Origin of the sequence: Nocardia sp., from assembly GCF_025465275.1 — a bacterium.
Classification (GTDB): domain Bacteria; phylum Actinomycetota; class Actinomycetes; order Mycobacteriales; family Mycobacteriaceae; genus Nocardia.
Window position 1 is genome coordinate 57,672 of the sequence record NZ_JAODNK010000131.1, and the last position, 55,908, is coordinate 113,579.

Sequence of the window (55,908 nt, forward strand, 5' to 3'; positions counted from 1 at the left end):
GAATGAAACGCGCTCCACACGTCCGTGTCCGAGAGTGCGAACTTCTCGGTGAGTGAGTCGATCAGTGCGACCACACTGCGGTGGGCGATCACCGTGCCTTTGGGCCGGCCGGTGGTGCCCGAGGTGTAGATCGCATAGGCGGGCGCACACTCCGACAATCCGCCCGGCAGTGCGACTTCCGACGGCTCGCGGGCGGCGAGGGTCGAAATCTCCACCGCACGAATCGAATCCGGTAGTGCGGTCAGCAACTCCGGCGCGACCACGGCCACCCGCGCGCGGGAGTCCTCGATGATGTACCGCAGGCGTTCCACCGGGAACTCGATATCGACGGGAACGTAGGCAGCGCCGCACTTCCAGATGCCCAGCATCGTGGCGAACAGCGTCGCGGACTTCGCCGCCGCGACCACCACGAAGTCGCCGGGCAGTACCCCGAGCTCCAGCAGGCCTGCCGCGATGCGCTCGGATTCCGCATCAAGTTCCCGGAACGACGTCGACGTGGTCCCGTCCAGTACAGCCGTCGAGGAAGGGCGGGCAGCCGCATGCGCGGCAATGCGCTGTTCCATTCGACCACCCGGGCCCGGGGCGCTCCCGGCGTCGACCGAGATCGGTTCCGGGACATCGGTATATGCGATATCGAGGAGTCGCAGATCCGGGCCTGACACCGGGATCTGCGCATAGACGAAGCCGAGTACTCGCGCGATCTGATGAATGAACTCGGCCGCCTCGGCCGCCCGGCTCTTCAGCAGTACCCGGGCGATACCCGGATCGGAGGTCGGATGGATCGCGACGTCGAAATCGTGCGATGCGGCCGGCCTCGGCAGGAAAACGCCTGGCGCGGCGGTGTAATCGATGATTCGCACCGACCGCAGACCATGGTCGGATTCCTGCTGCGCCGCTGGGGCGGTTGCACCCGGCGGGGCGGCCGAAAGCTGGGACGCTACATCCCCGATCGAACTGTGCAATCCGAATTCGCATGCGGCAGCGCGGGACTTGGAGACCATTCGCTCACGGACGGTCGGTGACTCCAGCAATACGTCTGCCGTCGCCAAGTCGACCGAGAGGGCCGCGGTATCCAGGAAGCGGGCCAGCACGATGACGACCGCGGCCGCCAATTCTCCGGTCCGGTACGCATCACCGAATTCGATGTCGACAGCGCCGATCAGGGAATCGGACGTGTCGGGCAGAGCCGGTAAGGATTGTGCTCCGGCACGATCGAACTCGGCGCGAACGGCACCAAGGTTGCCGTCCGCCAGCAGCACCAGGTCGGTGACACCGCCGGCATAACTGGTGCAGGTCAGCCGCGCACGCAGCCCTGCGGGCAGCGGATGCGCCAACTGCTGGCGCACGAGTCTGCCCGCTCGCTCCGAGGAGGAGTCGAAAGGGGCGCTCTGGTGCCAGATCCCGAGCGTTTCGGGATCTCCACCGAGCGCGGCGGCAACCCGGGCGGCAAGCTCGTCGACGCCGCCGGGCGTGCTGACACGGACTGCGATTCCGACAGGGTGCGATGGGACGTCGAGTCCGCCATCGGTGACGTCGTGAGAAGTTTTCATCGGCTGCGCTTCTGTGCGAGGGCTGATTATCGGGAGGTGAAGCCGCCGTCGACAGTGACTATCGAACCGACCACGCTCCGGCTTCTGCTGGAGGCCAGCCAGGCGACAGTCTCGGCAATATCCTCCGCGGCGACCAGTGCGTTCGAGGGTTGATCGCGGAGGAACATCTGCTCGTGGTCACCGCTGAGGTCGAGTGCGTTCGCGACCTCGCGCAGCATTCTTCCTTCGAGTTCCGGTGCGTCGTGGACAGATCCGGGGCAGACCGCGTTGACGCGGATGCCATGGGGAGCCAGATCCAGGGCGGCGGCCTTGGTCAATCCGACCAATCCGTGCTTCGAGGCCACGTATCCGGCGAAATTCCGATAGCCCACCAGACCGGCCGTGGAAGCAATATTGATGATGCTGCCCGAGCCCTGCTGCTTCATTATTCGCGCGGCCGCGGAGAGGACCTGGAAAGGTCCGGTGAGATTGATATCGAGCATGGTCGACCAGTCGTCGGAGGTTACCTCCTCGACACTGCTACCCGAAGGACCGACAATGCCTGCGCAGTTGACGACAACGTCCAGACGCCCGAATCGCTGCAGCGCGAGCCGCATGGCCTCATCGATATCGCGTGTATTCCGAACGTCACCCGTGGATGTTTCGGCATTCGCGCCCATTTCGACGCACAATCGCCGGGTGTGCTCGAGCTGGCTCTCCGAGCCCAGTGGATAGGGCACCTCGGGGGTGTCCTTGCCGATGTCCATCAACACCAGGGACATATTCGACTCGGCCAGTCGAACGGAACAGGCCCGTCCTATACCGCGTGCCGCGCCGGTGACGAGCGCGACTAGATGATCCTCACTTGCCATGGGCGATACGCGCGGTTTCCGCGATGAGCTCCAGGGTCTCCTCGAGGTGGTCAGCGAGGTACATGTGCCCTCCCGCGACCGTCTCGATCGAGAAGTTGCTCGATGTCGCCTTGCGCCAGCCGAGCATATCGGCCTCCGAGACCAGTGCGTCGTCGGTCCCGCGCAGCGTGGTGATGGGCACATCGATGACGGTGTCGTGGTCAGCGATGTACGACTCGTGCATAAGCACGTCGGCCCGCAGCACGGGCAGAATCAGCTGTCGCATTTCGGGATTGGCGAGTGCGGGATGGGTGTAACCCGCGAAAGCCTCCACCTTTGCCATGAACTCTTCGTCGGTCAGGGTCGAGGCGCGCTCGGCGCGTGGATGCCAGGGGTCGGGCGATCCGCTCACAAAAACGTGATCGACCATGGCCCCGAGGGCGCGGGCTGTCTCGAAAGCGAGAATTGCTCCCATGCTGTGACCGAATACCAGTATCCGGCTGTCCGAGTCACTTTCTGCCCGAACGTATTCCGCAACTTCGGCAGCCGCCGTCCGGATGTCCACAAATGGCGGATCAATGAACCGCTCTTCATGACCCGGCAGCTGGATCGGCAGTAGATCGATCCCTTCGGGGGACTTCGTATTGCGGAAGAACGAAGCGCCGGAGCCAGCAAATGGAAGACAAACAAGCTTGAGATTCGACACTTGGCGATGATCGCATACGTCCGTGTTCGAGTCTCCAATTCGGAGTTCAGGCAGAACTTCCCTGCTCGGGGCGGCTGTGACCGCTGAGATCGGTTCGTGTCCTGATCTGTTCTGATAGTTGAAACGAATGAAAGTCACTGTGACCTAGATCACTTGCATCACAAGCGCCCGCGGCAGCGCCGCTCTGTCGTGCGACTCGTACGCGGCGAGCCGCCAATGCGCATCGGCAATCGTTTGGCAAGCTCCAGGCATGTCCTCTTTGCCCGATTGCATACCCGGGTAGCGGCTCACCGTGGCCTGGCCGCTACATGGTGTTCCCGCGCCGATGCTGGCGATCGGGGGAGTGCCGCCGGATGCCGCCGGATGGGCCGTGGAGATGAAGTGGGACGGGGTGCGGATCATCGCGGTGTGCGAGGCGGGGGAGTGCCGGCTGTACAGCCGTAATGGCAATGAGGTCGGCGGCTCGTACCCAGAGGTGGTCGCCGCACTGAACGTGCTGGCGGGGGCCGGAACTCTGCTACTCGACGGGGAGATCGTGGCGCAGGAGCCCGATGGCGCGCCGTCCTTCGGGCGTCTGCAGCGTCGCATGCATGTGGCACTGCCCGCGGAGCAGCTCGTAGCAGAGGTTCCGGTGCAGTTCTTCGCCTTCGATGTGCTGCGGATCGGCGCTCGCGACACCATGCCGGAGCCCTATCTCGAGCGCCGGAAACGGCTGGCGGAATTGGACTTCGCCGTACCGCTCTCCGCACCGCCGCACTGGATCGACGTCGATGCCGAGAAGTTGCAGCAGGTGGCGCTGGAGCATCGCCTGGAGGGGATCGTCTCCAAGCGTGTCGATTCGGTGTATCTGCCGGGGCGCCGGTCACCCGCGTGGATCAAGACGCCGCTGCGGCAGCGCACCGAGGCGGTGGTTGCGGGCTGGACGCCAGGTGCGGGCGCGATGGGATCCACCTTCGGCTCACTGGTGCTCGGCGCATACGACGATAACGGCCGCTTCGTCTACATCGGAAATGCGGGCACCGGCTTCACCCAGGCGGCCCGCCGCATCATTCGCGCCACCCTCGGTGAAATCGAAACGTCGGCAAGTCCTTTCGAGGAGCCGCCACCCGAAGCCGCTGCGGCAGGCTGGCGCTGGGTGGATCCGATCCTGGTCGGAGACGTCGAGTATCGCGAATTCTCCGGCGCGCGCCTGCGTATGCCGAGCTGGAAGGGATTGCGCACCGACAAAGTCCCGGCGCAGGTCGACGTGCCGCCGGTGCGCTGAGGCGCCGAGCGAACACCCGGTTGCGGCAACACAATTGGCGAAATTCCGCGAGTTCGGCCACAATTGGAGGGATGGGCGGCGAAGGGCAACGAACGCTGCGCGAGCTCTCGGCTGCCGATTCGCTGAAGCGGTTGGCCGGTGCGCAGTACGGACGAATTGTGCTCTCGCGCCGCGGAATTCCGATCATTCGGCCGGTGAACCACATCGTCGAAGAAGATGCGGTCCTGGTGCGCGCGAATTTGGGCGCGAGTCTGCTGGGCGGTGACGGGCAGATCGTCGCGTACGAGGCGGACGACTTCGACGAGCACACCCGCCGCGGGTGGAGCGTCATTGTCACGGGGGTGGCGCGCGTGATCACCGATCCCGAACAGGTGCAGCGATACGAGACCCTGATCGATTCGTGGATCACCATGCCCATGGATCACCTGATTCGCATCGAGACCGAGGTGATCACCGGCGTCGAACTCGTCGATGACGTTACCGATGAGTAGTTCCCCGGCCTGGCGACTGTGACCCCCGATACGTCTCCGGTACCCTGACACGCCGTTGGTCCGAGCGCGGCAATCCGTCGGCAAGCTCGGCGCGGCCCACGCATCTGTGCCAATGGAGGCCGAGATGCGGTGCGGCCGCACGCACGTGGAAGGAACACATGACAGCCTCTGATAGGCAGGCGCCGGCCGAATCGGCCGAACTAACCGGGGACGAGGGTTACTCCCGGGGACTGTCACCGCGCACCATCCAGATGATCGCCATCGGCGGCGCTATCGGCACCGGCCTGTTCTACGGCGCGGGCGGCGCGATCGAAAAGGCCGGCCCCGCGCTCATCCTCGCGTATCTGGTCGCAGGCCTGGCCATCTTCGTCATCATGCGGGCGCTGGGCGAGCTGCTCACCTACCGCCCGGTCACCGGCAGCTTCGCCGATTACGCGAACGAATTCCTGGGCCGCTTCGCCGGCTTCGCCACCGGCTGGACCTACTGGGCCGTCTGGGTGAGCACCTGCATGGCCGAGATCACCGTGGCCGGTAAGTACGTGCAGTACTGGTTCGACATCCCGCAGTGGGTCACCGCGCTGGTGGTGCTCGGCATTATGTTCGGGCTGAACCTGGTGTCGGTGAAGCTGTTCGGCGAGGGCGAGTTCTGGTTCTCCATCATCAAGGTCACCGCGATCATCGCCATGATCGCCATCGGTATCGGCGTGCTCATCTTCCACTTCGGCCATGCCGTCAATCCGACGCCCGCCAATCTGTGGAACGACGGCGGAGTGTTCCCGAACGGCTTCGGGCAGGCGCTGCTGGTGCTGCAGATCGTCGTCTTCGCCTATGTCGGTGTGGAGCTGGTCGGCGTCACCGCCGGCGAGGCCCGCGACCCGAAGAACACCTTGCGCAAGGCCATCAATACCCTGCCGTTCCGCATCGGCCTGTTCTATGTCGGTGCGCTCATCGTCATTCTGTCGGTGTCCAGCTGGCGTAATTTCCATGCCGGGCGCAGCCCGTTCGTCGAGGTGTTCGAGCAGATCGGTATTCCGGGCGCGGCCGCCATCATCAACTTCGTGCTGCTGACCGCGGCGCTGTCCTCGTGCAACTCCGGCATCTACTCCACCGGCCGCATGCTGCGCAGTCTGGCGCAGCGCGAGGAGGCGCCCGCCCGGCTGGGCGCGCTGAGCACACGGTCGGTGCCTGCCACAGGTATCGCGGTATCGGCGGCAGTCATGGTGATCGGTGTGGCGGTGAACTACTTCTCGCCGGAGAAGGCCTTCGGCTACGTCACCTCGGTCTCCACCATGGGCATCATTTTCGTCTGGGGCATCATTCTGGTCTGCCACCTGATCTATCGCGCCCGCGTGAAAGCCGGCCTGCTCCCCGCGAGCGACTACCGCCTGCCGGGCGCACCGGTGACTTCGGTACTGGCCCTGGCCTTCCTGGCGCTGGTCGTCGTGCTGCTGTTCTTCACCGACTCGGGCCGCACGGCCATTGTGGTCGGTGTGGTGTGGGGTGCGCTGGTGTGCGCCGCCTACCCGCTGCTGTCGCGGCGGCGGAACACCATCGGGTAATAAGCTCACTGCACTATGCGACTGGTGCAGCGGATAGACCTCGGCACAGTGCCCTACCGCCAAGCGCTTTCGGACATGACGGAGTGGGTGCTGCAACGCCGGGCAGGGACAGTCGGTGACCGGCTGTTCCTGCTCGAGCATCCGCCGGTGGTCACGTACGGCCGCCGTACCGAACCGGCGGATCTACCCGTCTCCGACCTCGAGCTGGTCGAGGTCGATCGCGGCGGTTTCGCGACGTATCACGGTCCGGGACAGCTCATCGGCTACCTCATTGTCGGTCTTGCCGACCGTGGGCCGGTGGATATCGTGCGGTGGCTGGAGAACGGCCTGATCGAGGCGTTGGCCACCTTGGGCTTCAGTGCCATCCGTCGTGAAACACCTGCCGGTTCAACAAGTTTGGTGGGCGTGTGGACTTCTGATCACCGAAAGCTCGCATCCATCGGAATGCGCATTCGAGGCGGCATCACCAGCCATGGTTTCGCCTTGAACATCGACCCGGACATGCGGCCGTTCCAGCAATTCACCGTGTGCGGCATTCATGACGTCACCATGGTTTCCCTCGCCGAACTCGCCTCCGAGCGCGGCATCCCGGTCCCGGGCGATGCCGGGATACGGGGCGCAATCGCGAACGCTCTGGGCTGCTGACACCCGACACGATCCGACGGAACCCGAGACACCCACGCAGCCCCCGGACTACCTTGCGAGAGAAGGCAAGAGCCCTGGGAGCAGTCATGAACGACCCGCGTCGGTACGTCGTTATCGGCGGCGGCCTGGCCCCGGTCTGGCCTCCGCGGTGTGGCTGGCGGAGGCGCGCGACAACCATGGGTACCAAGGGTTTCCGGGCGCTGGCAGTGCCTGAATCAGCGTCTACATAGATCTCTAGTGTCGGCCACCGGAGTGTCAGACGCTAGAGATGTACGTGTGTCACGGCTACCGACAACGCCTTTCGGCGCTGAGGATTTGACCGTGTCCCACACCGACGCTTGTGGTGCAGGAAAATTCTGTTTCGAATTCACCCCCAACCGTTTAATCGCGGTTGGCAGACTGCGGCGAACCCGGCGATGGCGCGGGCGAGGTGGTGTCGGGCGGATCTTGTTCCGGCATCGCCGCACCGGCGCATGCTCGGTCACCCGGATCGCGGGCAATTGCCCGCGCCGCCGGGTGGCTTTGGTTTTACCCAACAACACCCGTTTGGCCAGGTTGATACTCGCTACATGGTCGCGATTACCCCCGACCCGGCAGCTCGGGCACCACGCACAGTGGTAACCACCCGGACGAGACAGTGTTTCGTCGCAGCCTGGACACAACGCCGACGATCCGGGTGCGGGCACCGAAACCACCACGACGCCAGCCCCAGCGGCGGTGTGTGCTAGGGCTGTGACCGCGTGGCGGCGGGCCGACTGCGCCGCCCGGTTGTTGTTGACCCGCCCATGTGAGCGGGTCTCCAGGGTGGTGAGATCTTCCACCGCGATCAGCTGTGCGCCCGCCGCGACGGCGTAGTCGGTGACCTGACCTGCGAAGTGGAACGCCAACTCCCGGTTGACCTTTCCCCGCTTGGCATCCACCGCGGTGCGGTGCGCCTCGAGCACGGCGATCTTCGCCTCGAGCCTTGCGCGAACCTCGGGCGGGGCGCAGGCGGCGAGCCGGGTCAACCGTGCCGACTTGCGGTGCAGCATTTGACCTTCGGTTTGCAGGCGCGCCAGTTTCACCCCGAGCCCACGGTCGTCGTAAGTCCAACCACGAAAATCCGAGGACAACCCGTCCGAGCCGTGCACTACCAGCGCGGCGGCACCAAGCGTTGACGGAGACCAGTCCACCCCCACCGCGACGGTTCCCGCCGTCAGGTCGGCTGCGGGCACCATCTCGGTTGCCGCGCACCGCCATAGCAGGCCCTTGCAGTCGATGGCCAGGGTCGGCAGATGCCAGTCGGTGACAGCCCTGTCGTGCAGGTACTCCCGGAGGGCGGCGGTCAATCGGACCCGCCGCCAGTCCGCCCGCCCGGCCGGGGCGGGGCAGGTAGGCAGCTTCACAGTCAACACCAACTCGCGCCCGGCCACGGTGAGCTGCGCGAGCTGTTGATCGGCTGCGGACAGGCGGGCCATCGCTGCCATCTGCGCGGGACTCTGGATATCGGTGATCCGCAACCGCGTTGCCTGCATACCTTCGCTGCCTCGCGAGCGGGCGATGAGTTGACGGCGCACTCCCCGCGCGAAGCCCGACGGCACATGATCCTCGCGGCCGGTGGGTGGGGCGAAACGTCCTGTCGCCGGATCGAATAGGGCAGATAGCGCGCCGACGGCGGTGTCCCGGTAGGCCAGGGTCCGCAGGGTGGTCGTCACCTGTGCGGTCACCACCCGGGTCACCCTCGAGGGCACGTAGATCCCGTCCGGGTAGGTCGGGGTCCAGCCCAGACGGGCCGCGGCGACATGGCCTTGTGCGGGCAGTTTGCGGTCTTGGGTGTCGCTACCGGCTGCGAGCACATCGAAGGTGCCCGGCTGCCACAGCCGGGTTAGCAGGTCGGCACTGGCACCGGAGATCAGGTCGAGCAGCCACCCGACCCGAGTGTCGACCTCGTCGAGCCCGATCGATTCCCCGGTCGCGTCGTCGACGGCTAAATACGCGCGGGTGGTGAATGAGAACTGTCGCGCTACAACAAGTTCAGTCACGTCGAGCACCTCGAGCCCAGTCGCGGCGGGAATGCTCGTCATGCTGTTCGCCGAACAGACCAGCGGCCTGGGCCGTAGCCCGCTGGGGCAGTCCCTTGCCGGTCCCAGCGTATCTACTGCCCTGCGCCGGGCGGCGTGCATGCCGCGCGGGGTCCACCCTCACAACGGGCACGACCTCGATCACGGCGTCATCGGTCATGAGAGCCGAGGAGGCATCCAGCGCCGCACCCACGGTGTCGGCCAGGCGGGCGACGCGGGGTGGGCGGGTGGCAATGTCTCTCGAATGCATGTTCGAATGCTATCACTGCTGATCACCGTCGGGAAGTCGAATTATGTTGTGAACTGCGATGTTTCATATAATCGACTTCGTCCGGATAGCCCGAGCCGTGTAGACCCTATGCATCACACCGGTGGTACGTCTCGCCTCTTTCGCCGATTTTTGCCGCGTCGGTTCGGCGGCGATTCGGAGGGCAGGCCAATCCCCGGCGTCACCCGCGCGGCGGCGTGCATACCGAGCCGCCGGAAGCGTTGATCGGAGGTGAGGTCGGCCAGATCTTCAGGCAGTCACTCCGGTCTCAGACAGTATGAGATCTATGTAGACGCTCGCGGCCGCGGCTCCCGGAAGTAATTGAGCATCAGCCGGGTGATGTCCGCTAGAAAGCGATCGCGGGGGATCGGCGGATCGTCGAGGAGGTAGCGAATGGTGAGATGTTCGACCGCGCGCACCAGCATCCAGGCGGCCGCGTCGGAATCCACATCGGCCGGCATGGCGCGTGCGTGCATGGACAAGGCCAGCCGCGCCAGCTCGCCGATCTGCTGTTCGAAGGCGAATACCGTCGCGCCGGAGGACAGGCGCGGCGTCTGTTCGACTACGGCACGCAGCAGCTCGCGGTGTGTGCCCAGCGCATCCAGGAGCTCCGAAATCGTTTCCGGCACCGCGATTTCCGGATTGCGGGTCATATTCGCTACCACGCGGGCGCGGACACGATCGGCGACCTCGGTGGTGTAGCGCTCGATCACCGCGGCGACCACGGCATCCTTGTTCGGGAAGTACTGATACAGCGATCCGGGACTGATACCGGCCGCCTCGGCAATGCGATTGGTCGAGGCGCCGTCGTACCCGTGCCCGATCAATACCTGCTGGCCCGCGTCGACAATGCGCTCGACCATGGCGCGGGAACGCTGCTGCTGCGGTGATTTTCGCGGCGCGGCAGGCGATTTCGGGAGTTGTCGTTTCGGTGGCATAGCGTTTCTGCGACGGTTCGGAATGCGAATTGAATGCGAGTAATTATTCGTGTCAGCCTGTGGCCATGGTGTCACAAGCTGTCGTTGGACGCGAGCCGGTGCCGCTCGGCCCGGACTCGCTGACGTGGAAGATCTTCGGCTCCGTGTTCTACGGGCCGACCGGATTCTTCATGGGCATGGTGCAGAACATGCACCCTGGACTCGGTGCGGGCGTGGAGTTCCACTCCGACATCGGGAGCGAGCCGTATCAACGCGTCCTCCGCTCCGCCTATCCGATCATCGGTGTCGTCTTCGATGGACCGCGGGCGCGGCAGACGGCGCAGGAGATCGTCGGGTACCACCGTGAGATCAAAGGCATCGACGCGCAAGGCCGCCGCTACCACGCGCTCGACCCCGGCACCTTCTACTGGGCGCATGCGGTGTTCTTCATGCAGACCTTGCGCACCGCGGAACATTTCATGGGCGGCCTGACCGGCCCACAGCGCGAACAGCTTTGGCGCGAGCACTACCAGTGGTACGAGATGTACGGCATGAGCATGCGGGTGGTGCCGGAGTCCTGGACCGCCTTCCGCCGCTACTGGCGCGATATGTGCCACAACACCTTGGAGCCGACGCAGGCGGCGTGGGATGTGTACAACCTCATCGATACCGCGCCGGTGCCACCGTTCCCGGTGCTGCGGCGGCTGCCGGAACCGCTGTGGGAAAAGCTGATTCGCCCGACCGGCGCGGGACTGGTCAAGTTCATCACCGTCGGTCTGTGTGATCCCGCCATTCGCGACACCATGGGCTTCACCTGGACCGATCGCGATCAGTGGCTCTTCGGCCGACTCTGCCGGGCACTGTCCGCACTGAATCGTGTGACGCCGGAAGAGGTGAAGTACTCCTTCCCGCGCATTCGTGCCGCCCGCCGCCGGGTGGTGGGGAAGCGGCCCGAGGCCATGGCGCCGCCGGAGGCGCCCCAATCGCTGTGGCCCGCACCGGAGCACCGCGCAGATCCCAAGCACTACTGCCCCGTCCACACCGATCCGGGCGGTGACGCGGTCACCAAATTCCGTCAGCTGACCGGGTTTTAGAGCAGAAGGTGTCCAGAGTTATGCAGCCACTGACCGAAGTCCAGCCCGTCGACGGCAGACATCCGTACGACTATTTCTACCGCCCCGGCATGCCGCTGCGCCCACCGCCGACCCGTGCGGTCGCCTCGGAACTCTGGTTCGAGCCGCGCAAAGCCATGCTGTCACCGTGGCTCGATGTGCGCCTGGAACCCGTGGAGACTCCGCGCACTCGGCTTATGGCCGACCACCTGTGGCAGGGCGACGAGCTCATGGACGAGGTGGTCGCGGCCTTCCGGCGACTCGGCACCGCCGGCGGCCGGCGCATGCTGACCCAGGCGCTCGCCCATGGCATCGACAGCGTGGACGATCCGCCCGCGGAGCTGGTGAATCTCTTTGCGCGCATAGACAATCCGCCGGATTGGTACGACCCCGAGCTGTGGGAGTACGGCCGCCGACTGTGGATCAATGTGTCCACGGCCGGGAAGATGGCCATGGGCGTACAGGATTTCATGGGGACCTTCGTCGGTGCCGAGGTCGCCTCGGCAGTGGGGGAGACGGGGCGTTTCGTCAAGGACCCCTATCGCCGGAATCTCGAATCCGCCGTCTGGTTCGGCAGTGTCACCGCACCCGGCGCCCTAGAGCGCACTTCGCCGATTCTGCACGACACCGTGCGGGTGCGGCTCATGCATGCGCAGGTCCGCGCCATGCTGCGCCGGCGCTGGGGTGACGATCATTTCGCGCTGCACGGGAATCCCATCTCCAATGCCACCACCATGGGCGCGGCCGTCACCTTCGGGCTGACGCCGATCTGCTTCGACCATGTGCACGGGCGGCGGTGCAGTACCAGGCAACTCGATGCGGTGATGCACTACTGGGCATATATCGCCTACTGCTTCGGTGTGGCCGAGGAACTGATTCCGCGGTCGGCCGCCGAGGGAATGGAGATGGTGGACTATATGGTCGCCACCGCCGGGGTCGCTCCGGAACGGACGGCGAATATGGCCGGTGCCGCAACCCGCGGGTTCAGTCCGGCCACCCTGCTGGGGCGCGTCCAAATCGCGGCTACCGCACCGGCATTGGGTATGTTCGCGTACTACAGCAGTCAACCGCTGATCAGGGCGCTGCTGGCAGATACGCCGCTGCGTGCGGTTCCGTTGCAGCCCTGGTCCGCGGCGACCGGCATGGTCACCACGGCCGCCGTGCGGTTACGCGCACTGGATGATCATCTGCCTGGTGCCCGCCGCCGCATGATCCGTCGCGCCGAAGTCGTGGACCCGTTCTGGGACCGCAATATTCGAGTCGCTCGCTTCCTGGCCGCACGGGTGGGGATCAAGGGCACGCCGTTCGACCATCACGATGTCTCTGCGGAGGGGACGCCGCAGTGTCCGGTGTGAACCGCGGCCTCAGCCGGAGCCGCCCGCGATGCTCAGATAGATGACCATCGCGGTGAACAGGAACCACCCGGCGCCTTGCCAGATCGTCCACGGCCGCGCTGCCCGCCACTCCTGGAAGGTGATGACGAACGCGCCGAGACCGCCCAGCAGCAGCACAATGGCGGGACCCAGGGCGACGGCAAGACGCGCGGCGGAATCGCACATCAGGGAGTCGGCATTGAGGCACTGCGGTCGTGCGGCGGCCCACACCAGAGCCAGCGCGACCACCACGGCCGTGAGGGCCAGGACCGCCACCACATAGCGCGCGGCACGCCGCAGCGTCGGCGGATCGTTCCAGCTTTTGCCGACGTCGTCGACCATGCCCGCACCTCCTCGCCGCAGCCCGCTCGAACACTCGTCACCCACAAACATAGGCCCCGCGCCGAATACGCCTACGGTGTCCGCTCGGCTCAGCGCGCCTCGTCCGCGAGCCCGAGGCCCAGCACGGCAGCCAGCGCCCGCTCGGGGCCGGGAAGCGCGGCCAGAATCAGGCACGCGAGGGTGAAGGCGGGCAGAACGTGGACCAGGTGCGGCATCGAACGATGCTGTCACGCGGCCGGAGTGCTCACCAGCTGTTTTCCGCGGCGGGCAGCGCGAAGTCCTGGCCGCCGACGTAACTGGTGCGGCCGGACGCGGTATCGGCGGTTGTCGCATCGGCGACCGCGGTCGCGAATTCTTCGACTGTCGGCAAGGCGCCCTGCTCGCGGCGAGCGGTCACGGCATCGGGATCACGGCGTTCGAGCAGTCGCACGATAATCGTGCCGTCGATCATGTCACCGGAGACGACCGTGAAACCGATTCCGCGACTGTCGAATTCGGGGATCATCTCGCGCAGCGCAGCTTCTCCGGCGCGTTTGCTCGCGGCGATCGGCTCATAGCCGGCGGGTACCGGGCGGGTGGCGGAGAAGTGCGCCTGATGGCTGGTGACGAAGACGATGCGCCCGCCCGCGGGTAGGTGTTCGAGTGCGAGGCGCACCAACCGGGTCTGCGCATCGCGATTGAGCCGCATGGCGTACTCCGGTGCGGCAGCACGCTCCAGCCCGCCGGAGGCATTGAGCACCAGCACATCCAGCCGCCCGAACTCTTCGATCACGGAATCGATGAGCCCTCGCGCACTGTCCGGGTCGGCGATATCCGCGCCCGCCACCGAGGCGCTGCCGCCGGCCGCGGCGATATCCGCCGCGATCACCTCCGCGCGCTTGCGTTTCTCCCGATAGTTGACGACCACATGGTCCCCGCGTGCCGCGAGCACCCGTGCGGTCTCCGCGCCGATACCACGAGATGCGCCGGTAACCAACACGATTCGCTGCATACCCAGTCCTTCCAGCCCCCGACGAACGCTTCTTATTCAGAACCAATATGGTGGTTCGAAATGAGAAGCGCAAGGCAACTCGCGGTGGGCAAGAGCCGCGCCCAGCACTCGGCAGCACCCTTGCTCGCCGCCATGGACCTACTCGGACAGCGCTGGATGCTGCGCGTGATCTGGGAACTGGAGCCCGGCCCGCTCGGCTTCCTGGAACTGCGCCGGCGCATGGGAAATTGCTCGTCGAGCATGCTGTCGGTGCGCATGCAGCGGCTGCAGGAGGTGGGCGTGGTGGTCAAGAAACCGGACAAGTCCTACGAATTGACCGAGGCCGGAAGCGAACTCGGGCTGGCGCTGGAACCACTGTGGCAGTGGTCGGAGCGCTGGAACCTCGAGGGTGCGACCGGGGACGACGCCTAGGGCTGGACTCAGGTCGGGTCGCTGGGACCGGTAATGCCCCGCCGGACCTCGCCCGCGCGATGCTCCACCGTCTGGAAGTCACGGGACCGCGAGGACTGCAGCTGAAAGGGCACGCTTGTCACCATGACACCCGGTTCGAAGAGCAGTCGCGCCTTGAGCCGCAGCGAACTCTGATTGTGCAGCAGGTTCTCCCACCAGCGGCCCACCACGTATTCGGGGATGAATACGCTCACCACATCGCGCGGACGGGACTTGCGCTGCCGCTTGATCTCCTCGACGACCGGGCCGGTGATCTCGCGATACGGCGACTCGATCACCTTCAGCGGGATACCCACATGATTGCGATCCCAGGCATCCGCGAGCCGGCGGGTATCCGCCTCATCGACATTGACGGTGACGGCGGTCAGCGTGTCCGGCCGGGTAGCGCGCGCGAACTGCACGGCCCGGTGGGTTGCCTTGTGCCAGCCCGAAACCAGCACCAGGGCATGCACCCGGCCGGGCAGGGTCTCCAGATCGTCCGGGTCGATATCCAATTCGGCTCGCACCGCCGTGTAGTGCCGGTGGATGAACCACATGATGGCCACCAGAATCGGCATGGCGATGACCACCAGATACGCGCCGTGGGTGAACTTGGTGACCATGACGACCACCAGCACCACACCGGTGAAGCAGGCGCCGAAGGCATTGATGGCGCGGGCCCGGTGGACCCGCAGGCGGTCCGCTTTGCTCTGCTCCGAACGCAATTCGCGGTTCCAGTGCCGCACCATGCCGATCTGGCAGAGCGTGAAGGAGGTGAACACACCCACGATGTAGAGCTGGATCAGACGCGTGGTCGACCCGTGGAACGCGTAGATCAGAATCCCGGCGACGACGGCCAGCAGGATGATGCCGTTGGAGAAGGCCAGCCGGTCACCACGGGTGTGCAGCTGCCGCGGCATATAGCGGCGTTGCGCCAGAATCGAGTTCAGCAGCGGGAAGCCGTTGTAGGCGGTGTTGGCGGCCAGCACGAGGATGAGCGCCGTCGTCACCATCAGGTAGTAGAAGGCGACGCTGTGCCCGCCGAAGACCGCCGCGGTGATCTGCGCGATAACGGTCTTCTGCGCGTCGTTGTGGCAATCGCCCGGGAAACCGATGAGATCGCAGGCGTTCTCGGTGACCTTGGTTTTGGTGATCATGGCCAGTGCGGTCACGCCGGTGAACATGACGATGGCGATGACGCCCATGGCCGTCATGGTGCGGGCCGCATTGAGCGCCTTGGGTTTCCGGAAGGCGGGCACACCGTTCGAAATGGCCTCCGCGCCGGTGAGCGCGGTACAGCCGGAGGAGAAGGCGCGTAGCAGCAGGAAGGCCAGACCGGCGGTGGAGAGCCCCACCTGCTCGGCATGGATCTGATAGTGCGCGCTCTCGGCGACCGGAGTGTGCCCCAGCAGCATCTCGCCGAAGCCGGCCACGATGAGCACGAGGACACCGAGGATGAATCCGTAGGTGGGGATGGCGAACAGCCGTCCCGACTCACGCACGCCGCGCAGGTTCATGGCGGTGAGGAAGACGATGAAGGCCAGATTGATGGCGACCCGGAACGGATTCAGATCCGGGACCGCGGAAATAATGTTGTCGACACCGGCCGAGACAGACACCGCGACCGTCATGACATAGTCCACCAACAGCGCCGCCGCCACGACCAATCCGGGCAGCGCGCCCAGATTCTCCGCCACCACTTCGTAGGAGCCGCCGCCGGACGGGTACGCCTGCACCACCTGCCGGTAGGACAGCGCCACCACCGCGAGCAGCACCACCACACCACCGGCCACCAGCGGGGTGAAATGCAGATAGCTCAGCCCGCCCAGGGTGAGAATGAGCAGGATCTCCTGGGTCGCGTAGGCCACCGACGACAGCGGATCGCTGGCGAAGATGGGCAGGGCCAGGCGTTTCGTCAGCAGTGTCTCGCCGAGTCGATCGCTGCGAAACGGTCGCCCGAGAACAAGTCGTTTGGCGACATCGATCGGTGAAACCACGGTGGCTGAGCCTAAGCGGGAAATCCGCACGAACCGGTGCGCGCGCCGTATGGATTCCGTAAAGATGCATTGAACAGCGGTGCTTCTACTTGCGAGCCCCGAGACTTGTGCAGTTGTCCGACTAACCACATACACTGTCTGGGACGTGAACCAGATTCAGGAGAGGTGACACGATGGGTGACCGGACGGTCGTCGCCGACGTTGCAGACGAGTTGGCGCGCCGCGTGGCATCCGGGCAGTACACGCCCGGTGGCCTGATGCCGTCCGTTCGACAGGTCGCGGACGAGTTCGACCTGAATCGTGCGACGGCGCAACTGATTCTGGGACGGCTGGAGTCGTACGGATTCGTGGATGCGCACCGCGGCAAGGGATTCGTGATCCGCGATGTGCGCGCCGAGGGCGGTGTGGATGTCTACCGGCGGTTGTTCCGGCTCTCCATGCCGGAGCCCGAACTGGTCGCGGACATGTTCGGCAATATTGTCGAAGAGGAGCGCGGCATCGCGCTGGAGGCCCTACTCGCGTACACCGGCAGCGATCGCGCCATCGATCCCGGTGAATTCAAGGCCGATATCGATGAGCTGGAAACCCTTGCGCGCAGCGCGGATCCGGACCCGTATCGGATGCTGCGCATCGAGCTGGGCCTGCTGCGCCGAATGCTGACCGCCCTCGGGCATGTCATGCAGCGCGCGGTCCTCAACTCCATCGGTGAGATGGTGCTCGAGGTGCCGGAGGCGGTGCAGGCGTACTTCGCGGTCTCGCCGGATCTGCATGTGCTGGTCTGGCGCGCGCTGGTGGCGGTCTGGGAATCGGACAACGGGCCGAGTGAGGCGCAGCTGGCGCTCTTCGAGGATCTGTTCGGGCTCTACCACCAGAAGGTGGTGGCGCGGTTCGAGGAGCTGGTGGGTACCGCCGGCCTCGAAGAGGAGACCGTGCACGCCGCTACGGCGTAGTCATTACGGCGCAGTGGCGGCGGCTTCGGCCGATCTTGTCTGAGACGACAGCGCAAATTGTCCGATGACGGCGTTGTCCGATGACGGCGCTGCTTGATTTGGCAGCGCTGCCTATTGCCCGATGACGGCGTTCATAATGGTGCCCGCACTGGTGGCGATGATCCCGCCGATCAACGCGCCCGCTATCTGCTTCGGCGCGGTGAGCGAGCCGCCGTTCCACTTCTCCCAGGCGAACTTGCCGCCGGCGAAGATGATGGCGAGGACCCCTGCCAGTAGTACGAACCAGGTGAAGTAACGGACCAGCCGCATCAGCTTGTCCGCCACCGGCGGTGTCTCTGGCGTGGGGTTGCCCAGCTGGGCCAAGACGTTCTGGGTGAGCAGGTGCTGGGTCAGCACTTCGTGGGCAGCAGTCAGCATCATCTTGGCGCACTTCCACGAGAGGACGGGTTCTCTATCCGGAGTACCCGCCCGGAGCCGTGTTGCGCAAGGGGAAGAATTCAGTTGCCGCACACAGGAATCAGTCGTGCAGAGGAATCAGTCGACGTCGTTGTCCGCCGAAAGGTACGCCACTGCCGCCAGATACTGCCGGCAGGCGAAGTGTTGATCGTGCACACGCAGTAGTGCGCGCGCTTTGCGATAAGTGAGACTGCGTGGTTCGTTCTCGCAGCCGTCGCCGGCGATATCGGTGTTGCGGGCGAGCATCTGTGTCATGGGATGCCTCTTGCCGAGGGGAATGGTTGCACTGAGTGTATGAGGGTGAAAGAGGCAGATGCAAGTACATCTGCACGTTCGATCACTCGTGTCGCTAGGGTTTCGTCCGTTTCGGTGTTGTTGTGGCGCCAGGGATTACGCGCCGGGCGGCCGGCGGTCGAAATGTCCACTCCGGTGGCCGCTTTCCGGTCCAGCGTTTCCTGCGGCTCCGGGGTTCGCCAGATATTGACCTGTTCGCAGGTAGCCAGCCAAATATGAAACCTACTGGTACGGAATGTCGAAATTTCTTCACAACTTCGCATCGCAACCTGGCTGAACAAGATCAAACCTGTTGTGTTGCAAAGGATATGCCCGATTTCTGCCATCGATAGCGGGCTACCCACGTGCTATCGTCGTTCTTGCGGTTGCAACTGCAAGAACATTTGGCCGAACATTTGCAAGTACTGAACCACCGTCTGCGGGCGGTACTGGCAAGGAGTCTGAAATGATGGATATTCCGGCAACCCATCTCGACATCAACCCCAACGAACTCTCTTGGCGCAAGAGCACTTTCAGCAACCCCAGCGGTAACTGCGTGGAACTCGCGAAACTGGCGAACGGCGAGGTAGCCATGCGGAACTCACGGGACCCGGAAGGATCGGTGCTGGTCTACACCCGCCCCGAGATCGAATGCTTCCTGCTGGGCGCCAAGAGTGGAGAGTTCGACGATCTGGCGTTCTGAGCGGTAGCATTGGCAATCGGCGCGGTGGTTCGCGACGTGCGGTTGTGGCCCACTGCCGGCAAATCCGAGCATCGGAGTGGACCCCATGATCGCAGAACCCGTTCCTCACGGTCGGGCGAATTCCGCTGTCGTAGACCGTGGCCCGACCGCACTGCGTATTGCAGTGGGCGGGCAGCTACGAAAGCTGAGGGAACTCAACAGCATCACCCGGGAAGCCGCGGGCGAGCATATCCGCGGTTCCCATGCCAAGATCAGTCGCCTGGAACTCGGGCGAACCGGATTCAAGGAGCGCGATATCCGGGATCTGTTGAGCCTCTATGGCGTCGACGATCCCGGTGAGCGTGAGCAATTCCTCGATCTGGTCCGCAAGGCCAATGAGCCAGGCTGGTGGCATCGCTACAGCGACCTGCTGCCGCCCTGGTTCGAGACCTATCTAGGCCTGGAATACGCGGCCAAGTCCATCAGGACCTATGAGGGCCAACTGGTTCCGGGTCTGCTACAGACATCCGATTACGCGCGCTCCATCGTCGCTCTGGGTCATGATGAGGACGGTGAGAGGCGCGTATCGCTGCGTCGGCACCGTCAGGAATTGCTGGTCCGCCCGAGCGCGCCCAGCTTCTGGGCTGTCCTCGACGAGGCGGTCCTGCATCGCCCGGTCGGCGGTGCAGCCGTTTTGCGTGAGCAGATCAATCAGCTGATCGAGATGTCGCAGCTGCCCAACATCACCATTCAGGTGTTGCCGTATGCGGCCGGAGGGCATGCGGCTGCGGGTAGCTCGTTCACCATGCTGCGATTCGCCGAGGCCGAACTGCCCGACATCGTGTATCTGGAGCAGCTGACCAGCGCCCTGTACCTGGATCGCCGGCAGGATCTGGAACTCTACCGCCAGGTCATGGATCAGCTGAGCGTCCAGGCGGAGCCGCCGGAGCGGTCCCGCAAACTTCTGGAGAAGATAGCTGCCGAGCTTTGAGCTGAGGTTCCAGCCCGCTTCGGCGGGCTGTGTAACCGGTTCGAGAGCCGGCCGGAGACAAGGCTGCGGGGCCCCCTGGAAAGGGGGCCCCGTTAGCTTGTGGCGGGTTCTTACTTCATTGCCTGATGAAGCTGGAGGCGATACGCCAGAAGGCTTCTGGCTGCATCACGTGCAGATCCCAGTCATTCACCATCGCATGCGCGGTGGCAACTATTCGCTCGATATCAAAATCGTATCGAGTCGCCGCTCCGGTCGATTCGACCTGATCAATGACGAAAGCGGTTGCAGTCTCATGTGAATATGACTGCTCCGGCTGGGTTCTTTCGGCAAACCCGAGTCGGCTGAGGTTGATCGGCTGATTCATAGAACGCCCCTGATGCCAAGCCGAGGGTTAAAACCGATGGCGCGGAATCGCCGGTGATCCACCGCTCGGCTCCCTGGTTGTCCCCTACGGTGCCTTGCACGATGAGTCTATGACCGTGCTCCGCGCAGATGCAAGTGCATCTGTAACCTCGAATATGAAGGGCCAGCAGTGATTTCGGCTTGCTAAAAGTTTGCGAGCTATCTTTTTCGGGGCAGTTTCCAGCACTCTTTCAGGCACTGGGAAAGACCGCGCTCAGAGCGTGTCATTCCCCCGTGAGCCGACCGCGGTGCTGTTTGCGCACGCGATCGCGGTCGTGTTCGGCCACCACGAGCGTGATTCCGAAACCCAGGCACAGCACACTGACCGCAGCGCCCACCAGCGCCAGCCCGGCGAAACCGTAGCCACCGATGGTCAAAGTCAGTGCCACCGAGACGATTCCGATGGCGGCAAGGGTGAGCCCTGGCGAATTGGGGAGATCCCCGGACGATTCCCCGGCATGCGACGGGGTATTCCTATCGTGATGCGGATGGCCCAGTGTGCCGGACGGGTCATCGGTGGCGGCAGGCATCATCGCCGTCCTTTCCGCCCTGCCCTTCAAGGCTGATAACAGTTGGATACCCTTCGGAGCGCACCGCCAATCCGTGCGGCCGTGCCGTGGGAAATGCTGTGATGTGGGCAAAGACACCGGCCGCTGGCCGGGCGTCGTATTGAAACGGGTTCTAGCAGTGTGTTAGGTCTGGGAGCAGTGGATTGATCGATTGACTTGGACAGGTGGACCCGTGGTGGATGTGCCGGCGTATTTCGATGTGGTGGACGGCGGGTTCGAGGCGACGCGGTTCGCGGCCAGTCAGTGGTCCTCGGCGCAGGTGGTGGGTCCCGCGATCTGCGGCCTGATGGCTAGGCAATTGGAGCTCGAGCACGCCACCGATGGTTTCGTGCCGGTGCGGCTCACCGTGGATATGTTCAGCGCGGCGCGCTTCGAGCACACCACCATGCCCACCGTGCGGGTCCGGGACGGCAGGCGGATTCGGGTCGCCGATGTGTCGGTGATGCAGGGCGGCAAAATGGCGGCGCGCGCCTCGGTGGTGCTGTTGCAGCCGTCGGAGCAGCCGCCCGGGGAGCTGTGGCAGCGGGAGTTTCAGCCGCAGCCGCCGTCGCTGGAGATCGCGCCGACCACCTCGTTGCCGCAGGTGCCGCTGTTCAACAGTGATGCGAATCCGGGCGAATGGTCGTCGGTGCCCACCGCGCACGAGAACAATGCGCGCAAACGCACCTGGCAGAACCCGATTCGGGTGGTGACGGGGGAGGAGCTCTCGCCCTTCCAGCGCGCGGCCCTGGTCGGCGAGGCGACCAGCATGATGACCAACTGGGGTGATGCGGGCATCGGCTTCATCAATACCGATATGACCCTGGCGCTGGCCCGGATGCCGGAGGGCTGGGAGATCGGCGTGGAGGCCGACAGTCACGTCAGTGATCGCGGTATGGCCGTCGGTGTCGCCACGCTGTTCGACCGCGGCGGCGCTTTCGGCAGCTGCATGGTGACCTCGGTATCCAATGCCGGGCGGCAGATCAGCAGTGCGCAACTCGACGCGGTCATGAACGCGCGCGCCTGATCGCCGAAACAGCGGCCGGGTTGCGGTGACCCGCGCAGATCGGCTGGGACCGAGACGACTTCGATCCCGCCGATCCGCCTCCGGAAGTACGCACGGCAGCGATACTCGTGGGGTGGCCTGTTACGGGTTGACCACAATGCTCGACGACTCGCCGGGTGCGGGGTGGGGTTCGGGCACGTGCGATCGTGGGAACAGGCGTTCGATATCCACATGACCGGGGATCGGGCAATTGGGATCGGCACAGACCGGTCTCGATGTGGACTCGAACAGACTACGGCGGAGTGTCGCAGGTAGGCGCCCGTCTAGGCTCGCCAAGTCCGCTGAGCTACTGATCCTGTGGGGGTGTTGTGCTCCGTTGTCTGCGAATCGTCGCTGCCGCCTTGATGATAGGCGGATTTGCGGGCGTTGCGCATGCGCAACCGCCGGTGCAGCAGCCGTCCGGTGCGCCGATATCGGGGCTGTTGCCCGCATTTCAGCAATTTGTCGAGGCTGTTGTGCCGCGGCCGCCACTGCCCGATGCGCCGGCCACGCCGCTGGTGGACGGTGGGGGCCTGACGCCGGAAGTCGCCGCCCTGCGCGCGGGGACGCTGCCCGATCCCATCGGCGATTCCTTCATCGACGACTGGCCGGTCAATCTGGACGACTTCAGTGCCGGGCAACTGATTCAGTGGCGTGACGTGACCGCGACGGCCGTGCCCGCCCTGATCACGCCGGTGTTTCAGGTGGTGCAGTTGAAGTATCGGACCACCGATGCGCACGGCGCGGCCTCCTACGCCATAGCCTCGCTGGTGATCCCGACCGGCACGTGGACCGGTCCGGGAGATCGGCCGGTAGTGGTCAATCTACTGCCCATCAATGGGCTCGGGCGCGACTGCAATCCGAGTTACACACTGGTGCACGGCTTTTCGGACGCCACGAATCTCGCGGAATACCTGCCGCCGACCACCCAGCTGTCACTGCTGCGCGGGTACGCGGTGCTCATTCCCGATCACGAGGGGCCGCGGATGGCCTATGCCGAGCCGTTCGTGGCCGGTCATGCCGTGCTGGACTCGATTCGCGCCACGCGCGTATCCATGCCGAAGCAGTTCGGGGACAGTCGATTCGGGCTGATGGGGTATTCGGGCGGGTCCATCGCGGCCAAGGGCGCGGTGAAGCTCATGTCGGAGTACGCGCCGGAGCTGGCCGATGTGGTGGTCGGTGCGGCCATGGGCGGAGTGCCCGCCGACTACGAGATTCTGTCCCGCAGCATGAACGCGAATCTGGCCTCGGGGGTGTTCTTCGCCGCCACCTTCGGCATCGGCCGGGAACGGCCGGAAATCCTGGCGCACATGAATACTCTCGCGCAGTGGGTGGCGGTCGGATACAAGAATCAGTGCATGTCCGCCTTCGGGCTACCCGGCGTGCTGCAACTGCCGCTGGATGTCGCCGCCGATTTCCCCGATCCGCTGCACAGTCCGCTGGCACAGGACGTCTACCGCATCACGCGCATGGACGGGCGGAAATCGCCTGTGCCGCTGTACATCTACAACGGTGAGCAGGAGTTCTGGGTGCCCTCGGAGGGTGCGAAGAACCTCTACAAAGAACAGTGCGCCCTCGGGGTGCGCGCGGTGTATCGCAGTGTGTTCGGCGAGCACATCACCGCCGCGTTCACCGGCTTCCCGGAGTCCATGCTGTGGCTCGATGCGCGATTGCGGGGAGAGCCCGCGCCCAACGAATGCTGAATGCGCTCAGCGCATTCCAGAAATGAAGCTGCCCCCGGCCGATGTGGCCGGGGGCAGCTTTTCGCGTGTGTGCCGACTTACATCGGGAACAGATTGTGCTTACGAGGGTTCGGCTTGCGCACCGCGCCCTTGTCGCGCAGCAGCTGCAGCGCCTTGCGGATCTCCAGGCGGGTCGCCGAGGGCTCGATGACCGCGTCGATGTAGCCGCGCTCGGCAGCCGTCCACGGGGTGGCGACGGTCGCATTGTAGAAGTCGATCATGCCCTGCCGCACCGCTTCTCGGTCCTCGGGCGCCGCGGCCTCGATCTGCCGCTTGCCGACGATCGGGATCATGGACTCCGCGCCCATGACCGCGAGCCGCGCGGTCGGCCAGGCCAGGCTGATGTCCGCGCCGAGCTGCTTGCAGCCCATGACCGCGTAACCGCCGCCGTACGCCTTGCGCGTCACGATGGTCACGATGGGCACGGTGGCCTCGATGAGGGCGCGGAACATACGGCCGCCGCGCTTGATGACGTGATTGCGCTCCTCGTCCACGCCCGGCAACACGCCCGGCGTGTCGACCACATAGACCAGCGGGATATTGAACGCGTCGCAGAGCCGGATGAAATGCGCGGCCTTGTCGGAGCACGCCGCATCCAGCGCGCCGCCCAGCACCAGGGGCTGATTGGCGATCACACCGATCGGACGGCCGTCGACACGCGCGAAGCCGGTAATGAGATTTTCCGAAGTCTTGGCGCTGATCTCGTGGAACGCGCCGTCGTCGAAGATGCGCAGCAGGATGTCGTGCATGTCGTAGCCGATCTTGTCGGCATCCGGCATGAACTTGTCCAGCTCACGGTCGTGGTCGGTGAGCTCGGGCTCCAGGCCCGGATTCACGATCGGCGGCTGTTCGAGGCAGCTGGTCGGCAGGTAGCTCAGGTAGTCGCGCACCCACTGGAAGGCCTCGGTCTCGGACTTGGCGACATGGTGGACCGTGCCGTTCTTCTCCAGCGCACGGGCGCCGCCCAGTTCCTCCGCGGAGACCGACGCGCCGGTGACGGCCCGGATGACCTCGGGGCCGGTGACGAACATGTACGAATCCTCGGTCGCCACCAGGACGTCCATATTGATGGGCCCGTAGACCGAGCCGGCCGCGCATTTGCCGAGCATGACGGCGACCATCGGCACATAGCCGGACAGGTCCTCCTGCAGGCGGCACATGATCGCGTACCAGGCCAGGGAGGCGACACCGTCCTGAATACGCGCGCCACCGGAGTCGTTGATGCAGACCACCGGGCAGGCGTTGTTATAGGCGAAATCCATGGCGGCGCGCACCCGGCGCCCGAACATCTCACTGACCGAGCCGCCGTAGACGGTCTGATCGTGCGAGATCACCACGACCGGGCGGCCGTCGATATAACCGCGGCCGGTGACCACGCCGTCGCCGTAGAAGGCGTTGGAGTTGCCGGGCTGGCGCATGAGCGCGCCCATCTCCACGAAGGTGCCCGCGTCGAGCAGCATCCGCGCCCGTTCTCGGGCGCTGGGGATGCCCTTCACAAGTCTCTTCTGGATGCCCTTCTCACCGGAAGGTTCTTCGGCGATCTCCAGGAGCTTGCGCAGTTCCGCCAGCTTCTCCGCTGTACCCGTCATTACTTCGGTCTTGCCTTTCGCCTACATCAGTTGGAGCCGGATCACGACCCAGCCCGCCACGGTACCGTGCGTCACCCCTCCCCAACCACTGAACGGGTGGGTAACCTGCCGGGCACCACAGCAGACCGACCGGCTGGGACAGGGATACACTGCGGCCCGTGAGCTCACCGATGACTGTGCGAGCGGGGGCGCCCGAGGTGATCCGGCCGGATCTGGATACGTTCGGGTTCTCCGAAATGCGGCGAACGGTAATTGTCGGCGCGGTGCTGGGTGGATCGGTCACCCGCAGCGTGCTGCGCGGCGGACTGCGCAAGGCCAAGCGTAAACGCGCGGTGGCCGAGGGCGTGGTGAACGGTTTCGAGACGCTGGGCCCGATGTTCGTGAAACTCGGCCAGCTGATCGCCTCCTCGCCCGGCGCCTTCCCGCGCGAGCTGGCCGACGCCTGCCTGCGCTGCCTCGATGATATGGCGCCGTTCCCGTCCGCGAATGCGCGCGCCATTATCGAAGCCGATCTGGGCAAGCCGATTTCCGAGCTGTTCCAGTCCTTCGAGGATGAGCCGCTGTCGGCGGCCTCCATCGCGCAGGTGCACGCCTGCGTGCTGCACGACGGCCGTTCCGCCGTTGTGAAGGTGCAGCGCCCGGAGATCGGCCGGCGCATGATCGTGGATCTGCGCGCCGCCATGAGGCTGGCGCGCGCCATGGAGAAGCGTTCGGAGAATGCCCGCGTCGCCAATACCCAAGCGGTGGTGCGTGATCTGTACGAGGCGACCGTCGCGGAACTGAACTTCCTCATCGAGGCCGATAACCAGACCCGCGCCCGAGAGAACCTGGCCGCCTTCGGTGACAACACCAATGTGGTTGTCCCCGAGGTCTATTGGGAACTGTGCGGCCCGCGTGTGCTGTGCATGGAACGCATGCGCGGCATGCCGCTGGACCGCTTCGACGATATCCGCGCCGTCCACCCCGATTCCGAACTCCTCATCCGCCGCCTGGTCAAGGCGTGGATGGAAAGTGTTGCGGTACACGGCCTCTTTCACGGCGATGTGCACGCCGGCAACCTCTGGCTGCTCGAGGACGGCCGCGTCGCCATGCTGGACTTCGGCATTGTCGGCCGCATGGACACCGAATGGCGCGACTTCGTCCGCGCGCTCTTCTACGCCAGCTCCATCGACAATGACTTCCGCCCCGTCGCCCGCGCCCTCCGCAAACTCGACATGGTCACCGACGACAGCGGCGACGATGCCACCATCGGCCGCCAACTGGCCGTGGCGCTGGGCCCCGTCCTCTCGGGCAGCCTCGACAAACTCGACCTCGGCGTGGTCTCCGCCCGCCTCCTCGAATTCGGCAAACGCCGCGGCGCCTCCGGCCCCCAGCAGTTGATGCTCATGGGCAAACAACTCGGCTACTTCGAGCGCTACGCCGTAGCCCTCGCCCCCGGCTGGAAACTCGGCCGCGACCTCTTCCTCTTCCGCAACGTCTTCCCCGACGAGGTAGCCGCCAAGCTGGCCGCAGAAGGCACCGAACTCCCCGCCGACTGAATCCCCGTTGCCCGCTTCAGCTCTAGATTGGTTCGCTGGGGCGGGAAGTGTGGCCTGTCCGGGTTTCTGCCGCCATGCCGCAAGGCCTTGGATCAATTCGCGATGTCGGCCGCGTTGTCGGTGGCGGATGCGATGATCGTCGATCAGGGACGCACAAGGCGGGGAGTGTTCGTGGGACATTCAGCGTTGGGGCCGACGATTGAGCAGCAAGCCGCAGTCGATGCCTTCGGTCGCGGTAGCCATATGGCGATCCAAGCTGGTGCGGGTACCGGAAAGACCACTACGCTTCGGCTGCTATCGGGCGGGACGTCCCGGAGTGGCCTCTACATTGCCTACAACCGGGCGATCGCGGAGGAAGCACGCCGACGTTTCCCTCGACACGTCCGCTGCCGTACTGCCCACTCCATGGCCTACCACGCCGTTGGGCACCGCTACCGTGCTCGCCTGGACGCTCCACGCATCTCTTCGACGAAGGCCGGTGCAGCACTGGGAATTCACCGCGCGACTATGATCGGTGGCCGAAAGGTGACTCCCGCAGCGCAGTCTTTCGCCACGGTGCGCACCGTCCAAAGATTTTGCTACTCAGATGATTTGGGTATCGAGTCTCGTCACGTCCCTCGGTTGCGTGGACTGGACTCCGCCGATAGTCACCAAAAGCTGATCGATGTCGTACTGCCGTTCGCCCGTAAGGCGTGGACGGACCTGCAGGACGAGAACAGTGGCCGGGTCCGGTTCGATCACGATCATTATCTGAAGATGTGGGCGTTGACGCATCCGGCACTCGACTACGAATTCATTCTGCTCGACGAGGCACAGGACACCAATCCCGTTGTGGAACAGGTCTTCAATGCGCAGCGGGCGGATTCTCAATTGGTGCTGGTGGGCGACTCGGCGCAGGCGATCTACGGGTGGCGTGGGGCGCAAGATGTGATGTTCGGGTTCGATGGCAGCCATCTGGGGCTGACTCAGTCCTTTCGATTCGGCGCAGCCGTGGCTGAGGAAGCGAACCGATGGCTGACCATTGTGGACGCGCCGATCCGGCTGACCGGTGATGAGCGTGTGACTAGCGAAATCCGCACCATAGTCAAAGCCGACGCAGTGCTGTGCCGCACCAATGTCGGAGCAATGCTGGAGGTGATGTCGCAGCTGGCGGACGGCCGAAAAGTGGCACTTGTCGGTGGTGGTCGATCCCTGGCTCAATTGGCGGAGGCCGCTCGCGACCTTATGGCCGGTCGTAGGAGCAACCATCCAGAGCTCTGCCTGTTCGCTTCGTGGGGTGAACTGCAGGATTACGCTGAAAACGACCCTGCTGGAGCCGATCTGGCCCCGTTGGTGGCGTTGATCGACGACCACGGCGTGGATGTCGTTCTGGATGCGGTCGGAAGGCTCAGCAGTGAGAGTGTTGCCGAAGTGACAGTCTCGACCGCCCACAAGGCGAAAGGGCGCGAGTGGGACACCGTCCGCATTGCCGACGACTTCACTGAGCCAGAGAACCCCGACGGAACTCGCCCTGCTCCGATCGGTGAAGCCGATGCGCGACTCGCCTATGTCGCGGTCACCAGGGCTCGGCATGGTCTCGATCTGGGTGGGTTGGCGTGGGTACGCCAGCACCCTGATGGTCGGCCCGGAACGGTCCGGCCGAATGTTCCGGAACTGCTGCCGGGCGAAGACCGTTCCCTCGGCTCTGGGCTTTTTGTCGACCTCGTGCCCGATTCTTGCTGGTTCACGAATGTTCGGTCCTGCGTGGACACGAAGGATTGGGAACGTCTTCGAAGGATGGTCAACAATCGAGCCGGCCATCGATGCGAGATCTGCGGTCGCGGCAAGGACAGCGCAACTCGTCGCTGGCTCGAGGCGCACGAGCGATGGGCCTATGACGACACCACCGGTGTGCAGAGCCTGCGTCGAATAATTCTGCTGTGCACGGACTGTCACCAAACCACGCACTTCGGGTTTGCTCAGATCAACGGCCGCGAATCTCACGCGCTCGCGCATCTGATGAAAGTGACTGGTATGACGGCCGATGAAGCGCAGCAGCATATTGCTGATGCGTTCAGGACATGGAATCGGCGCTCCGCACGGGTCTGGCGACTTGACTTGAGCATCCTGACCGGTGCCGGTGTCACGATTGCCCCGCCGCCTGCTGCTGCTGAGCGCGCAGTGGTCGCCGGACAACACCTTCAGAACTTGCCGCGCCGCAGCGGTTTCTGACCAATCGGGTGGTGATGGTCGTGGTGCGCATCGACTCTCAGACGTTGGTCCATGCTTCGCGGACAACTCGGAGTGCTTCGGCTGCGCTGATCTCGAGTCGGGTTTGGGCGGCCAGTTCGCGTTGCCATTTTTGTTCATCCGGGGCGACGGTGAACAACGTTGCTGATGGGTATCGGTTGGTGGGACCGTAGCGGCGGAAGAGTTCGGCGGCTTCGGTATCGATGGCTCCGGCATCGGCTAACAGCTTGAGGTCGAACAGGTCTCGCGATGCGGAGCGGCCGGCCCAGGCGGCGGTTTTCCATGCGGAGAATGCGGCAGGTGTCGGGACGAGGAGTTGTGCGGGTGGGGCATCGGAGTAGCGCTGGACAATGGTGCGGTGCTCGGTCGGCCATGGGGGGTACCCGGTGCTGTTGAGCAGTTGGATACGCACCGAGATGTTGTCGAGAGTGGTGAGTACCGCCGGCTCGGTATCACGGACGTTGGTCAACGAGGGCAGCCAACGCAGACCTGGGTACTCGCGCCGAAGTTCCTTTGCTACTACATGTTCCAGTGTCTGTGCGGTTGTCCGTCGGTTTCCGAGTGCAATGAGGTCGATGTCTTCCGACAGGCGACCGGCGGGAAGTACGGTGCGCGACAGGGCTGTTCCGCCGAAGAAGAGGATGCTGTCGGCGAAATGCTTACTGATGGCGCCGAGCACGTGGGAGATGAGGTGGTCGCGGTGTACCTGGGCTCGCGCGACACCGAACTGGTTGGCTACTGCTTGTTCGTCGTGGTCGGTCAGCATTTCAGGCAGCCTCGAGTAGACGGTCGAGTGTAGGTTTGCGGCGCTGTCGGGTGGCGAGCTCGGCTAGTAGTTCGCGATCGGCGTGTGGTAGCAGGGCGAAGGCTGCACCTCTCGCTTCGTCGGGAAGCCCGCCGAGTTCCGGACGTGCAGCGAGGTCGATGATCGTTTGCTCAACGGTGGTGATCCAGCCGGCGCCGAGTTCCCATCGATGCCGCTGGATGTCCAGGCTCCGGACATCGCGACGAACATAGATCGCAGTGGCGGCGCGGTCGCTCAGCTGTACCGCGGCTCGGTGTCGGCCGGCGGCCACAACCGCGACGCCCAGTGCTCTCGGTACGGTGCCGTAGACACGGGCAGCAGACAACCCCATCAGTGCCACGGTATCGATGCCCTCGTCTGCGGCGGCGATACCGAGAGCTGTGGGTTCGAGTTCCGGTATCCATGACTGCCCGACGCGGTCGTCAGGGACGATGGCGTAGTAGCCGGTGGCGACGCGGTGCAGCGCACCGCTATTGGCGAGGCGGGCAAATTCGGGCCGGGGATGTGCGTAGACGCCAACGGCATCGCGCGGACGGAGCACTCGTAACGGGCGCTGGAGCAATTCCGTGGGAACCCGGGCAGTCGTTCTGGCCATAACTGTCACCTCCGTATGGTTATAGCCTACTCTCATGCCAGTCACTTGGAAGTCGAATAGCTGATCGGCGCGCCATCGCTCACTTCATGGGTAAAACTGGCGGGATGCACATCGTTGTGGTGAACCGTGGGGAAGTGGCCGTCCGAGTGGTGCGGACTGCGCGGGAGAACGGGTTCGCCACGCTGGCGGTGTACACCGGCGCTGAGGCGGGGGCCTTGGTGGTGCGGTTGGCCGATGATGCGGTGCGGCTGGCGGGGAGTGGGGCCGCGGCCTACCTCGATATCGCTGAGGTGGTGGGGGCGGCCCGCAAGGCGGGGGAGGGTGCGCTCGTGCATCCGGGGTATGGGTTCCTCAGTGAGAGTGCGGAGTTCGCGGAAGCTTGTGCGGCGGCGGGGCTGGTGTTTGTCGGGCCGCAGGTGGAGGTGCTGCGGTTGTTCGGGGATAAGGTGGCGGCGCGGGCGGCGGCTGAGCGGGCAGGAGTGCCGGTATTGCCGGCGACGGGGAGTGTGGCTACGCCTGAGGAGATCGGGGAGCTGTTGGCCGCGCATTCCGGCGGGGTCATGGTGAAAGCCGCAGCGGGTGGTGGCGGGCGCGGTATGCGTGTGGTGCGGGATCCTGCGCAGGTGGCGGAGGCGTTCGAGCGCTGTCGGTCGGAGGCGTTGGCGGGGTTCGGTGATGATGCCGTGTACGCCGAGGCGCTGGTGGCCGAGGCTCGGCATATCGAGGTGCAGATCGTCGCGGATGGGGTGCGCGCGGTGGCGGTGGGGGATCGGGACTGCAGTGTGCAGCGGCGGCAGCAGAAGTTGGTGGAGATCGCGCCTGCGCCGAATCTTGATGTGGCACTGCGGGAACGGCTGCACGAGCAGGCGGTCCGGCTGGCCGAGTCGGTGGGATGCCGCGGGGTGATCACGGTCGAATTTCTGCTCAGCGGCGTGGATTCCTGGTTCCTCGAGGTGAATCCGCGGCTGCAGGTGGAACATACGGTCACCGAGGAGGTTAGCGGGCTGGATCTGGTGGCGATCCAATTCGCATTGGCGCAGGGCCGCACTCTCGATGATCTGGACCTGGCGGCGACTGCCCCGCGCGGGTATGCGGTGCAGGCGCGGGTGAATGCCGAAATCGTCACGGCGGGTGGGGATGTGCTGCCCAGCACCGGAATCATCGCCCAGTTCGCCGCCCCGACCGGTGTGGGTGTGCGAGTGGATACCGCCGCCTTCAGCGGTATGCGGCAGGACGCCAAGTTCGATTCCCTGCTGGCGAAGGTCATTACGCGCGGATCGTCGTATCCGGCCGCCCTGCGGCGCGCGACCGACGCATTGGCCGAGACGGTGATCGTCGGCATCGAAACCAATCTCGCGGTGCAGCGGGCGGTGCTCGATGAACTGGCCACCGCAGGTCCGGTGTCGACCTCCTGGTTCGAACAGCGAATGAGCGAATTAGTTTCCCGCGCAGCCGATTACGCTCCGGCCCCTATGCGTGTCGCGGATCTCGATCAGCCCGGGCAAGAGGCTGCAGCCGATCTGGCCGAGGGCGAGCAGGCGCTGCGCTCACCGATGGGCGGCACCGTGGTCACCGTGGTGGAGCCGGGCACACTAGTGGCCGCCGGCGCCGAGGTCGCGGTACTCGAGGCAATGAAAATGCAGCACGTGGTGCGTGCCGAGCAGCCGCTGCGAGTGTTGCGTCCGCTCGTCGAACCGGGCGATGTGATCGATCCGCACGCGCCCCTGCTCATCTGGGTGGAGGCCGATCACGAGGGTGAAGCTGCGGAATGCGAAGCGGTCGACCTGGATTCGATTCGCCCCGATCTCGCCGAGGTGCGAGATCGGCACCGAATCGGACTCGACGAGTCCCGTTCGCAGGCGGTCGCCAAACGACACCGCCTGGGCCGCCGCACCGCACGGCAGAACATTGCCGATCTGGTCGATGACGACAGCTTCGTCGAGTACGGCGCGCTGGCAGTCGCGGCCCAGCGCCTGCGCCGCAGCCCGGAAGACTTGATCGCGAACACCCCTGCCGACGGTCTGATCGGCGGCGTAGCTACCGTCAATGCCGATCACTTCGGCGCGGAGGCGACCCGGGTCGTCGTCATGTCCTACGACTACACGGTGCTCGCGGGCACCCAGGGCATGCGCAATCACGCCAAGACCGACCGCATGCTGGAACTGGCCGCCGCCCAGGAACTTCCGGTGATCTTCTTCACCGAGGGCGGCGGTGGCCGTCCGGGTGACACCGACTATGCGGGCATCTCCGGCCTCGATGTCACCACCTTCCGTGCCATGGGCGCGCTCTCCGGCCGGGTTCCGTTGATCGGCATCGTGTCCGGTCGCTGCTTCGCCGGCAATGCCGCGCTGCTGGGTATGTGCGATGTCGTGATCGCCACCCCCGATGCGAATATCGGCATGGGCGGTCCGGCCATGATCGAGGGCGGCGGACTGGGTGTCTACGCGCCCGAGGACATCGGCCCGATCGACGTGCAGCGCCGAAATGGCGTGGTGCACATCGTCGCCGCCGACGAGGCGGAAGCGGTGGCCGTCGCACGCCGATATCTCGCATACTTCCAAGGCATCGAGTCCGATTGGGCCGCACCGGATCCGCGCCTGTCCCGTCACGTGGTGCCTGAGGACCGCCTGCGCGCCTTCGATATTCGCGCTGCCATCGAATCCGTCGCAGACACCGGCTCGGTCCTGGAACTGCGCCGTGACTGGGGCATCGGTGTCGTCACCGCCCTGATCCGCGTACAGGGCCGCGCCTTCGGCCTCATCGCCAATGACTGCCACCATCTGGGCGGCGCCATCGACGCCCCCGCCGCCGACAAACTCAGCGCCTTCCTGCGCCTGTGCGACGCCCACGGCCTGCCGGTCGTATCACTCTGTGACACTCCAGGTTTCATGGTGGGCCCGGAAGCCGAAACCCAAGCCACAGTCACGAAGTTCAGCCGCCTGTTCATCGATGCGGCGGCCCTGTCTGTGCCATGGGGCACCATCATCCTGCGTAAGGGCTACGGCCTCGGCGCACAAGCCATGGCAGCAGGCTCCTTCCGCGCCCCGCGTTTCGTAGTCGCCTGGCCCACCGGTGAAATCGGCGGCATGGGCCTGGAAGGCGCAGTCCGCCTGGGCTTCGCCAAGGAACTCGCCGCCCTCGAAAACCCGATCGAACGCCAAACCGCCTTCGACAACCTGGTCAAACTGGCCTACGCCAACGGCAAGGCCCTGACCGCCGCCACCGTCCTCGAACTGGACGATGTCATCGACCCCGCCGATACCCGTCGCTGGATCGATACATTGAGGTAGTGCCGCAGCGTTACTCTCGTTCTATCGACGAAGGAGCGCGGCGTGATCTACAGCAGCGAGCACCAGCAGTTTCGGGCCACGGTCCGCCGTTACGTCGAGCAGAACATCAATCCGCACGTCGACGAGTGGGAACGTGCCGAGATGATGCCGCTGCACGAGATTTTCGCCGATATGGCGAAGCTCGGGATGTTGGGGCTCGAGTACGACCCGGCGTACGGCGGCCAGGGGGCGGATCACCTGTTCACGATGGTGCTGTGCCAGGAGATGGGCCGCGTCGCGCACGGGTCGTTCCCCATGGCGTTCGGTGTGCAGGTCGCTATGGCGACGCCGTCACTGCACGAACACGGCAGTGACGAGCTCAAGCTCGAGTATCTGGCTCCGGCCATGCGCGGGGAAATGGTCTGCGGCGTCGCGGTCACCGAACCGGAAGCAGGGTCCGACGTCGCGGGCATCCGCACCCACGCTCGTCGTGACGGCGACGACTGGGTGATCAACGGCTCGAAGATGTTCATCACCAATTCCGTACAGGCCGACTGGCTCTGCACCTTGGTACGCACCTCCGACGAGGGCGGCTACCGCGGCATGAGCCAGATCATCGTGCCTACCGCCACTCCCGGATTCAGCGTCGCCAAGAAGCTCGACAAGCTGGGGATGCGCGCCTCCGATACCGGCCTGCTCACTTTCGACGACGTGCGAGTTCCGGTGCGCAACACCATCGGTGCGATCGGCCGCGGTTTCCAGCAGCAGATGTCGCAGTTCGTCATGGAGCGCATGTTCGGTTCCTACGGCGCGCCGATCAGCTGCGCCCTGCAACTGGAGCTCACCCGCGACTATGCCCGCCAGCGAAAACTGTTCGGCCAGCCCCTGACCGCGAACCAATACCTGCAGTACACCTACGCCGAACTCGCCGCCCGGGTGGACATGCTGCGCGTCTACACCGAATCCATTGCCGAGCAATACATGTCCGGCACCGACGTCACCCGCATGGCCACCATCGCCAAACTCGAAGCCGGCCGCCTCACCCGCCAGGTCGTCGACTGGTGCCTCCAGATCCACGGCGGCATGGGCTACATGGAGGAAACCTGGACCGCCCGAGCCTTCCGAGACAGCCGCCTGCTCAGCATCGGCGGCGGCGCAGATGAAGTCATGCTCCGAGTCCTGTCCATGATGGACGGCTTCACCGCCTGACGAACGCTGAACGCCCTTGCGTTCGAGTGCACTCGAAGCCCTAGCGTCGGCTGTGTCGAAAGGAGAGTGCCATGCAGCCGATGGTCACGTTGAACAATGGGGTCGAGATGCCGGTACTCGGTGTCGGGACATGGCAATTGGCGGAGGGGGTCGCCGAACTGGTGGTATCGGAGGCGCTGGCGGTGGGGTATCGCGCGGTGGACACTGCGGCCGCGTACGGGAATGAGCGGGGTGTCGGGCGTGCGGTGCGGAGCTCGGGGCTGGCGCGGTCGGAAGTTTTCCTGACGACCAAGCTGGTGGATCGCGAGGGATATCGGCATACCGTCGAGAGCTGCCATGCCAGTCTGGACCGGCTCGGGGTCGAGTTCCTCGACCTGTACCTGGTGCACTGGCCATTCGATGCCGTGAGCGGTGAGACGTGGCGGGCATTGCAGGATCTGTACGCGGACGGTCTGGTGCGTGCGATCGGGGTGTCGAATTACTCAGCGGCGCGGCTGGATCGGCTGATCAGGGACGCCGAGGTGGTGCCTGCGGTGAACCAGATCGAGTTGCATCCGCGTCTCACTCAGATCGACCTGCGGAAATACTGTGCGGCACAGGGGATTGCGGTCGAATCGTGGAGCCCGCTAATGCAGGGTGGGGAGCTGCTGGATCATCCGGTGATTCGCAGTGTCGCCGAGGCGGCCGGAAGGACTGCGGCGCAGGTGATCCTGCGCTGGCACGTGCAGCACGGATTGATCGTCATCCCGCGATCCACGAATCCGGGCCGTCTGCGGGAGAATGCGGCCCTCTTCGATTTCGAGCTCAGCGCGGCGCAGCTGCGCGTACTGGACGGGCTGGAGGAGAATAGACGGGCCAGCCCCCTCGCAGATCCGGAGACGTATGTCTTCAGCGACGAGACCTACCAGACCCTCCAGGCCATGAATGACTGAAGCACTCACCGTCGGCCAGGTTGCCGACCGACTGGGCATCAGCGCCCACACCTTGCGTTACTACGAGTCCGAGGGACTGCTCGGGGACGTCGTCGCACGCAATTCCCAAGGGCACCGCCGCTATTCGGAGCAGGCGGTGCTGTGGGTGCGGCTGCTGCAATGCCTGCGCGATACCGGAATGCCGATCGCGGAGGTGAAGCGTTTCGCCGATATGGCCCAGCAGGGCCTGGCGACGCTGGCGCAGCGGCTGGCACTGATCCGGCAGTATCAAGCGCTGCTGGATGCGGACATCGAGCGACTACAACAGGCGCGAGCCATGCTCTCGGACAAGGAAATCCGATACGAGCAGCTGCTACTGGAACAGCAGAACCCGTCGAACGCGCCGCAGCACTAACGCGGCGTCCACAGACCTTCGTCAGCTAAGAACCCAACAGCCTGTGTCAAGAACCGCGCAGCACGTGTCGGGATAGGACAGCACTCATAGATGTTGTTCGGCGTGGAGGCGTGCTGTTCGGTTCTGCCGGAGTAGTGATGGACGCCGCGCTAGTCGCCGGTGAGGGCCGGGGCGATGGTGCTTGCGATGACCGCGCCGATCTGGTCCACGGCTCGCTCGATCGAGCCGGTCGGCTGGAACAGATGGCTCAGGGCCAGGCGGACAAGGGTTTCCGTCAGGGCGGCCAACTCGGTGTCGGGGAGTGACGCGAGTTCGTATTGGGCGCGGATCATGGCGGCGACCGCCTCGATCGCGCGTCCGAGTACCGGTTCGGGTTCGGTCATCAGGACCGGGAGCAGTGCGGTGTCCGGTGCGGTTCGACCAGCGAGCACGGCCTTGAGCAAGGTGTTGTCCGCGCCGGTGCGCAGGGTGAATTCGACGGCCTGACGCAGGCCGGCCACCACATCGTCCGGGTGGACGGCGAGGCTGTCGGCAATGCCGACCAGGAAGGTGTCGACCTCCTGGCGGATGACGACCTCGGCGAGTTCGTGCTTATTGCCGAACTCCTTGTACATAACCGGGCGGCTGACGCCCACCTCCTTGGCCAGGCGGGACATATTCACCGCACCCCACCCTTCGGCGCACACAATCCGGCGGGCGGTGTCGATGATCCGTTCGCGCAGGAGTTGGCGCATCTCGGTCTGGAAATTCGGCGCTTCAGCCACGATCCGATCGTACATGAGCTCTTCTTTCGTCTCGACCGTTGACATTCTCTGTTGAAGTGTATCTACTGAATACACTTCGTCAAGAAGTGTAAATGCAAGGAGATTGACAATGACGACGTCTCGAATCAGTGAGCCGGCACCCGTAGCCCCGCCGCCGCAGTGGCGTGACCGCAAGCGCTACCTGTGGCTTTTCGGCCTGGTCGCCCCGACCGCCCTCTTCCTGGCCGCCGGCCTGGTCTGGGCCTTCGGCGAGTTGGGCTGGCAGGCCGTCGCACCGGTGTGGTGGTGGATCGGCCCACTCCTGGTCTACGTGCTGCTGCCGCTGCTGGATCGCTTCTTCGGCCCGGACGGCCAGAATCCGCCGGACGAGGTGATGGAGTGGCTGGAGAACGACCGCTACTACCGGTACTGCACCTACGCCTACATCCCGTTCCAGCTGCTGAGCCTCGGATTCGCCTGCTACCTCTGGACGGCCGCCGACCTGTCCTGGCTCGGCATCGACGGCGGCCTGGGCCTGATGTCGAAGATCGGCCTGGCACTGAGCATCGGCGTGGTCGGCGGCGTCGGTATCAATACCGCGCACGAACTCGGCCACAAGAAGGACGAACTGGAGCGCTGGCTGTCGAAGATCACCCTCGCTCAGACGTTCTACGGCCACTTCTTTATCGAGCACAATCGCGGCCACCATGTGCGCGTCGCGACGCCGGAGGATCCGGCCAGTTCCCGCTTCGGCGAATCCTTCTGGACCTTCCTGCCGCGCAGCGTGTGGGGGAGCCTGCGCTCCTCGTGGGAGCTGGAGGCGGCACGCCTGCGGCGACTGGATAAGCGGCCGTGGACGATCCACAATGACGTGCTCAATGCCTGGCTCATGTCGGTGGTGCTGTGGGGTGCGCTCGCGGCGGTCTTCGGCCCGATCGTGCTGCCGTTCCTGGTCCTGCAGGCGATCTACGGCTTCGCGCTGCTGGAGACGGTGAACTACCTCGAGCACTACGGCCTGCTGCGTCAGCGCACCGCCGGTGGTCGCTACGAGCGCTGCACCCCCGAGCACAGCTGGAACTCCGACCACATCGTCACGAATATCTTTCTGTACCACCTGCAACGGCACAGCGATCATCACGCGAACCCGACCCGGCGGTATCAGACGCTGCGCAGTATGGACGGCGCGCCGAACCTGCCCAGCGGTTACGCCTCCATGATCGGCCTGGCTTACTTTCCGCCACTGTGGCGCAAGGTGATGGACAAGCGGGTGCTCGGTCACTACGAGGGCGATATCACCCGGGTGAATATCCAGCCGAGCAAGCGTGACCGCGTGCTGACACGGTATGGAGCCCGATGATGAGCGCCTATCGCTGCCCGGTCTGCGATTACCGCTACGACGAGGCCGAAGGCGCACCGCGAGAAGGGTTTCCGGCGGGCACCCCGTGGTCCGCGATCCCCGACGACTGGTGCTGCCCCGACTGCGGCGTCCGGGAAAAGATCGACTTCGAACCCACCTCGGCCTCCACAGGCTCCGTGCAGACAGGACGCGATCATGACCACTGACTACAGGCTCTTCCGCTGTCTGGTCTGCGGTTTCGAATATGACGAGGCGCTCGGCTGGCCCGAGGACGATATCGCCCCCGGTACCCGCTGGGCCGATATCCCCGAGGACTGGTCCTGCCCGGATTGTGGTGCGGCCAAGGCGGATTTCGACATGGTCGAGGTCAGTCGCTCGTGACGCGGCGAATCGTGATCGTGGGCGCCGGCGTGGCCGGCGCCACCGCGGCCAAGACCTTGCGCAGCTCCGGCTATTCCGGCGAGATCGTGCTGCTGGGCGCGGAAAGCAGTCTGCCATACCGGCGGCCGATGGTCTCGAAGGAACTGCTGGCCGGGACCGCGGTCGAACGGCGAATGCTGTTGGAGGCGGCGGACTTCTGGTCATCGAATGATATCGACCTGCGCACCGGAACAGCCGCCCGCGCGATCGATGCCAAACGCACCCGGGTGCATTTGACCGATGATTCCGAGATCGCTTACGACGCACTGCTTCTCGCCACCGGAGCTCGCCCGCGTCGCCTGCCGGGCGTCGGGCTGGGCGCACACACGCTACGTGGGCGGGACGATATCGCGCCGGTGCGCGCGGCTATCGATGACGGATCACTGCTCATAGTCGGCGCCGGACTCATCGGATGCGAGGTCGCCGCGACGGCGGCCGCTCTCGGCGCGCAGGTGACCGTGGTGCACGCCGGACCCACGCCGCTGGACCGGGTCGCACCCGAGACCATCGGCGAGTTCTTCCGAAAGCTGCACGCGGACAATGCGGTCGAGATCCACACCGATGTCGTGCTGACCGATATCGAGGATGCCGCCGGTGGGGTGATCGCGACCGCCGCAGACGGTCGTCGATGGACCGCCGGTGCGGCGCTGGTCGCCATCGGCGCGATCCCCGATACCGCGCTCGCCGACGCGGCCGGAATAGCGGTGGCAGACGGCATTCTCGTCGACGAGGACTATCGCACCTCGATTCCCGGCATCTTCGCCGCCGGTGACGCGGCCGCACGACTGGATCCCGAACTCGATGCGTATGTGCGGGAAGAGCATTGGAACAGCGCGCAGGCCCAGGGCGCGGCGGCGGCGAAGGCAATGCTCGGAGTGCCACCCGACCGTGCGCAGGTGCCATGGGGCTGGTCCACGCAGTACGGCTTGAATCTCCAGTTCGCGGGCCGGATTCGGCCGGGGGACGAACTCGAGGTGCGGGGTGTGCCGGGTACTCCCGATATCGCGGTACTGGGCAGGCGCGGCGGCCGGATGACCGGCGCGGTGGCCATCGGCCGTCCCGCTGATATTCGTGCGGCGCGCGAACTGATCGGTGCACGAGGCTAATTGCTCGCAAAAGTGAAATGCCGTTGAATCAATTCAAATTGATTCAACGGCGTTCTCGTTTGCCAAGCCATTGCTCGAAGCCGTATTAGTGAACAGCTATTAGTGTCTGGGTCGAACATTTTGCCCGAGACCTGGGCCCTTGGTCAAGCATTCGAATGAAACCAGTGAAGACTGACACGTCAGTCCGAAAGCTGTATTACTGTCTCGGTCAGTCGGCAGCGGTCGAACAAGGGGACCGGTCGGCACAGACCAGCAGTGGCAGTGGGGTGGTAGGCATTGGTCGACAAGGCCATTCGGGGGCCGGAGCCGTTCGTTAGGCAGGCAGTCGAGTTCGTTCTTTCCGGGTTGCGCACGTTCGGGCGCACCATTCAACTAGCGGTGGCGGCATTCCGCTACCTGGTCACCGACATCGTGGCCCTGAAACATCCGTGGCGTGACACCCTGCAGCAGGGTTGGTTCATAGTCAGCGTGACCGCGATTCCCGCTGTGCTGGTATCGATTCCGTTCGGCGTCATTGTCGCGGTGCAGGTAGGCAGCCTCACCCAGCAGGTCGGCGCGAGTTCCGTCTCCGGCGCGGCCGGCGGTCTGGGCGTCATCCGGCAGGGCGCGCCCATGGTGACCGCGCTGCTGCTCGGCGGTGCGGCCGGATCGGCCATTGCCGCCGATCTCGGCGCCCGCACCATTCGCGATGAGGTGGATGCATTGCGCACCATGGGCATCGACCCGGTGCGCCGGCTGGTCGCCCCGCGGCTGGCGGCCATGCTCGTGCTCACGCCCCTGCTCTGCATGCTGATCATCTTCATGGGCGTGTTCACGGGTTATGTGATCGCCGTCGGCTTTCAAGGCGTCACACCCGGCAGTTACCTGTCGGCCTTTGCGGCCTTCGCCAAGATGAGCGATCTCGGCGTGGCGATCCTGAAGGCCGTCCTGTTCGGTGTGATCGTGCTGATCGTGTCCTGCCAGCGCGGCTTGGAAGCCATGAACGGCCCCAAGGGTGTCGCCAATGCGGTGAACGCCGCCGTGGTAATCGGCGTGATCGCCGCCTTCGGTGTGAATCTGGTTATCACCCAGCTGGTTTCGATGTTCCTACCGACGCAGGTGGGCTGATGACCCAGGTTCCCGCACGCTATCAGCCGCTCGGCGCGGCCGGTCACATGGTCGAACGCGGCGCGCAGGCGCCGCTGGGAGTCTTCGAATCCCTCGGCCACCAAGCGACTTTCGTCTACGAGGTCCTGACCGCCATCCCGCATACGCTGCGCGTGTACCGCCGCCAGACCATGCTCATTCTCTCCGATATCACCTGGGGCTCCGGGGCGATCATCGTCGGCGGCGGCACCGTGGCGGTGCTGGCCTTCCTCGGCATCGCGGTCGGCGGCTCCATCGGGGTGGAGGGTTTCACCGCGCTGAACATGGTCGGCATGGGCCCGCTCACCGGGTTTGTCTCCGCCTACGCGAACACCCGGGAAATGGCGCCCATGGTGGCGGCCATCGGATTTGCCGCGCAGGCCGGCTGCCGGATGACGGCCGAGATCGGATCCATGCGCATCTCCGAGGAGATCGATGCGCTGGAGGCCATCGGCATTCGGCCCATGCCCTTCGTGGTCACCACCCGCGTGATCGCCGGTGTCATCACGATCGTGCCGTTGCACCTGCTGACGCTCATTCTGTCGTATCTGTCCTGCGCGACCGTGGTGAATGTGCTGCACGGGCAGTCGTCGGGCACCTACTACCACTACTTCGACGCCTTCCTGCAACCGAGCGATGTGCTTGCCTCGCTGCTCAAAGCGACGATCTTCGTGATCACCATCATTCTCATCCACGGCTACCAGGGCTTCTACGCCACCGGCGGACCCGAGGGCGTGGGCCGCGCCTCGGGCCGCGCCATTCGCGCCAGTCTGGTGCTGGTGGTCATTCTGGACATGATCCTCACCATCGTGATCTGGGGCTTCGATGTCGGCATCAAGATTTCGGGGTGACTCGTGAATATGTTCAAGGATCATTCCGGGCGTAGTGCCGGACCGTGGGCGTTGCGGCTGCGGGGTTTATTGATCGCCATACTCATCGTCGCGGTGACCATGGTCGTAAGTTCTTATGCGCGTGGGTCGTTCGCCGACCGCTTCGATCTGACCATCGATGCCGCGACGCTCGGCGAGGGGCTGACGCCCGGTGCGGAGGTGAAGTTCCGCGGGTACGCCATCGGCACCGTGCGCGAGGTGAATACCGTGGGTTACGGCCAGCAGCGCATCGAGGTGCAGATCGACCGTAAGCAGGCGGCCGCACTCACCGAGGGTGTCACGGCGCGCTTCACCTCGTCGAATGTGTTCGGCTCCAGTGCGATCGAGCTGGTGGCAGGGAGCGGCAGTGCGCCGCTGCGCGAGAATGCCACCCTGCAGATCGGCGAGAACGCGACCAATGCGACCGTCGCCGGGGTCTTCCGGCGTGCGGCCCGGCTCACCCAGGTGCTCGACTCCGCCACCGTGCATAGGCTTTTCGATCTTCTGCTCGACAATGCGAACGGCCTGGAGCCGGTATTGCAGTCGTTCTTCGATACCGCGCGCATGCTGGCCGATGGGCAGCAGGCTCCGGTCGGGCACTATCTCGGCATCGGCGCGGATATGACCGGCGCGTTCGCGGATCTGACTCCGTCGGCCGGGCATGCCGTGCTGGGCGTGCTCGAACAGGCCGCGTACTTCGGTGATCCGGCGAATCAGGATCGCACCAACAAGGCCACCGACGGTATCGATCAGGCTGTGCTGACTGGGATCTCGAATCTGCTGCAGCACAATAATCCCCAGCTGGAGAAGGTGCTGAGCGGCGTGCTGGATCTGGCGGTGCCGATCAGCGTGTCGCTGGGCACCGTCGCCCCGGCCTACAACCGAATTCCGAATCTGCTGCGCGCCATGGACGGAGCCTTCCCGGTGGTGGACGGCCGGGTGCAGATGCAGCTCGATCTGATCGTGAAAACCATGCCGTACCTGGCTGATTCACTCGGGGGAGTGGCGAAATGAACGATGTCGTCAAGTCATCCGTCAAACTTGTGATCTTCCTGCTCATCGTCTCCGCGTGCTCGGTGTTCATCGTGACCGCGCTGCGCACCCCGATCCCGGGCGACAAGGTCGGCTACGACGCCATATTCACCGATGTGTCGGGCCTGTTCGCCGGTGATTCGGTGCGCATGTCGGGGGTTGCGGTCGGCAAGGTGGAGACTGTCGCGCTGGACGGCGCGCAGGCGCGTGTGCACTTCACCGTGAACACCGACCGGCCGATCTACGACAACACCAAGGCGGCGGTGCGCTACCAGAACCTCATCGGGCAGCGGTACGTCGAACTGCTCACCGACGGTACGGGTGGCGCGAAACTTGCTCCGGGAACCACGATTCCGGCGCAGCGCACCATTCCGAGCTTCGATGTCTCCAAGCTGTTCAACGGCTTCAAACCGCTCTTCGACACCTTGGATCCCGCGCAGCTCAACCAATTCGGCGACAATCTGCTGCGGGTGATCCAGGGCGACGGCTCCGGCATCGGGCCGGTGCTGTCGGATCTGGATACGCTCACCAAGCATGCCCGCAATAGCGAGGCCGTGATCGTGCTGCTGGTCCGCAATCTGGGCCTGGTCTCCGATGAGATCGGCGGCAAGTCGAAGGCCGTCGGCGATCTGGTGGAGCAGCTCGCGGACATTCTCCGGGAGTTCACCAGCAAGAACCAGGTCATGCTCAGCGCCATCGATACCGCGAAAGCTGTTCTCGTACCTATTGTTCCGCTGCTGGAACAGGGACGTGACGCCTACGACCAGGCTTACGGTCCGATAGACGGCATGCTGCGCCGCCTGGTGCCGCAGACCGACCAGCTCACGCAGCTGCTCGCGATCACTCCGCAGGTTGTCACCGGCCTGAACCAAGCGGTGCCGGGCAATGGCGTGAAGCCGCGGATTACCTGTTCGCACGGGGAGGCGGCGGTATCCGGTATCGCGGGCGTCGTCCTCGCCAACCAGAACCTGGTGGTGTGCAATTGAAAACGCTCGTGAAGTATTTCAGTGAGCTCATTCGTGAGGTGCTCACCGGCCGCGGGGACCAGCCGACCCAATTGCGCTGGGGCATAGCGGGAGTCTCGGTATGCGTGGTGCTCCTGCTGGCGGCAGGGCTGCTGTATGTCGTGCCGTTCGGGCAACGGACCTATATCGCCGATTTCAAGATCTCCGGTGGGGCGCGCTCCGGTGACGAGGTCCGGGTGGCGGGCATCAATGTCGGCAAGATCCGATCGGTTGATCTGGTCGGCGATCATGTCGAGGTCAGCTTCAATGTGAAATCCGATGTGCACGTGGGTGATCGGGCGGCGGTGGAGGTCAAGATGCTGACCCCCATCGGCGGCCACTATCTGGCGCTGGCGCCGACCGGCGATAAAGACCTGGGGCGCAAGCACATTCCGCCCGACCGCACCGGGACGCCGTTCGAGCTCAGCGACATTCTCGACAAGGGCACACCCATCTTCAGCAAGGTGGATGCCACCACCATGCGCAGCACACTGGGTCAGCTCGACAAGGCGCTGGCCGGGCAGCCGGACGCGCTGCGCAGCCTGGTCGGCAATGCCAACGAACTGACCGGTGTGCTGGCCGACCGAACACAGCAATTGAATACGACGCTGCAGATATCGGACGAATACATCGGCGCCATTGCCGACGACAAGGCGCTACTGGCCGACTTCGTCCGCCAGCTCGGCGGCGTGGCCGATTCGCTCGGCAATCGCAAGGAAGACATCGTCAGCATGTTCAACCTGGTCAAGCGGCTGCTCGTGGTGCTGCACCGCCCGATCATGGCCTACGGCGACAGTATCGAGCCGTCGGTCACGCAGTTCGAGCAGCTGTTCTCGAAAATCATGGAGGATCCGAATCGGATCGACATCGTCGTGAACGGGATGCGCGATGTGATCGCCAAACTCAACGGCATGCTGGGCACCCAGGTGAAGGCGGATCAGCCGGCCGACGGTGTGCAGGTGTGCATTCCCTACGAAGGCAAGGCGTGCTGATGCAGTGGATTCGCAAAGCGCGGGGTAGAGCCGTACTCGGAATCGGGGTCGCGGTCGTGGTGATTGCCACCGTGGCGGCAGGAGTGACCTGGGCGAGCACGGTGCGGGATTCCGAGCAGGACGTCTGCGCGGAGTTCACCGATACCATCGGCCTCTACAAGGGCAATAGTGTGACCATGCTCGGCGTCGACGTCGGTACGGTCTCGAAGATCGAATCGCTCGGCGATCGTATGCGGGTCACCATGAAGGTCGGCGACAAGGTGAAATTGCCCGCCGATATCGAGGCCGTCACCATGTCCAGCTCGATTGTGACCGACCGGCATGTGGAGTTGACCAAGCCGTACACCGGCGGTGCGCGCTTCGATACTGCGAAATGCATAGCGCTGGACCACACCAAGACGCCCATCGGCATCAGCGAGGCGCTCGATTCCATGGGCAAGCTGGCCGGGGATCTGACCGGGCCGGGGCAGGGCAGTGACACGCTGATCAATGACACCCTGACCGCCGCCGACAAGGCGATCGACGGTACCGGTCCGCAGTGGAATGCGCTGTTGCAGCGGCTGTCCGCGGTGGTCGGGGATCCATCCCAGCGGGATGTGGTGTTCCGGCGGCTGGTGGACAATCTGGATCAGCTCACCACCATGTTCGTGAGCAATTGGCCGGATATGCAACTGGTGCTGGACAATCTGCGGGCGGGGTTGCAGCTGATCGGGGAGTTCTCCACCGAATTCGCCGGGGCCGTGGACATTGCCGTGGAGTTCCTGCCGGTGCTGGCGCGCAATGTGGGTAAATACGATAAGCAGGTCTACGCACTGCTGGATCAGTATCTGCCGCAGGCGCACGACTTTCTGCAGCAGCATCAGGGCGATATCGGCAGCCTGCTCGCGCAGTTGCCGCCGCTGGCCGCGCAACTACCGCAGGCGGGTGCCCGATGAAGCGGGTACTGCTGCGGCTGGTGCCGGCGCTGACCGCCGCGACCCTGCTGCTCAGCGGGTGCGATGTGCGGGCCACCGATATCCCCATTCCGGGGACCTATCCGAGTGGTGACACCTACACCGTCCGAATCGAATTCGGGTCGGTGCTGAATCTGCCGGACCGCGCCAAGGTGATCGCCGACGGGGTCGAGATCGGCATGCTCGACCACATCGATCTGATCGGCAATACCGCCGTCGCGACGGTGAAGCTGCATACCGATGCCAAGCTGCCGAAGACCACCACGGCGGAACTGCGGCAGAGCACCATCCTCGGCGATATCCATATCGCCCTGGAGGCGCCGAAGAACGCGGACAGCGGCTTCCTGCACAATGGCGATGTCATCCCGATGTCGCAGACCGTGCCCGCCACCAATGTGGAGGACATTCTGCGGGCGCTGTCGAATATCATTACCGGCGGCCGGTGGACGGATCTGCAGAAGCTGGTGACCGACGTCAATGCGGCGTTCCCGTCCGATCCGGCCGAGCTGGACCGGATCAATAATGCCGGGCGGGCCGCGCTCAGTGATATGGCGTCGCACACCGCCGATATCGATCGCATTCTGGCTTCGGCACAACAGATTACGACCAAGCTCGCGGACGGCCGCCAGTCGGTGGACCGCATCCTCACCCTGGGTCCCTCGCGCGCGGCCGGTCTGTCGGATGTGCTGTTCAATGTGATCAAGCTGATCATCAGCGGTGGCACGCTGGCGCAGAATGCGGGGGATCTGCTGCTGCCGCATGTCGGCGACTTCCGTTCCATCGTCTCGATTCTCGCGCCCACCGCGGTGACCTTCGGGAATTCCGATATCACGCTGGCCGCGAACCTCGATACCTTCCACACCCTGCTGCGGGACAAGCTGATTCCCTTCCTGAACTCACCGGATGTGGCGGTGCAGAAGGTATCGACCGATGCGCAGGCCGATCAGCTCGTCACGACCCTGCGCTCCCTCGGGATGGTGCCATGAAACTCTCACTCTCCGGGCCGGTCTCGCTGGTGCTGCTGACCATACTGACGCTGATCTGCGGCAGCTATATGGCCGTCGGCGTGCTCAATCTGGATCCGCGTCGTCAGAACAACACCGTCACAGTGGTTTTGGATTCCTCCGGCGGGCTGATGAAGACCTCCCAGGTGACGCTGCGCGGTATGCCCATCGGGCGGGTTCGCGATATCGGCGCCACGATTCACGGGTTGTCGGTGACGCTCGAATATGATGCGAAGTACCGGATTCCGGTGGACAGTCAGGTGCAGATCGCCAATCTGTCGGCGGCGGGGGAGCAGTTCCTCGATTTCCGGCCGACGGGAACCGCGGGGCCGTTCCTGCATGATGGCAGCATTGTGCCGAACCGTCAGGTCAAGACCGCCACCACCGTCGGTGATGCGCTCGCCAAGATGGATGCGCTGACGGCGCAATTGGATCCGGCGCGACTGCAGCATCTGGCGACCACCGTGGCCGCCGGATTCGAGGGCCGGGACGCCGACGTCGCCAATCTGACCCAGGCGCTCATCGGCACCGCGAATCTCTTGCACGACAAGCGCGCTGAGATTGCCCGCCTGTACTCCAACGTGCAGACACTCGGCGACCGCCTGGACGGCCATGCGCCGACGCTGAGCGCCGCCGCCGGCGATATCGATTCGGCGCTACCGGAACTGCTGCACATTATCGGCGCCTTCCAGAACTACTCCTACGCCGGTGAACACATTTTCGACGATCCGCTCGGGCCGCTGGTCACCAAGATCGACCAATATCTGTCCGAAATGGGCCCCGACCTCGGGTTCATCGCTACCGCACTGAAGCCCTCCACCAGCGCGATCAAGCCGCTGCGCGTGGATGCCGGATCGATCGTCGATCTACTGGCCACAGTGTTCCCCGGCGATGGCGCAGCCCACGTCGGCGTCGAATTTCCTCGTTAGAGAGAAGGCAATTGTGAGTGATATCGAAGAGAAGCCGGAATCGGTTGTGCTGGAGAAGTCTTCGGTCGAGGAAGATCAGCCCGCAGTGGACGCACCGCCCGTCCCGGATCCAGTCGAGACCGAGCCGCCGGCCGAACCGAAACCACTGCGGCTCAAAGAATTGCGGGAGCGCGCGTATCCGATCGCCGTGGCTGCCGCCGCATTGTTCGCGGTCGCCGCCGTGGTGCTCGGCGTCTTCTGGCACAATTCCGCCGGTGATCTGAATGCCTTGCGCACCAGCAATTCCGATCGTGATCGAGCCGCCGAGGTGGCCGGCGATTACACCGTGCGGTCCCTGAACTACGACTACAAGAATCTGCCCGCCTTCTTCGACGGCGTGCAGCGCGGTGCCTCGGATCCCCTGCGCAACAAGTACACCCAGGTGCATGACACCCTGTCCAAGATCATGACCGGTGCTCAGGTCGTGGCTACCGGCAAGGTCGTGGGCACCTCGGTGGAAGCCAAGGGCAACGATCAGTACGCGGTCACCGTGTACGCCACCCAGCGCACCCAGAACATTCAGCAGACGGATCCGGCGACCGTGCCGAACCTGCTGCTGGTCACCGTCGCCAAGAGCGGCGGCGACTGGGTGGTCGTCGACTACGGCCCGAAGGATGGGGATGCGAAGGACGGCGGCCCGAAGGACGGGGCCGCGAAATAGCCCCGCGCACAGGCCGGCCGCCGCAGCACGAGCTTCCGCTGCGGCGGCGCCGGCAGATCATCGAAGCCGCCTACGAGGTGTTCACCGCTCACGGATACGAGGCCACCGCCATTTCGGAGGTGGCCGCGCGGGCCGGGATCGGACAGGGCACGGTATATCGGTACTTCGGCAGTAAGCGCGAAATCCTGGACCACGTCATCGATTTCGGCGTCGAGAAGATTATGGACTCGGTGCAGATTCCGGTGTTCTTCGGTGCCTCCGGCAGTATCGATGAGCTACTGGAATCGGTGCGGGCGGCGGCGGAGCGGTTCTATGAGCTGATCGAGCGGGAACCGCAGCTGCTGCGGCTGTTCTTCGTGGAGGCCGGTGCCATCGATCCGGAACTGGCACAACGGCTGCTGGGTTTCGAGGCCATGGCCGCTTCATTGATCGCCGTCGAGCTCGCGCGCGGCGTGGCGGACGGCTGGATTCGTGCCGACGCAGATCCGGAGGTGCTCTCGCACACGATTCTGACGCTGGTGGGTCCCGGCCTGGCTCGGGAGCTGCTCGGCACGTCGGATCCGCAGCTGCGTGCACGCAGTACTACAGTCGTGCTGCATTTGTTGAAAAAGGCACTGCGTGCAAGGAGCGTCGCTTCGTGAGTGATCCCGTGAGGACCGCTCGGCGGGCTGCCCGCGCAGAGCTGCGCCGCGCCGAATTGGTCAGCGCCGCATACCTTCTAGTCATGACGCGCGGCTTCCGCACCATCGGCGTGGACGATATCGCCGCCGCGGCAGGCGTAAGCCACGGCACCTTCTACAACTACTTCGACAATAAGCGCGACATCCTCGACGCCGTCATCGACCACTGCTTCGACCACATCCGCGAACGCCTGCTCGGCCCCGAAGCCGACGCCGACCCGGTCTCTATGGAAGCCTTCTGCGCCCGCTACGCCCGCGTCATCGACCGTGGCTACGACCTGGTCGCCTCCGAACCCGGCCTGGTGAATTTCCTACTCCTGGAAGCCTCTTCGATAGACGACGGCGTCATAGAACGCTGCCTCCACAACGCCCGCCTCTACGGCGTCCAAGCCGTCCAGCAGGTGAGCCGAGGCATAAAACAGGGCTTCCTCGACCCCCACCTGGACGTAGACATAGCCGGCGAAGTCCTCCTCTCCGTCCTCGTCTCAGCCCTCTTCTCCGCCCTCCGCGCAGGCGAAGACGGCCTCACCCAGGAACGAGTTCGCCTCCAACTCATCACTTTCCTGTCCTCAGCCTTGAGCGCCGAGCCCTAGTCCGGAGGATTCACAGGTCGTATCCCGTCGAGGATGATCTGCGCGATGTGTGCCGAACGTTTCTTGCTGGCCTCGGCCTTGGCGTGCCGGATCGCGGCGAAGGCACCGGCGACCAGGGCCATCAGCTCTTCGACGCTGATGTCGTGGCGCACGGCACCGACCGAGTGCGCGCGATCGAGTAGACCGGCGACCTCGCGTGTGAGGTCTGCGGCCACTTCCGGTGCGGCGGTGCGCAAATCGTATTCAGCGGCCACGAGAGCACTCTTCACAGTCTCGTTCTCGGCGCCCGAAGCCATCATCCGGGACAACATCGTGAATAGCGCAACTGCGGGATCCGCGGTTTCGGCGAGCACCTTTGCCTCGGCGACCAATTGTTCGAGTTGATCGATCGCGACGGCCAGGTACAGCGCTTCCTTCGAGGGGAAGTGCCGGTGGACGGTACCGGGACCGACCCCGGCGCGGCGGGCGATTTCGTCGAGCGAGACACCGAGGCCGTCCGTCGCGAACAACCGCTGCGCGGTCCGCAGCACCTGCTCCCGATTGCGGCGCGCGTCGGCTCGTAATGACTGCGCTGGCACATGTTTGGATGGCGGGTCCGGCATATCACCAAGCATAACCGGGGCGACGCACCGTATACTTCTACAGTAACCGGGGCGGCGCACCGCTTATCTGAGGTCGGTCACCACGCTCTGGTCCGCAAAGGAGATGACGTCGATGACCACATTCGACAATGCCGGCCTGGTGCAGCGGATGCAGGAATGCTTCAACACCCGCCAATTCGACCAAGCCGCAGACCTGTTCACCCCCGATTTCCGCAACCACCCACTCGGCGCCACCGGTTTCGAGGCAGGCAAAGACGCCTGGCACAAGGTCGTCGCCCAATACCCCACCATGCGCGTTGTCGCCGAAGACATCCTGGTCGACGGCGACAAGGTCGCAATCCGCTCATCCGTCCACGGAACAGGGACCCCGCCCGGCGACTCCCCGCCGACGCTCATCGAGATCTTCCGCATCGACCACGGCCGCCTCGCGGAGACCTGGGGCATCACCGAGGGACCCCGCCCCAGGTGACGTCTCCCGGCTCCCCTCGCAATTTCGCGCAGCCCATCTCGCGGTTTGCAGGGATTTCGGTGCCGCGCTACGCGCTCATGACCGAATCGACCCCCGCCGATAGGCTGAACGGGGGCGGCATTCGAATGCCGCGGAGGATACCGGGCAGTGGAGGTTGGCGTGAATCCTGTTGTGTCAGAGGGCGGGTCGGCGAAGATCGCATTGACCGGTGTTCGCGTTTTCGATGGTCATCAGGTCGGCGAGCCGACAACCGTGGTGATCGACGGCGCGGTAATCGGCACCGATCCGACCGGGGCGGAGCGGATCGATGCGGGTGGCGCGATTCTGCTGCCGGGGTTCATCGACGCGCATATCCATCTGCGCGGGCCGGAGACGCTGGCGAAGCTGGCCGACTACGGCGTGACCACCGGACTCGATATGGCGACGTGGCCGCCGGAACGGCTGGAGGCCCTGCGAAAAGAGTCCGGCGCGAGCGATATTCGCAGCGCCGGCACTCCGCTGATCGGTCCGGGCGGTATGCATGCCAGGGTGCCCGGCATGTCTGACGCCGCGGTCATCACGGCTGCGGATCAGGCCGAACGCATGGTGGCCGAGCGGGCCGCGGCCGGGTCGGATTACGTGAAGATCGTGCTGGAGGCGCCGGGCGGCGGGGGACCCGATCCGGAAGTGGCCGCCGCGGTGGTGCAGGCGGCGCATGCGCGGGGCCTGCAGGTTGTGGCGCACGCGGCGTCGGTCGGCGCCTATCTCACCGGCTTGGACATCGGCGCGGATATCCTCACCCACGTGCCGCGAGAGGCCGAAGTATCCGCGCCTGACGTGCGGCGCATGGCTGAACAGGGCGGTATCGCGGTGCCCACCATCGTCATGATGGAGGGCATCGCCAATGCGCTCGGCATCGGCGGGATCGAGCACTGCCTCGCGACGGTCGGTGCACTGCATGCCGCGGGTGTGCCGGTGCTGGCGGGCAGCGATTCCAATGACCAGGTCGGGGTGCCGTTCCAGCCCGAGCACGGCGCCGCCCTGCACCGTGAACTCGAATTGCTGGTGGCCGCCGGTCTGACCCCGGCCGAGGCCCTACGTGCGGCAACCAGCCTGCCCGCCAAGCATTTCGGATTGACCGACCGGGGCGTGATCATGCCGGGCGCCCGCGCCGATCTGGTCCTCGTCGACGGCGATCCGCTGGCCGACATCTCCGCCACCCGTGCCATCACGCGTGTCTGGTGTGCGGGTGTGGAGCACCGGATTTCGTGGATGTGATCACGCCAGCCAGTGCAGCGGCGAAGCCTCGCGGACGTGGATCACGATGTCGAATGCGGACGGCAGATCGGCGAACACCATGTGTGCCGCCGCATCGTTCGACGAGTCGTACACCCCGCTGATCACGCGCATTTTGAGCGGGCCGAGCGAACCGCGGTGGCCGCGCAGATCCACCCAGTGCACCGGGAGATCCACCGAACCCAGCAGTGCGTCGAGGAAATCCGAAGGCGGAGCGGGGACATCGGTGATACCGAGGTTCCCGTGGTGGAATCCGATGGCCACCGAGGCGTACTTCGCGCCGTAATGCTGCCGCAGCACACTGCCGGCCGTGGGGTGCTCACCGGAGCCGGTGGCGATGGCGGCGCTGTGGGCGATGCCGTCCCAGTACACAATCCGCTGCCCGGTCCGCGTCTGCTGGTCGATGATCGCAGCGCCCCATAGGTCGTCATCGCCGACAAACGACCCGCGCCCGGCCACACTGCGCTCATGGAATTCGACAATCAGCCGCATCCGGGACCGGACATCCTCCGGCACCTCGGGCAGTGAATTCAGCACCGTCGCCGCGTCGCGGGCATCTTCTTGGAAGGCCCGACCCGGGTGGATCCCGCGTGCGCGCTGCACATGCTCATCGGTGGTGTGCGCACTCCGGATCGGTTCGAGATGTGCGGAGATTTCGGCCAGCCGATTCGGAGCACTGCGCCGCACGGCTTCCAGCACCGCGTCGTAATCCGCGGAATTGGCCTGCGTGGGCTTGACGGCAATGATCCGGACCGGATCGTCGCCGTGATCGCGATTGAAGTCGCGAATCCACTCCAGCGCCGCGGCCGTCTCACCGGTCCGCCACGGCCGCCACGCGGTATCGAGCGCGGCCTGCGCCGTACCCTCACCGGTCAACACGTAGTGGTCGAGAACGGCGGCGACATCAGCGCTGTCCTGCAAGGCCACCGCGCGGAAACCGTACTGCTCCACCAGAATCCGGAAGAGCCGATCCCGCACCTCGAAGGTCTCCTGCGCGAACCGCGTCGATTCACCGATCCCCACCACGGTCGCCTGCGCCAGGGAACGCGCAATCTCATCGATCGCCGCGTCATCGAGGGGACGGGGAGCCGACGGCAGGTCGGACAGTGCGATGCCGGTCGAAGTCGTTGCCGGACTCGAGATTGCGTTCATACCCACAACTCTCGTACCTCGACTCAGGTTGAGGTCAACCCGAGGTGACCGGCTGCACTCCGCGCAGTCGGCGGTTGTCCGGCCGCAGCGCCCAGGACAGCACCGTGAGCACCGTCAGCACCGAAAGGATCCACAGCTCACTGAGCGCATACCCGGTGGTCAGATGGGAGACCATCGCCCCGGTGTAGACGAAGAAGGTCCCGGCATAGGCCCACTCCTTGACCAGCGGCACACGCGGCGCGAGCAGCACCACCGCACCCAGTACCTTCCACACACCCAGCAGAACCAGGAAATACGTCGGATAACCCAGATGCGTGACCAGATCCCGCACGTAGTGGATCCGTGCGATATCCCAGATCCCGCCGACCACGCCTTCAGCGCAGATGAAAATGGTCGCTGACCAGTAGGCGTACCGACGGTCCCTAGTCCAACCCGTCATCACTCCATTGTGGCGCAGAATCGTGCCGGGCTCGGGCTACTTCACCAGGGTGAATTGCATGATGTCCAGGTGCCCGGCGTGAAAGTAGTGGGCACAGCCGGTCAGGTATTTGATGTAGCGGTCATAGACCTCCTCGGAGGTGAGTCGGACCGCCTCGGCGCGATGGGCTTGCAGCGACTCGGCCCACAGGTCGAGAGTGTGCGCGTAGTGCGCCTGCAGCGAATGGATGCGCTGGGTATGGAATCCCGCTGCCCCGGCGAGACCGGTCACCGTGGACAGCTGGGGGAGCTGCCCGCCCGGGAAGATCTCGCGCTTCATGAAGATGTGGAACCGGGCATCGTCGCGGGTGACGGGGATGTTCAGCGCGCGCAGTTCCGCCAGCGTGCGCCCGATAATGGTGTGCAACAGCAGCCGCCCGTCAGCCGGCATCATGGCATGGCAGCGGGCGAAGAACTCCGGATAGCGTTCTTTGCGGAAATGTTCGAAGGCCCCGATGCTCACGATCCGATCGGCCTTGCCGCGGAACTCTTCCCAACCCTGCAGGCGCACTTCGGCATCGGTGATGCCGAGCTCCGCGAGCCGGGCCCGGGTGTAGTCGACTTGATTGCGGCTCAAGGTCAGTCCGATCACCCGCACCCCGTAGTGCTGCGCGGCGCGAATCATCGTTGCGCCCCAACCGCATCCGATATCGAGCAGCGTCATACCCGGCTGCAGCCGCAGCTTCCCGAGCGCGAGATCGATCTTGGCGAGCTGCGCCTCCTGCAGGCTCATGGTGGCATCGGGGAAGTAGGCGCAGCTGTAGGTCATGGAGGGGTCGAGGAACAGCGCATAAAAGTCGTCGGAGACGTCGTAGTGCGATTGGACTTGCTTGTAGAACGGCACAAGGTCGGGCATGAGGGGTGCTCCTGAAGTCGGTGTACGCCAGGGGATACGGAGTGGGGCGGTTGTCCGTTCTAGATCCATGACACACCGGCGACTCGCCGAGTTTTTCACTCCGAGTTTCCGATTCGACCCCGGCGTGACCGGCGCTACTGCTTTCCTGAAGGGGCTCAGCATCGTTGCAGCAAACACAATTCGGAGGTTGGGGAGCGGCCATGCACCGCACAGGATACGAAGTGGTTCGTTCGAGCAGACCCTGGTTGTGGACGGCACTCGCGGCGGCGGTGGTGGTGGGGACAATAACATGGGTGATGCGTCCCGAGCCCGTGGCCTGCCGTTCGGCCGCGCCGATCACCACCGTGATCACGGAGCCCGCACCGACGACTCCCAGTTTGGTTACCACGCAGCAGCTTCCGTCCCCGCCGCCGCCCCCGCAGCCAGAAGCGGCGCAGGCTCGCTTCTACGCGTTCAGTCCCGGTGTGGCGTGCTCACTGCCGGATCTGCCCCTGGACGGCTACTACGTGGGCGTACCGACCATTGAGTACGCCGACTCCTCGCCCTGCGGCACCTATGTCAATATTGACGGCCCCCTCGGCAGCGTGCGCGCGCAGATCGTGGACCGCTGCCCGGGTTGCGCGCCGCATCAATACGATCTGAGCCGAGCCGCCTTCGAGGCCATCGCCAATAGCTCCGACGGTGTGGCGCAGATCAAAATCAGCCAGGTGATCGACCCGAATCCCGCACCGGAACTGTTCTACCGGGTGCAGCAGGGCGCATCGGCGGCCTGGATCGGGGTGCTCTTCTCCGGCGGCGGCAATCCGCTGCGTGCGGTCGACTTGCACGCGGATGCGGGCGGCGACTGGAAGCCGCTGCACCGCGGTTACGACAACTACTGGACCATTTCGGCCGCCGGTCCGGGCCCGTTCACCGCCCGGGTCACCGATATCTACGGCCACACCGTGGAGGTTCCCGGCATCACCATTACTCCGGGTCAATTGCGCTACACCGGAATTCGGCTCTACGACCCGGATCCGCCACCGGTCACCACGGTGGCCGTGCCGCCGCCACCGGTGGTCGTCACGACTGTGGTCCCGGCCCCATCGCACTGCAATTCGTGACACGACGTACTCCGACATCGCTCCGGGATTATGGCATCATCAACTGAAACGTGTTTCATTTTTGACCGTTGATGCGGCTTCCCGGGAGGCATTCGATGACGAAACCCAGCTTGGAATATTCCGAGGTGACCCAGTCCGGCGAGCGCCGGCGCAACCGCCGTCTGTCACCGCGCATTTCGCGGTTGACGGAGGTTCCGCAGGGCTCGATGGTCGAGCTGCCCGGACGCGGCAGCACCTATGTGGTGGACCTGGCGGGCCCGGCGGCGGATTCGCCGACCATCCTG

The 55,908-nt window shown here is 64.8% G+C and carries 59 protein-coding genes (2 of these 59 running past the window's edge); 37 read left to right on the forward strand and 22 right to left on the reverse strand.

Annotation, left to right across the window (positions count from 1 at the left end):
- The 3 genes in view from JWN03_RS28490 to JWN03_RS28500 are tightly spaced (at most 26 nt apart) and all read right to left on the reverse strand, a layout consistent with a single transcriptional unit that may run on beyond the window.
- Window positions 1–1,550: the 5' portion of a non-ribosomal peptide synthetase gene (locus JWN03_RS28490; RefSeq protein WP_297621521.1), read on the reverse strand. 1,192 nt of this gene lie to the left of the window's left edge; the window shows 1,550 of its 2,742 coding nt (coding positions 1–1,550); the start codon lies at window positions 1,548–1,550; its stop codon lies off the left edge, out of view.
- Window positions 1,551–1,576: 26 nt separating this feature from the next.
- The gene (locus JWN03_RS28495) at window positions 1,577–2,401 is read right to left on the reverse strand and encodes an SDR family oxidoreductase (RefSeq protein WP_297621523.1); all 825 of its coding nucleotides are present in this window, start codon (window positions 2,399–2,401) and stop codon (window positions 1,577–1,579) included.
- A complete protein-coding gene (locus JWN03_RS28500; protein WP_366914488.1) occupies window positions 2,391–3,224 on the reverse strand; it encodes a thioesterase II family protein in 834 nt (277 codons plus the stop codon). The genes JWN03_RS28495 and JWN03_RS28500 overlap by 11 nt, the downstream gene beginning before the upstream one ends.
- Window positions 3,225–3,411: 187 nt before the next feature.
- Here JWN03_RS28500 and ligD point away from each other — a divergent pair, with 187 nt between their 5' ends.
- The 4 genes from ligD to lipB all read left to right on the forward strand — a co-directional run bounded on the left by ligD (window position 3,412) and on the right by lipB (window position 7,045).
- The gene (ligD, locus tag JWN03_RS28505) at window positions 3,412–4,350 is read left to right on the forward strand and encodes a non-homologous end-joining DNA ligase (protein WP_297621527.1); all 939 of its coding nucleotides are present in this window, start codon (window positions 3,412–3,414) and stop codon (window positions 4,348–4,350) included.
- A gap of 71 nt (window positions 4,351–4,421) precedes the next feature.
- Entirely contained in the window at window positions 4,422–4,841 is a 420-nt protein-coding gene (locus JWN03_RS28510; protein WP_297621528.1) for a pyridoxamine 5'-phosphate oxidase family protein, read from the forward strand.
- Window positions 4,842–4,999: 158 nt separating this feature from the next.
- Entirely contained in the window at window positions 5,000–6,400 is a 1,401-nt protein-coding gene (locus JWN03_RS28515) for an amino acid permease (RefSeq protein ID WP_297621530.1), read from the forward strand.
- A 15-nt stretch (window positions 6,401–6,415) separates the two neighbouring features.
- Entirely contained in the window at window positions 6,416–7,045 is a 630-nt protein-coding gene (gene lipB / locus JWN03_RS28520; RefSeq protein ID WP_297621532.1) for a lipoyl(octanoyl) transferase LipB, read from the forward strand.
- 215 nt (window positions 7,046–7,260) lie between these two features.
- Here the strand turns inward: lipB and JWN03_RS28525 are convergent, their stop codons facing one another.
- The 3 genes from JWN03_RS28525 to JWN03_RS28535 form a co-directional block, all read right to left on the reverse strand.
- Window positions 7,261–9,066 (reverse strand): zinc ribbon domain-containing protein, encoded by a 1,806-nt coding sequence (locus JWN03_RS28525; RefSeq protein ID WP_297621534.1) that lies wholly within the window; start codon window positions 9,064–9,066, stop codon window positions 7,261–7,263.
- Window positions 9,059–9,355: a hypothetical protein gene (locus tag JWN03_RS28530; protein ID WP_297621536.1), complete on the reverse strand. Its 297-nt coding sequence runs from the start codon at window positions 9,353–9,355 to the stop codon at window positions 9,059–9,061. The genes JWN03_RS28525 and JWN03_RS28530 overlap by 8 nt, the downstream gene beginning before the upstream one ends.
- A gap of 302 nt (window positions 9,356–9,657) precedes the next feature.
- On the reverse strand, window positions 9,658–10,311 hold the full coding sequence (locus JWN03_RS28535) for a TetR/AcrR family transcriptional regulator (RefSeq protein WP_297621538.1): 654 nt from the start codon (window positions 10,309–10,311) through the stop codon (window positions 9,658–9,660).
- A 65-nt stretch (window positions 10,312–10,376) separates the two neighbouring features.
- Between JWN03_RS28535 and JWN03_RS28540 the strand changes: the two genes are divergently transcribed.
- Complete coding sequence (locus tag JWN03_RS28540; RefSeq protein WP_297621539.1) at window positions 10,377–11,384, forward strand: oxygenase MpaB family protein; 1,008 nt, start codon at window positions 10,377–10,379, stop codon at window positions 11,382–11,384.
- Window positions 11,385–11,404: 20 nt separating this feature from the next.
- Window positions 11,405–12,757: an oxygenase MpaB family protein gene (locus JWN03_RS28545; RefSeq protein WP_297621541.1), complete on the forward strand. Its 1,353-nt coding sequence runs from the start codon at window positions 11,405–11,407 to the stop codon at window positions 12,755–12,757.
- Window positions 12,758–12,766: 9 nt separating this feature from the next.
- Here the strand turns inward: JWN03_RS28545 and JWN03_RS28550 are convergent, their stop codons facing one another.
- From JWN03_RS28550 to JWN03_RS28560, 3 genes are all read right to left on the reverse strand, one after another.
- Window positions 12,767–13,117 (reverse strand): hypothetical protein, encoded by a 351-nt coding sequence (locus JWN03_RS28550; RefSeq protein ID WP_297621543.1) that lies wholly within the window; start codon window positions 13,115–13,117, stop codon window positions 12,767–12,769.
- 89 nt (window positions 13,118–13,206) lie between these two features.
- Entirely contained in the window at window positions 13,207–13,332 is a 126-nt protein-coding gene (locus JWN03_RS28555; protein ID WP_297621544.1) for a hypothetical protein, read from the reverse strand.
- 29 nt (window positions 13,333–13,361) lie between these two features.
- Window positions 13,362–14,108 carry an SDR family oxidoreductase gene (locus JWN03_RS28560; RefSeq protein ID WP_297621546.1) on the reverse strand — a complete coding sequence of 249 codons (747 nt, stop codon included), beginning with the start codon at window positions 14,106–14,108 and terminating at the stop codon, window positions 13,362–13,364.
- 60 nt (window positions 14,109–14,168) lie between these two features.
- Between JWN03_RS28560 and JWN03_RS28565 the strand changes: the two genes are divergently transcribed.
- On the forward strand, window positions 14,169–14,519 hold the full coding sequence (locus JWN03_RS28565; protein WP_297621548.1) for a winged helix-turn-helix transcriptional regulator: 351 nt from the start codon (window positions 14,169–14,171) through the stop codon (window positions 14,517–14,519).
- 8 nt (window positions 14,520–14,527) lie between these two features.
- Here the strand turns inward: JWN03_RS28565 and JWN03_RS28570 are convergent, their stop codons facing one another.
- Window positions 14,528–16,534: an APC family permease gene (locus JWN03_RS28570; protein WP_297621550.1), complete on the reverse strand. Its 2,007-nt coding sequence runs from the start codon at window positions 16,532–16,534 to the stop codon at window positions 14,528–14,530.
- A gap of 173 nt (window positions 16,535–16,707) precedes the next feature.
- Here JWN03_RS28570 and JWN03_RS28575 point away from each other — a divergent pair, with 173 nt between their 5' ends.
- A complete protein-coding gene (locus tag JWN03_RS28575) occupies window positions 16,708–17,484 on the forward strand; it encodes a GntR family transcriptional regulator (RefSeq protein WP_297621552.1) in 777 nt (258 codons plus the stop codon).
- 111 nt (window positions 17,485–17,595) lie between these two features.
- Here JWN03_RS28575 and JWN03_RS28580 read toward each other — a convergent pair whose 3' ends face one another.
- Together JWN03_RS28580 and JWN03_RS28585 are read right to left on the reverse strand one after the other, a co-directional pair.
- Window positions 17,596–17,904, reverse strand: coding sequence for a hypothetical protein (locus tag JWN03_RS28580; protein ID WP_297621554.1), 309 nt, complete (start codon window positions 17,902–17,904; stop codon window positions 17,596–17,598).
- 114 nt (window positions 17,905–18,018) lie between these two features.
- Window positions 18,019–18,195: a hypothetical protein gene (locus JWN03_RS28585; protein ID WP_297621556.1), complete on the reverse strand. Its 177-nt coding sequence runs from the start codon at window positions 18,193–18,195 to the stop codon at window positions 18,019–18,021.
- A gap of 484 nt (window positions 18,196–18,679) precedes the next feature.
- On the opposite strand from JWN03_RS28585, the gene JWN03_RS28590 reads away from it, so the two are divergent.
- Window positions 18,680–18,916, forward strand: a complete 237-nt coding sequence (locus JWN03_RS28590; RefSeq protein ID WP_297621558.1) for a DUF397 domain-containing protein — start codon at window positions 18,680–18,682, stop codon at window positions 18,914–18,916.
- Window positions 18,917–19,001: 85 nt separating this feature from the next.
- Window positions 19,002–19,886: a helix-turn-helix domain-containing protein gene (locus JWN03_RS28595; protein WP_297621560.1), complete on the forward strand. Its 885-nt coding sequence runs from the start codon at window positions 19,002–19,004 to the stop codon at window positions 19,884–19,886.
- A 115-nt stretch (window positions 19,887–20,001) separates the two neighbouring features.
- On the opposite strand, the gene JWN03_RS28600 is transcribed toward JWN03_RS28595, so the two are convergent.
- Complete coding sequence (locus JWN03_RS28600; RefSeq protein ID WP_297621562.1) at window positions 20,002–20,250, reverse strand: hypothetical protein; 249 nt, start codon at window positions 20,248–20,250, stop codon at window positions 20,002–20,004.
- Between the two features lie 262 nt (window positions 20,251–20,512).
- Complete coding sequence (locus JWN03_RS28605; RefSeq protein WP_297621564.1) at window positions 20,513–20,818, reverse strand: hypothetical protein; 306 nt, start codon at window positions 20,816–20,818, stop codon at window positions 20,513–20,515.
- A gap of 211 nt (window positions 20,819–21,029) precedes the next feature.
- On the opposite strand from JWN03_RS28605, the gene JWN03_RS28610 reads away from it, so the two are divergent.
- Window positions 21,030–21,863 carry an acyl-CoA thioesterase domain-containing protein gene (locus tag JWN03_RS28610; protein WP_297621567.1) on the forward strand — a complete coding sequence of 278 codons (834 nt, stop codon included), beginning with the start codon at window positions 21,030–21,032 and terminating at the stop codon, window positions 21,861–21,863.
- A gap of 425 nt (window positions 21,864–22,288) precedes the next feature.
- Window positions 22,289–23,584, forward strand: coding sequence for a lipase family protein (locus JWN03_RS28615; RefSeq protein WP_297621569.1), 1,296 nt, complete (start codon window positions 22,289–22,291; stop codon window positions 23,582–23,584).
- 77 nt (window positions 23,585–23,661) lie between these two features.
- Here JWN03_RS28615 and JWN03_RS28620 read toward each other — a convergent pair whose 3' ends face one another.
- On the reverse strand, window positions 23,662–25,212 hold the full coding sequence (locus JWN03_RS28620) for an acyl-CoA carboxylase subunit beta (protein WP_297621571.1): 1,551 nt from the start codon (window positions 25,210–25,212) through the stop codon (window positions 23,662–23,664).
- A 170-nt stretch (window positions 25,213–25,382) separates the two neighbouring features.
- On the opposite strand from JWN03_RS28620, the gene JWN03_RS28625 reads away from it, so the two are divergent.
- Together JWN03_RS28625 and JWN03_RS28630 are read left to right on the forward strand one after the other, a co-directional pair.
- Window positions 25,383–26,750: an ABC1 kinase family protein gene (locus JWN03_RS28625; RefSeq protein WP_441343073.1), complete on the forward strand. Its 1,368-nt coding sequence runs from the start codon at window positions 25,383–25,385 to the stop codon at window positions 26,748–26,750.
- A 132-nt stretch (window positions 26,751–26,882) separates the two neighbouring features.
- Window positions 26,883–28,961 (forward strand): UvrD-helicase domain-containing protein, encoded by a 2,079-nt coding sequence (locus JWN03_RS28630; RefSeq protein WP_297621657.1) that lies wholly within the window; start codon window positions 26,883–26,885, stop codon window positions 28,959–28,961.
- Between the two features lie 37 nt (window positions 28,962–28,998).
- On the opposite strand, the gene JWN03_RS28635 is transcribed toward JWN03_RS28630, so the two are convergent.
- The gene (locus JWN03_RS28635) at window positions 28,999–29,745 is read right to left on the reverse strand and encodes a nucleotidyl transferase AbiEii/AbiGii toxin family protein (RefSeq protein ID WP_297621575.1); all 747 of its coding nucleotides are present in this window, start codon (window positions 29,743–29,745) and stop codon (window positions 28,999–29,001) included.
- Window position 29,746: 1 nt separating this feature from the next.
- Window positions 29,747–30,379: a hypothetical protein gene (locus JWN03_RS28640; protein ID WP_297621577.1), complete on the reverse strand. Its 633-nt coding sequence runs from the start codon at window positions 30,377–30,379 to the stop codon at window positions 29,747–29,749.
- A gap of 104 nt (window positions 30,380–30,483) precedes the next feature.
- On the opposite strand from JWN03_RS28640, the gene JWN03_RS28645 reads away from it, so the two are divergent.
- From JWN03_RS28645 to JWN03_RS28660, 4 genes are all read left to right on the forward strand, one after another.
- Complete coding sequence (locus tag JWN03_RS28645) at window positions 30,484–33,669, forward strand: acetyl-CoA carboxylase family protein (protein ID WP_297621579.1); 3,186 nt, start codon at window positions 30,484–30,486, stop codon at window positions 33,667–33,669.
- 42 nt (window positions 33,670–33,711) lie between these two features.
- The gene (locus JWN03_RS28650; RefSeq protein ID WP_297621581.1) at window positions 33,712–34,857 is read left to right on the forward strand and encodes an acyl-CoA dehydrogenase family protein; all 1,146 of its coding nucleotides are present in this window, start codon (window positions 33,712–33,714) and stop codon (window positions 34,855–34,857) included.
- A 71-nt stretch (window positions 34,858–34,928) separates the two neighbouring features.
- Entirely contained in the window at window positions 34,929–35,789 is an 861-nt protein-coding gene (locus tag JWN03_RS28655) for an aldo/keto reductase (RefSeq protein WP_297621583.1), read from the forward strand.
- Entirely contained in the window at window positions 35,782–36,183 is a 402-nt protein-coding gene (locus JWN03_RS28660) for a MerR family transcriptional regulator (RefSeq protein WP_297621585.1), read from the forward strand. Before JWN03_RS28655 ends, JWN03_RS28660 begins: the two co-directional genes overlap by 8 nt.
- Window positions 36,184–36,332: 149 nt before the next feature.
- On the opposite strand, the gene JWN03_RS28665 is transcribed toward JWN03_RS28660, so the two are convergent.
- The gene (locus JWN03_RS28665; protein WP_297621587.1) at window positions 36,333–36,947 is read right to left on the reverse strand and encodes a TetR/AcrR family transcriptional regulator; all 615 of its coding nucleotides are present in this window, start codon (window positions 36,945–36,947) and stop codon (window positions 36,333–36,335) included.
- 109 nt (window positions 36,948–37,056) lie between these two features.
- Between JWN03_RS28665 and JWN03_RS28670 the strand changes: the two genes are divergently transcribed.
- From JWN03_RS28670 to JWN03_RS28740, 15 genes are all read left to right on the forward strand, one after another.
- A complete protein-coding gene (locus tag JWN03_RS28670) occupies window positions 37,057–38,283 on the forward strand; it encodes an alkane 1-monooxygenase (protein ID WP_297621589.1) in 1,227 nt (408 codons plus the stop codon).
- On the forward strand, window positions 38,283–38,489 hold the full coding sequence (locus JWN03_RS28675) for a rubredoxin (protein WP_297621591.1): 207 nt from the start codon (window positions 38,283–38,285) through the stop codon (window positions 38,487–38,489). The genes JWN03_RS28670 and JWN03_RS28675 overlap by 1 nt, the downstream gene beginning before the upstream one ends.
- Window positions 38,479–38,664, forward strand: a complete 186-nt coding sequence (locus tag JWN03_RS28680; RefSeq protein ID WP_297621593.1) for a rubredoxin — start codon at window positions 38,479–38,481, stop codon at window positions 38,662–38,664. Before JWN03_RS28675 ends, JWN03_RS28680 begins: the two co-directional genes overlap by 11 nt.
- Complete coding sequence (locus JWN03_RS28685; RefSeq protein ID WP_297621596.1) at window positions 38,661–39,809, forward strand: NAD(P)/FAD-dependent oxidoreductase; 1,149 nt, start codon at window positions 38,661–38,663, stop codon at window positions 39,807–39,809. The genes JWN03_RS28680 and JWN03_RS28685 overlap by 4 nt, the downstream gene beginning before the upstream one ends.
- 276 nt (window positions 39,810–40,085) lie before the next feature.
- Complete coding sequence (locus JWN03_RS28690) at window positions 40,086–40,916, forward strand: MlaE family ABC transporter permease (RefSeq protein ID WP_405136873.1); 831 nt, start codon at window positions 40,086–40,088, stop codon at window positions 40,914–40,916.
- Entirely contained in the window at window positions 40,916–41,785 is an 870-nt protein-coding gene (locus JWN03_RS28695; protein ID WP_441343072.1) for an MlaE family ABC transporter permease, read from the forward strand. Before JWN03_RS28690 ends, JWN03_RS28695 begins: the two co-directional genes overlap by 1 nt.
- A gap of 9 nt (window positions 41,786–41,794) precedes the next feature.
- Window positions 41,795–42,817 carry an MlaD family protein gene (locus JWN03_RS28700; protein ID WP_297621598.1) on the forward strand — a complete coding sequence of 341 codons (1,023 nt, stop codon included), beginning with the start codon at window positions 41,795–41,797 and terminating at the stop codon, window positions 42,815–42,817.
- Window positions 42,814–43,821: an MCE family protein gene (locus JWN03_RS28705; RefSeq protein WP_297621600.1), complete on the forward strand. Its 1,008-nt coding sequence runs from the start codon at window positions 42,814–42,816 to the stop codon at window positions 43,819–43,821. The genes JWN03_RS28700 and JWN03_RS28705 overlap by 4 nt, the downstream gene beginning before the upstream one ends.
- Window positions 43,812–44,831, forward strand: a complete 1,020-nt coding sequence (locus JWN03_RS28710) for an MlaD family protein (protein WP_297621602.1) — start codon at window positions 43,812–43,814, stop codon at window positions 44,829–44,831. The genes JWN03_RS28705 and JWN03_RS28710 overlap by 10 nt, the downstream gene beginning before the upstream one ends.
- Window positions 44,831–45,766, forward strand: coding sequence for an MCE family protein (locus JWN03_RS28715; protein WP_297621604.1), 936 nt, complete (start codon window positions 44,831–44,833; stop codon window positions 45,764–45,766). Before JWN03_RS28710 ends, JWN03_RS28715 begins: the two co-directional genes overlap by 1 nt.
- On the forward strand, window positions 45,763–46,770 hold the full coding sequence (locus tag JWN03_RS28720; protein ID WP_297621606.1) for an MlaD family protein: 1,008 nt from the start codon (window positions 45,763–45,765) through the stop codon (window positions 46,768–46,770). Before JWN03_RS28715 ends, JWN03_RS28720 begins: the two co-directional genes overlap by 4 nt.
- Window positions 46,767–47,717 carry an MlaD family protein gene (locus JWN03_RS28725; RefSeq protein WP_297621607.1) on the forward strand — a complete coding sequence of 317 codons (951 nt, stop codon included), beginning with the start codon at window positions 46,767–46,769 and terminating at the stop codon, window positions 47,715–47,717. Before JWN03_RS28720 ends, JWN03_RS28725 begins: the two co-directional genes overlap by 4 nt.
- A 13-nt stretch (window positions 47,718–47,730) precedes the next feature.
- A complete protein-coding gene (locus tag JWN03_RS28730; RefSeq protein WP_297621608.1) occupies window positions 47,731–48,417 on the forward strand; it encodes a hypothetical protein in 687 nt (228 codons plus the stop codon).
- 59 nt (window positions 48,418–48,476) lie between these two features.
- Window positions 48,477–49,058 (forward strand): TetR/AcrR family transcriptional regulator, encoded by a 582-nt coding sequence (locus tag JWN03_RS28735; protein WP_297621664.1) that lies wholly within the window; start codon window positions 48,477–48,479, stop codon window positions 49,056–49,058.
- Window positions 49,055–49,690, forward strand: a complete 636-nt coding sequence (locus JWN03_RS28740; protein ID WP_297621609.1) for a TetR/AcrR family transcriptional regulator — start codon at window positions 49,055–49,057, stop codon at window positions 49,688–49,690. Before JWN03_RS28735 ends, JWN03_RS28740 begins: the two co-directional genes overlap by 4 nt.
- Here JWN03_RS28740 and JWN03_RS28745 read toward each other — a convergent pair.
- On the reverse strand, window positions 49,687–50,292 hold the full coding sequence (locus JWN03_RS28745; protein WP_297621610.1) for a TetR/AcrR family transcriptional regulator: 606 nt from the start codon (window positions 50,290–50,292) through the stop codon (window positions 49,687–49,689). The genes JWN03_RS28740 and JWN03_RS28745 overlap by 4 nt on opposite strands.
- Before the next feature lie 112 nt (window positions 50,293–50,404).
- On the opposite strand from JWN03_RS28745, the gene JWN03_RS28750 reads away from it, so the two are divergent.
- Window positions 50,405–50,761 carry an ester cyclase gene (locus JWN03_RS28750; protein ID WP_297621612.1) on the forward strand — a complete coding sequence of 119 codons (357 nt, stop codon included), beginning with the start codon at window positions 50,405–50,407 and terminating at the stop codon, window positions 50,759–50,761.
- Window positions 50,762–50,920: 159 nt separating this feature from the next.
- Window positions 50,921–52,018, forward strand: a complete 1,098-nt coding sequence (locus tag JWN03_RS28755) for an amidohydrolase family protein (RefSeq protein WP_297621614.1) — start codon at window positions 50,921–50,923, stop codon at window positions 52,016–52,018.
- Here the strand turns inward: JWN03_RS28755 and JWN03_RS28760 are convergent, their stop codons facing one another.
- The 3 genes from JWN03_RS28760 to JWN03_RS28770 are packed head-to-tail and all read right to left on the reverse strand — an operon-like array spanning window position 52,019 to window position 54,521.
- Complete coding sequence (locus JWN03_RS28760) at window positions 52,019–53,188, reverse strand: erythromycin esterase family protein (protein WP_297621616.1); 1,170 nt, start codon at window positions 53,186–53,188, stop codon at window positions 52,019–52,021.
- A gap of 34 nt (window positions 53,189–53,222) precedes the next feature.
- On the reverse strand, window positions 53,223–53,627 hold the full coding sequence (locus JWN03_RS28765) for a DoxX family protein (RefSeq protein WP_297621618.1): 405 nt from the start codon (window positions 53,625–53,627) through the stop codon (window positions 53,223–53,225).
- A gap of 36 nt (window positions 53,628–53,663) precedes the next feature.
- A complete protein-coding gene (locus tag JWN03_RS28770; RefSeq protein WP_297621620.1) occupies window positions 53,664–54,521 on the reverse strand; it encodes a cyclopropane mycolic acid synthase family methyltransferase in 858 nt (285 codons plus the stop codon).
- 296 nt (window positions 54,522–54,817) lie between these two features.
- On the opposite strand from JWN03_RS28770, the gene JWN03_RS28775 reads away from it, so the two are divergent.
- Window positions 54,818–55,624: an expansin EXLX1 family cellulose-binding protein gene (locus JWN03_RS28775; RefSeq protein ID WP_297621666.1), complete on the forward strand. Its 807-nt coding sequence runs from the start codon at window positions 54,818–54,820 to the stop codon at window positions 55,622–55,624.
- Between the two features lie 95 nt (window positions 55,625–55,719).
- Window positions 55,720–55,908, forward strand: the start of a protein-coding gene (locus JWN03_RS28780) for an alpha/beta fold hydrolase (RefSeq protein WP_297621622.1). The gene runs 741 nt beyond the window's last position; the window shows 189 of its 930 coding nt (coding positions 1–189); it begins with the start codon at window positions 55,720–55,722; its stop codon lies off the right edge, out of view.

Excerpts from the sequence above, each read along its gene's own strand:
- JWN03_RS28540 (WP_297621539.1), top strand. The coding sequence starts at position 10,377 with ATGGTGTCACAAGCTGTCGTTGGACGCGAGCCGGTGCCGCTCGGCCCG.
- JWN03_RS28575 (WP_297621552.1), top strand. The coding sequence starts at position 16,708 with ATGGGTGACCGGACGGTCGTCGCCGACGTTGCAGACGAGTTGGCGCGC.
- JWN03_RS28715 (WP_297621604.1), top strand. The coding sequence starts at position 44,831 with ATGCAGTGGATTCGCAAAGCGCGGGGTAGAGCCGTACTCGGAATCGGG.
- JWN03_RS28600 (WP_297621562.1), bottom strand. The coding sequence starts at position 20,250 with ATGAATCAGCCGATCAACCTCAGCCGACTCGGGTTTGCCGAAAGAACC.
- JWN03_RS28660 (WP_297621585.1), top strand. The coding sequence starts at position 35,782 with ATGACTGAAGCACTCACCGTCGGCCAGGTTGCCGACCGACTGGGCATC.
- JWN03_RS28700 (WP_297621598.1), top strand. The coding sequence starts at position 41,795 with ATGTTCAAGGATCATTCCGGGCGTAGTGCCGGACCGTGGGCGTTGCGG.
- JWN03_RS28510 (WP_297621528.1), top strand. The coding sequence starts at position 4,422 with ATGGGCGGCGAAGGGCAACGAACGCTGCGCGAGCTCTCGGCTGCCGAT.
- JWN03_RS28645 (WP_297621579.1), top strand. The coding sequence starts at position 30,484 with ATGCACATCGTTGTGGTGAACCGTGGGGAAGTGGCCGTCCGAGTGGTG.
- JWN03_RS28535 (WP_297621538.1), bottom strand. The coding sequence starts at position 10,311 with ATGCCACCGAAACGACAACTCCCGAAATCGCCTGCCGCGCCGCGAAAA.
- ligD (WP_297621527.1), top strand. The coding sequence starts at position 3,412 with ATGCTGGCGATCGGGGGAGTGCCGCCGGATGCCGCCGGATGGGCCGTG.
- JWN03_RS28750 (WP_297621612.1), top strand. The coding sequence starts at position 50,405 with ATGACCACATTCGACAATGCCGGCCTGGTGCAGCGGATGCAGGAATGC.
- JWN03_RS28745 (WP_297621610.1), bottom strand. The coding sequence starts at position 50,292 with ATGCCGGACCCGCCATCCAAACATGTGCCAGCGCAGTCATTACGAGCC.
- JWN03_RS28560 (WP_297621546.1), bottom strand. The coding sequence starts at position 14,108 with ATGCAGCGAATCGTGTTGGTTACCGGCGCATCTCGTGGTATCGGCGCG.
- JWN03_RS28495 (WP_297621523.1), bottom strand. The coding sequence starts at position 2,401 with ATGGCAAGTGAGGATCATCTAGTCGCGCTCGTCACCGGCGCGGCACGC.
- JWN03_RS28630 (WP_297621657.1), top strand. The coding sequence starts at position 26,883 with ATGATCGTCGATCAGGGACGCACAAGGCGGGGAGTGTTCGTGGGACAT.
- JWN03_RS28655 (WP_297621583.1), top strand. The coding sequence starts at position 34,929 with ATGCAGCCGATGGTCACGTTGAACAATGGGGTCGAGATGCCGGTACTC.
- JWN03_RS28725 (WP_297621607.1), top strand. The coding sequence starts at position 46,767 with ATGAAACTCTCACTCTCCGGGCCGGTCTCGCTGGTGCTGCTGACCATA.
- JWN03_RS28720 (WP_297621606.1), top strand. The coding sequence starts at position 45,763 with ATGAAGCGGGTACTGCTGCGGCTGGTGCCGGCGCTGACCGCCGCGACC.
- JWN03_RS28765 (WP_297621618.1), bottom strand. The coding sequence starts at position 53,627 with ATGACGGGTTGGACTAGGGACCGTCGGTACGCCTACTGGTCAGCGACC.
- JWN03_RS28620 (WP_297621571.1), bottom strand. The coding sequence starts at position 25,212 with ATGACGGGTACAGCGGAGAAGCTGGCGGAACTGCGCAAGCTCCTGGAG.
- JWN03_RS28590 (WP_297621558.1), top strand. The coding sequence starts at position 18,680 with ATGATGGATATTCCGGCAACCCATCTCGACATCAACCCCAACGAACTC.
- JWN03_RS28605 (WP_297621564.1), bottom strand. The coding sequence starts at position 20,818 with ATGCCTGCCGCCACCGATGACCCGTCCGGCACACTGGGCCATCCGCAT.
- JWN03_RS28550 (WP_297621543.1), bottom strand. The coding sequence starts at position 13,117 with ATGGTCGACGACGTCGGCAAAAGCTGGAACGATCCGCCGACGCTGCGG.
- JWN03_RS28640 (WP_297621577.1), bottom strand. The coding sequence starts at position 30,379 with ATGGCCAGAACGACTGCCCGGGTTCCCACGGAATTGCTCCAGCGCCCG.
- JWN03_RS28585 (WP_297621556.1), bottom strand. The coding sequence starts at position 18,195 with ATGACACAGATGCTCGCCCGCAACACCGATATCGCCGGCGACGGCTGC.
- JWN03_RS28675 (WP_297621591.1), top strand. The coding sequence starts at position 38,283 with ATGAGCGCCTATCGCTGCCCGGTCTGCGATTACCGCTACGACGAGGCC.
- JWN03_RS28635 (WP_297621575.1), bottom strand. The coding sequence starts at position 29,745 with ATGCTGACCGACCACGACGAACAAGCAGTAGCCAACCAGTTCGGTGTC.
- JWN03_RS28695 (WP_441343072.1), top strand. The coding sequence starts at position 40,916 with ATGACCCAGGTTCCCGCACGCTATCAGCCGCTCGGCGCGGCCGGTCAC.
- JWN03_RS28705 (WP_297621600.1), top strand. The coding sequence starts at position 42,814 with ATGAACGATGTCGTCAAGTCATCCGTCAAACTTGTGATCTTCCTGCTC.
- JWN03_RS28680 (WP_297621593.1), top strand. The coding sequence starts at position 38,479 with ATGACCACTGACTACAGGCTCTTCCGCTGTCTGGTCTGCGGTTTCGAA.
- JWN03_RS28555 (WP_297621544.1), bottom strand. The coding sequence starts at position 13,332 with ATGCCGCACCTGGTCCACGTTCTGCCCGCCTTCACCCTCGCGTGCCTG.
- JWN03_RS28670 (WP_297621589.1), top strand. The coding sequence starts at position 37,057 with ATGACGACGTCTCGAATCAGTGAGCCGGCACCCGTAGCCCCGCCGCCG.
- lipB (WP_297621532.1), top strand. The coding sequence starts at position 6,416 with ATGCGACTGGTGCAGCGGATAGACCTCGGCACAGTGCCCTACCGCCAA.
- JWN03_RS28760 (WP_297621616.1), bottom strand. The coding sequence starts at position 53,188 with ATGAACGCAATCTCGAGTCCGGCAACGACTTCGACCGGCATCGCACTG.
- JWN03_RS28770 (WP_297621620.1), bottom strand. The coding sequence starts at position 54,521 with ATGCCCGACCTTGTGCCGTTCTACAAGCAAGTCCAATCGCACTACGAC.
- JWN03_RS28595 (WP_297621560.1), top strand. The coding sequence starts at position 19,002 with ATGATCGCAGAACCCGTTCCTCACGGTCGGGCGAATTCCGCTGTCGTA.
- JWN03_RS28515 (WP_297621530.1), top strand. The coding sequence starts at position 5,000 with ATGACAGCCTCTGATAGGCAGGCGCCGGCCGAATCGGCCGAACTAACC.
- JWN03_RS28565 (WP_297621548.1), top strand. The coding sequence starts at position 14,169 with ATGAGAAGCGCAAGGCAACTCGCGGTGGGCAAGAGCCGCGCCCAGCAC.
- JWN03_RS28625 (WP_441343073.1), top strand. The coding sequence starts at position 25,383 with ATGACTGTGCGAGCGGGGGCGCCCGAGGTGATCCGGCCGGATCTGGAT.
- JWN03_RS28580 (WP_297621554.1), bottom strand. The coding sequence starts at position 17,904 with ATGATGCTGACTGCTGCCCACGAAGTGCTGACCCAGCACCTGCTCACC.
- JWN03_RS28545 (WP_297621541.1), top strand. The coding sequence starts at position 11,405 with ATGCAGCCACTGACCGAAGTCCAGCCCGTCGACGGCAGACATCCGTAC.
- JWN03_RS28530 (WP_297621536.1), bottom strand. The coding sequence starts at position 9,355 with ATGCATTCGAGAGACATTGCCACCCGCCCACCCCGCGTCGCCCGCCTG.
- JWN03_RS28775 (WP_297621666.1), top strand. The coding sequence starts at position 54,818 with ATGCGTCCCGAGCCCGTGGCCTGCCGTTCGGCCGCGCCGATCACCACC.